The sequence below is a fragment of the Streptomyces sp. NPDC007264 genome, assembly GCF_042869095.1.
GTDB lineage: Bacteria > Actinomycetota > Actinomycetes > Streptomycetales > Streptomycetaceae > Streptomyces.
In genome coordinates, this window is record NZ_JBIAFD010000021.1 from 1 (window position 1) to 56,321 (window position 56,321).

Annotated in this window: 46 protein-coding genes, 1 tRNA gene and 1 rRNA gene (1 of these 48 running past the window's edge); 30 read left to right on the forward strand and 18 right to left on the reverse strand. The window is 72.1% G+C overall.

Features of this window, described 5'->3' with window-relative positions; translation table 11 throughout:
- The 3 genes from rrf to ACFYMU_RS28650 form a co-directional block, all read left to right on the forward strand.
- Positions 1-93, forward strand: a 5S ribosomal RNA gene (rrf, locus tag ACFYMU_RS28640); the annotation flags it as partial.
- Positions 94-205: 112 nt separating this feature from the next.
- Entirely contained in the window at positions 206-868 is a 663-nt protein-coding gene (locus ACFYMU_RS28645) for a DegT/DnrJ/EryC1/StrS family aminotransferase (protein WP_388379316.1), read from the forward strand.
- Between the two features lie 84 nt (positions 869-952).
- Positions 953-1,025 (forward strand) — tRNA-Thr (locus tag ACFYMU_RS28650).
- Positions 1,026-1,107: 82 nt separating this feature from the next.
- On the opposite strand, the gene ACFYMU_RS28655 is transcribed toward ACFYMU_RS28650, so the two are convergent.
- Entirely contained in the window at positions 1,108-3,855 is a 2,748-nt protein-coding gene (locus tag ACFYMU_RS28655; RefSeq protein ID WP_388379319.1) for a SpoIIE family protein phosphatase, read from the reverse strand.
- A gap of 379 nt (positions 3,856-4,234) precedes the next feature.
- Here ACFYMU_RS28655 and ACFYMU_RS28660 point away from each other — a divergent pair, with 379 nt between their 5' ends.
- The 9 genes from ACFYMU_RS28660 to ACFYMU_RS28700 all read left to right on the forward strand — a co-directional run bounded on the left by ACFYMU_RS28660 (position 4,235) and on the right by ACFYMU_RS28700 (position 18,859).
- The gene (locus tag ACFYMU_RS28660) at positions 4,235-9,727 is read left to right on the forward strand and encodes a HAMP domain-containing protein (RefSeq protein ID WP_388379061.1); all 5,493 of its coding nucleotides are present in this window, start codon (positions 4,235-4,237) and stop codon (positions 9,725-9,727) included.
- Between the two features lie 277 nt (positions 9,728-10,004).
- Positions 10,005-10,685 (forward strand): two-component system response regulator, encoded by a 681-nt coding sequence (locus tag ACFYMU_RS28665; RefSeq protein WP_388379063.1) that lies wholly within the window; start codon positions 10,005-10,007, stop codon positions 10,683-10,685.
- Between the two features lie 170 nt (positions 10,686-10,855).
- A complete protein-coding gene (locus ACFYMU_RS28670) occupies positions 10,856-13,558 on the forward strand; it encodes a DNA translocase FtsK (protein ID WP_388379065.1) in 2,703 nt (900 codons plus the stop codon).
- A gap of 300 nt (positions 13,559-13,858) precedes the next feature.
- Positions 13,859-14,731, forward strand: a complete 873-nt coding sequence (locus ACFYMU_RS28675) for a helix-turn-helix domain-containing protein (protein ID WP_388379068.1) — start codon at positions 13,859-13,861, stop codon at positions 14,729-14,731.
- A 123-nt stretch (positions 14,732-14,854) separates the two neighbouring features.
- Entirely contained in the window at positions 14,855-16,327 is a 1,473-nt protein-coding gene (gene rimO, locus ACFYMU_RS28680) for a 30S ribosomal protein S12 methylthiotransferase RimO (protein WP_388379072.1), read from the forward strand.
- On the forward strand, positions 16,324-17,094 hold the full coding sequence (gene pgsA / locus ACFYMU_RS28685; protein WP_388379075.1) for a CDP-diacylglycerol--glycerol-3-phosphate 3-phosphatidyltransferase: 771 nt from the start codon (positions 16,324-16,326) through the stop codon (positions 17,092-17,094). Before rimO ends, pgsA begins: the two co-directional genes overlap by 4 nt.
- A complete protein-coding gene (locus ACFYMU_RS28690; RefSeq protein WP_388379078.1) occupies positions 17,091-17,636 on the forward strand; it encodes a CinA family protein in 546 nt (181 codons plus the stop codon). Before pgsA ends, ACFYMU_RS28690 begins: the two co-directional genes overlap by 4 nt.
- A 109-nt stretch (positions 17,637-17,745) precedes the next feature.
- Positions 17,746-18,123, forward strand: coding sequence for a helix-turn-helix domain-containing protein (locus ACFYMU_RS28695; protein WP_388379081.1), 378 nt, complete (start codon positions 17,746-17,748; stop codon positions 18,121-18,123).
- A 265-nt stretch (positions 18,124-18,388) separates the two neighbouring features.
- Positions 18,389-18,859 (forward strand): Dps family protein, encoded by a 471-nt coding sequence (locus ACFYMU_RS28700; RefSeq protein ID WP_388379084.1) that lies wholly within the window; start codon positions 18,389-18,391, stop codon positions 18,857-18,859.
- Between the two features lie 652 nt (positions 18,860-19,511).
- On the opposite strand, the gene ACFYMU_RS28705 is transcribed toward ACFYMU_RS28700, so the two are convergent.
- The 3 genes from ACFYMU_RS28705 to ACFYMU_RS28715 are packed head-to-tail and all read right to left on the reverse strand — an operon-like array spanning position 19,512 to position 26,181.
- On the reverse strand, positions 19,512-20,273 hold the full coding sequence (locus ACFYMU_RS28705) for an SDR family NAD(P)-dependent oxidoreductase (protein ID WP_388379086.1): 762 nt from the start codon (positions 20,271-20,273) through the stop codon (positions 19,512-19,514).
- A 33-nt stretch (positions 20,274-20,306) separates the two neighbouring features.
- Positions 20,307-21,149: an Fpg/Nei family DNA glycosylase gene (locus tag ACFYMU_RS28710; RefSeq protein ID WP_388379089.1), complete on the reverse strand. Its 843-nt coding sequence runs from the start codon at positions 21,147-21,149 to the stop codon at positions 20,307-20,309.
- Between the two features lie 40 nt (positions 21,150-21,189).
- Positions 21,190-26,181, reverse strand: a complete 4,992-nt coding sequence (locus ACFYMU_RS28715) for an ATP-dependent helicase (RefSeq protein WP_388379092.1) — start codon at positions 26,179-26,181, stop codon at positions 21,190-21,192.
- 109 nt (positions 26,182-26,290) lie between these two features.
- Between ACFYMU_RS28715 and ACFYMU_RS28720 the strand changes: the two genes are divergently transcribed.
- Genes ACFYMU_RS28720 through ACFYMU_RS28730 form a run of 3 tightly spaced genes read left to right on the forward strand, consistent with a single transcriptional unit; the run spans position 26,291 to position 28,265 of the window.
- Positions 26,291-27,310, forward strand: a complete 1,020-nt coding sequence (locus ACFYMU_RS28720) for an AraC family transcriptional regulator (protein ID WP_388379095.1) — start codon at positions 26,291-26,293, stop codon at positions 27,308-27,310.
- On the forward strand, positions 27,211-27,939 hold the full coding sequence (locus ACFYMU_RS28725) for an AzlC family ABC transporter permease (RefSeq protein WP_388379322.1): 729 nt from the start codon (positions 27,211-27,213) through the stop codon (positions 27,937-27,939). The genes ACFYMU_RS28720 and ACFYMU_RS28725 overlap by 100 nt, the downstream gene beginning before the upstream one ends.
- Before the next feature lie 17 nt (positions 27,940-27,956).
- A complete protein-coding gene (locus ACFYMU_RS28730; RefSeq protein ID WP_388379098.1) occupies positions 27,957-28,265 on the forward strand; it encodes an AzlD domain-containing protein in 309 nt (102 codons plus the stop codon).
- An 84-nt stretch (positions 28,266-28,349) separates the two neighbouring features.
- Here ACFYMU_RS28730 and ACFYMU_RS28735 read toward each other — a convergent pair whose 3' ends face one another.
- Entirely contained in the window at positions 28,350-29,294 is a 945-nt protein-coding gene (locus ACFYMU_RS28735) for a hypothetical protein (RefSeq protein ID WP_388379101.1), read from the reverse strand.
- A gap of 80 nt (positions 29,295-29,374) precedes the next feature.
- On the opposite strand from ACFYMU_RS28735, the gene ACFYMU_RS28740 reads away from it, so the two are divergent.
- A complete protein-coding gene (locus ACFYMU_RS28740) occupies positions 29,375-29,569 on the forward strand; it encodes a DUF3046 domain-containing protein (protein WP_388379104.1) in 195 nt (64 codons plus the stop codon).
- 59 nt (positions 29,570-29,628) lie between these two features.
- A complete protein-coding gene (locus tag ACFYMU_RS28745; protein WP_388379106.1) occupies positions 29,629-30,843 on the forward strand; it encodes an AI-2E family transporter in 1,215 nt (404 codons plus the stop codon).
- Positions 30,844-30,864: 21 nt separating this feature from the next.
- On the opposite strand, the gene ACFYMU_RS28750 is transcribed toward ACFYMU_RS28745, so the two are convergent.
- Together ACFYMU_RS28750 and ACFYMU_RS28755 are read right to left on the reverse strand one after the other, a co-directional pair.
- Positions 30,865-31,668 (reverse strand): hypothetical protein, encoded by an 804-nt coding sequence (locus tag ACFYMU_RS28750; protein WP_388379109.1) that lies wholly within the window; start codon positions 31,666-31,668, stop codon positions 30,865-30,867.
- Positions 31,668-31,883, reverse strand: a complete 216-nt coding sequence (locus tag ACFYMU_RS28755; RefSeq protein ID WP_388379110.1) for a hypothetical protein — start codon at positions 31,881-31,883, stop codon at positions 31,668-31,670. The genes ACFYMU_RS28750 and ACFYMU_RS28755 overlap by 1 nt, the downstream gene beginning before the upstream one ends.
- 326 nt (positions 31,884-32,209) lie before the next feature.
- On the opposite strand from ACFYMU_RS28755, the gene recA reads away from it, so the two are divergent.
- The 3 genes from recA (at position 32,210) to ACFYMU_RS28770 (ending at position 35,047) form a co-directional block, all read left to right on the forward strand.
- Positions 32,210-33,337 (forward strand): recombinase RecA, encoded by a 1,128-nt coding sequence (gene recA / locus ACFYMU_RS28760; RefSeq protein WP_388379112.1) that lies wholly within the window; start codon positions 32,210-32,212, stop codon positions 33,335-33,337.
- A gap of 3 nt (positions 33,338-33,340) precedes the next feature.
- Entirely contained in the window at positions 33,341-34,090 is a 750-nt protein-coding gene (gene recX, locus ACFYMU_RS28765) for a recombination regulator RecX (RefSeq protein ID WP_388379114.1), read from the forward strand.
- 294 nt (positions 34,091-34,384) lie between these two features.
- Positions 34,385-35,047, forward strand: a complete 663-nt coding sequence (locus ACFYMU_RS28770; RefSeq protein WP_388379116.1) for a hypothetical protein — start codon at positions 34,385-34,387, stop codon at positions 35,045-35,047.
- Positions 35,048-35,056: 9 nt separating this feature from the next.
- On the opposite strand, the gene ACFYMU_RS28775 is transcribed toward ACFYMU_RS28770, so the two are convergent.
- The 6 genes from ACFYMU_RS28775 to ACFYMU_RS28800 form a co-directional block, all read right to left on the reverse strand.
- On the reverse strand, positions 35,057-35,482 hold the full coding sequence (locus ACFYMU_RS28775; protein ID WP_388379119.1) for a rhodanese-like domain-containing protein: 426 nt from the start codon (positions 35,480-35,482) through the stop codon (positions 35,057-35,059).
- Positions 35,483-35,487: 5 nt separating this feature from the next.
- Positions 35,488-37,215: an FAD-dependent monooxygenase gene (locus tag ACFYMU_RS28780; RefSeq protein WP_388379121.1), complete on the reverse strand. Its 1,728-nt coding sequence runs from the start codon at positions 37,213-37,215 to the stop codon at positions 35,488-35,490.
- 174 nt (positions 37,216-37,389) lie between these two features.
- Entirely contained in the window at positions 37,390-38,286 is an 897-nt protein-coding gene (locus ACFYMU_RS28785; RefSeq protein ID WP_388379124.1) for an amino acid ABC transporter permease, read from the reverse strand.
- Positions 38,283-38,948, reverse strand: coding sequence for an amino acid ABC transporter permease (locus ACFYMU_RS28790; RefSeq protein WP_388379127.1), 666 nt, complete (start codon positions 38,946-38,948; stop codon positions 38,283-38,285). The genes ACFYMU_RS28785 and ACFYMU_RS28790 overlap by 4 nt, the downstream gene beginning before the upstream one ends.
- 75 nt (positions 38,949-39,023) lie before the next feature.
- A complete protein-coding gene (locus ACFYMU_RS28795) occupies positions 39,024-39,869 on the reverse strand; it encodes a glutamate ABC transporter substrate-binding protein (RefSeq protein WP_388379130.1) in 846 nt (281 codons plus the stop codon).
- 211 nt (positions 39,870-40,080) lie between these two features.
- Entirely contained in the window at positions 40,081-40,857 is a 777-nt protein-coding gene (locus tag ACFYMU_RS28800; protein ID WP_388379133.1) for an amino acid ABC transporter ATP-binding protein, read from the reverse strand.
- Positions 40,858-41,125: 268 nt separating this feature from the next.
- Here ACFYMU_RS28800 and ACFYMU_RS28805 point away from each other — a divergent pair, with 268 nt between their 5' ends.
- Together ACFYMU_RS28805 and ACFYMU_RS28810 are read left to right on the forward strand one after the other, a co-directional pair.
- The gene (locus ACFYMU_RS28805) at positions 41,126-41,812 is read left to right on the forward strand and encodes a response regulator transcription factor (RefSeq protein ID WP_388379136.1); all 687 of its coding nucleotides are present in this window, start codon (positions 41,126-41,128) and stop codon (positions 41,810-41,812) included.
- Positions 41,813-41,822: 10 nt separating this feature from the next.
- The gene (locus ACFYMU_RS28810; protein WP_388379139.1) at positions 41,823-43,238 is read left to right on the forward strand and encodes an ATP-binding protein; all 1,416 of its coding nucleotides are present in this window, start codon (positions 41,823-41,825) and stop codon (positions 43,236-43,238) included.
- 5 nt (positions 43,239-43,243) lie between these two features.
- Here the strand turns inward: ACFYMU_RS28810 and ACFYMU_RS28815 are convergent, their stop codons facing one another.
- The gene (locus ACFYMU_RS28815) at positions 43,244-44,242 is read right to left on the reverse strand and encodes a TAXI family TRAP transporter solute-binding subunit (protein WP_388379142.1); all 999 of its coding nucleotides are present in this window, start codon (positions 44,240-44,242) and stop codon (positions 43,244-43,246) included.
- Between the two features lie 127 nt (positions 44,243-44,369).
- Here ACFYMU_RS28815 and ACFYMU_RS28820 point away from each other — a divergent pair, with 127 nt between their 5' ends.
- Positions 44,370-44,774 carry a MazG nucleotide pyrophosphohydrolase domain-containing protein gene (locus tag ACFYMU_RS28820; protein ID WP_388379325.1) on the forward strand — a complete coding sequence of 135 codons (405 nt, stop codon included), beginning with the start codon at positions 44,370-44,372 and terminating at the stop codon, positions 44,772-44,774.
- A 196-nt stretch (positions 44,775-44,970) separates the two neighbouring features.
- On the opposite strand, the gene ACFYMU_RS28825 is transcribed toward ACFYMU_RS28820, so the two are convergent.
- The gene (locus ACFYMU_RS28825; protein WP_388379145.1) at positions 44,971-45,201 is read right to left on the reverse strand and encodes a hypothetical protein; all 231 of its coding nucleotides are present in this window, start codon (positions 45,199-45,201) and stop codon (positions 44,971-44,973) included.
- Between the two features lie 288 nt (positions 45,202-45,489).
- Between ACFYMU_RS28825 and miaB the strand changes: the two genes are divergently transcribed.
- Positions 45,490-47,019: a tRNA (N6-isopentenyl adenosine(37)-C2)-methylthiotransferase MiaB gene (gene miaB / locus ACFYMU_RS28830; RefSeq protein ID WP_388379148.1), complete on the forward strand. Its 1,530-nt coding sequence runs from the start codon at positions 45,490-45,492 to the stop codon at positions 47,017-47,019.
- A 129-nt stretch (positions 47,020-47,148) separates the two neighbouring features.
- The gene (locus tag ACFYMU_RS28835; RefSeq protein WP_388379151.1) at positions 47,149-47,868 is read left to right on the forward strand and encodes a class III extradiol dioxygenase subunit B-like domain-containing protein; all 720 of its coding nucleotides are present in this window, start codon (positions 47,149-47,151) and stop codon (positions 47,866-47,868) included.
- 231 nt (positions 47,869-48,099) lie between these two features.
- Here ACFYMU_RS28835 and ACFYMU_RS28840 read toward each other — a convergent pair whose 3' ends face one another.
- On the reverse strand, positions 48,100-48,369 hold the full coding sequence (locus ACFYMU_RS28840) for an antitoxin (protein ID WP_388379153.1): 270 nt from the start codon (positions 48,367-48,369) through the stop codon (positions 48,100-48,102).
- A 26-nt stretch (positions 48,370-48,395) separates the two neighbouring features.
- Positions 48,396-48,671, reverse strand: a complete 276-nt coding sequence (locus ACFYMU_RS28845; RefSeq protein WP_388379155.1) for a hypothetical protein — start codon at positions 48,669-48,671, stop codon at positions 48,396-48,398.
- 181 nt (positions 48,672-48,852) lie between these two features.
- Here ACFYMU_RS28845 and miaA point away from each other — a divergent pair, with 181 nt between their 5' ends.
- The 4 genes from miaA (at position 48,853) to ACFYMU_RS28865 (ending at position 54,047) form a co-directional block, all read left to right on the forward strand.
- Entirely contained in the window at positions 48,853-49,791 is a 939-nt protein-coding gene (gene miaA / locus ACFYMU_RS28850; RefSeq protein WP_388379158.1) for a tRNA (adenosine(37)-N6)-dimethylallyltransferase MiaA, read from the forward strand.
- 108 nt (positions 49,792-49,899) lie between these two features.
- Positions 49,900-50,388: a hypothetical protein gene (locus ACFYMU_RS28855; protein WP_388379327.1), complete on the forward strand. Its 489-nt coding sequence runs from the start codon at positions 49,900-49,902 to the stop codon at positions 50,386-50,388.
- Positions 50,389-50,563: 175 nt separating this feature from the next.
- Positions 50,564-51,433, forward strand: a complete 870-nt coding sequence (gene dapF / locus ACFYMU_RS28860) for a diaminopimelate epimerase (RefSeq protein ID WP_388379160.1) — start codon at positions 50,564-50,566, stop codon at positions 51,431-51,433.
- A gap of 427 nt (positions 51,434-51,860) precedes the next feature.
- Positions 51,861-54,047: a RelA/SpoT family protein gene (locus ACFYMU_RS28865; RefSeq protein ID WP_388379163.1), complete on the forward strand. Its 2,187-nt coding sequence runs from the start codon at positions 51,861-51,863 to the stop codon at positions 54,045-54,047.
- Positions 54,048-54,306: 259 nt separating this feature from the next.
- Here ACFYMU_RS28865 and ACFYMU_RS28870 read toward each other — a convergent pair whose 3' ends face one another.
- A complete protein-coding gene (locus ACFYMU_RS28870) occupies positions 54,307-55,911 on the reverse strand; it encodes an FAD-binding oxidoreductase (protein WP_388379166.1) in 1,605 nt (534 codons plus the stop codon).
- A gap of 67 nt (positions 55,912-55,978) precedes the next feature.
- Here ACFYMU_RS28870 and ACFYMU_RS28875 point away from each other — a divergent pair, with 67 nt between their 5' ends.
- Positions 55,979-56,321, forward strand: partial view of a TetR/AcrR family transcriptional regulator gene (locus ACFYMU_RS28875; RefSeq protein ID WP_388379169.1) — the 5' portion only. Its footprint extends 296 nt past the window's final position; only the first 343 of its 639 coding nucleotides appear in the window; its start codon is at positions 55,979-55,981; the stop codon falls past the right edge of the window.

A 56,321-nucleotide genomic window follows, 5' to 3' on the forward strand; every position in this document is an offset into this window, starting at 1 on the left:
ACGCCCGGTTACATTCCGAACCCGGAAGCTAAGCCTTACAGCGCCGATGGTACTGCAGGGGGGACCCTGTGGGAGAGTAGGACACCGCCGAACAAATTGTGAGAGCTGGTCCCTGAACTTCGGTTCGGGGACCAGCTTTTTTGTGTTGCCCGTCACTTTGCGTTCACTTTGCCGGATCAACATCCGAGCCATGGGTACAGCTGGAATGCTCGCGGCTGCGGGCGTGGGCAACGGCGACGAGGTCATCGTGCCGGCCTTCGGGAACATCGAGGTGGCGGAGGCCGTGACCCTGGTCGGGGCCACCCCGGTCTTCGCCGACATCGACCCCGCGACGTACTGCCTCGATCCCGCCGCCGTCCAGGCCGTGGTGACCCCGCACACCGCGGCGGTCGTGGTCGTGCACCGCTTCGGGCGCCCGGCCGACGTCGCGGGACTTCACGAGGTGGGACAGCGGCACGGGCTCCTGGTGCTGGAGCAGGGGGAGTCCGAGGCGCCGTACACCGAGGTGGCGCAGCGCCGGGAGCGGGCCGCCTATCTCGACCGGCGACTGCGGGGCGTGCGGACGCCCGAGAGCGCCGGTGGTCACACCTACCAGCAGTACGTCGTGCGTGTGCCCGGCAACGGGCGACCCGATCGGGACGCCTTCGCCCGGGCCGTGAGAGCCAGGGGAGTCGCGTGCGGGGTGCCGGTGAAGACCCCCGTGCACCGCATGCCGGGTCTTCGTCGTGACATGTGCCTGCCCGAGACGGAACGGGCCGCCGGCGAGACGCTCTCGCTGCCGGTGGACGCGTCGCTGACAAAGCGTGAAATGCATCGGATCGTCTCGGTGTGCAACGCGCTGGGCGGACTGCTGCAGCCCGCCTTCTGAGGCGTCGCCCGCGGTTGGGAACATACGTCTGTTCGGGGTATGATCTCTCCCGTTGCCACCGGGGAAATCCCGAAAAGGCGACAGGCCCCTATAGCTCAGTCGGCAGAGCGTCTCCATGGTAAGGAGAAGGTCAACGGTTCGATTCCGTTTGGGGGCTCCGACAGAAATGGCCTCGTCCGACTGGGCGAGGCCATTGTGCGTGTGCAGGACCCGGGCCGGGGCCCGGGTCCTGGCTGTTCTCAGTCCTTCGGAAGGCCGGGAACGCGCATCGCGAGAATCGCCATGTCGTCCGACGGGGCGTCCGAGGCGAAGCGCTCCACCGCACGCATGATGCGGGCCGCCACCGCCCCCGCCGTGAGACCCGTACAGGTCGTCAGGACGTCCGCGAGTCCGTCGTCGCCCAGCATGCGCGTGCCCTCCCGGCGTTCGGTGACGCCGTCCGTGACACACAGCAGGACGTCCCCCGGATCCAGCGTCACCGTCTGCTCGTACAGCTCGAGGTCCTCCATGACACCGAGGAGCGGCTGCGGTTCGGCGGCCGGCTCCACCGTGCCGTCCTGCCGCAGCCGCAACGGCAGCGGATGGCCCGCGCAGACCACCTTCAGGAGTGCGCTGCCGTCCTCCTGCGGCCACAACTCGCCGTAGAGCAGCGTCAGGAAGCGGCTGCGGGCGCCCTCGTCGAGGATGGCGGAGTTGAGGCGCTCCAGGACCGCTGGGCCGCCGAACCCCTCTCGGGCCAGCAGACGCAGGGCGTGTCGGGCCAGGCCCGTGACGGCGGCCGCCTCCGGGCCCGTACCGCAGACGTCGCCGATGGCGAAGCCGTAGGCGCCGTCCCGGATCGGGAAGAGGTCGTAGAAGTCGCCGCCGACCTCGTTGCCCTCGCCGGCCGCGCGGTAGATGACCTCCACCTCGACCCCGTCGACGCGCGGCAGCTCGGGGGGCAGCAGGCTGCGCTGGAGGGACTGGCTGATGGCCGTGCGCTCCGAGTACAGCCGGGCGTTGTCCAGCGCCAGGGCGGCCCGGCGGCTCAAGTCCTCGGCGAGCTCCAGTATTTCCTGCCGGAAGTGCTCGTCGGTCGGCTTGCCCAGCGTCAGCATGCCGATGACGCGGTTGCGTGCGACGAGGGGCAGGACGACCGTTTCGCCGCCCACCGCCGAGGCCGTCGACAGCGTCGTGCCGATGCCGGAGCTGACCGTCGTGGGCTCGCCCAGGCCCAGGCTGCGCATGGAGGTGCGGAGGGCCGCCCGGTGCCCGGCCTCCGCGGGCGCGGTCCACACCCGGGCGCCCGGCGTGGGGATCGGCTCCGGCGGCGGAATCTTGGCCAGGAGGGCCTTGAGGCCGTCGATGCGCTCCTCGTCCTCGTGCAGGACGTACGAGAGGTAGGGCTCGGACGCCTGGTCGGCGATGGTGTAGACCGCGCACCAGGTGGCCAGGGTCGGGATCGTCATCTGGGCCATGAGCGCCAACGTCTGGTCGCGGTCCAGGGTGCCCGCGAGGAGGTCGGAGGCCTCGACGAGGAAGCTCAGGGACCCGCGGCGCAGCCGCTCCAGCTCGCCCAGCCGCGCCGATTCCACGGCGAGGGCGATGCGGTCGGCCGCGAACTGGAGGCGCAGGGCCTCCTCGTTGGAGTACCGGGTGGGCCCCTCGGCGGCCACGCCGAGGGAGCCGGTGAGACGCCCCTCCACCTTCAGCGGCACCGTCACCACCGAGCGCATGCCCGTGCCGGCCAGCAGGGGGACGGCACCCGGAACAGCCGTCAGGTCGTCGTGGACGGCCGGCATGCGGGCCGAACCGTAGCGGCCGGGGCCGGCCTCGACCGGGACGCGGGCGAAGCGCTGGCGGGCGGAGGGCAGGCCGGTGGAGGCGCGTACCTCCAGCTCCGTCTCGTCGTCGGTGGCCAGGAGGAGGAAGGCGGCATCGCCGTCGAGCATGTCGCGGGCGCGTTCCACCGTGCGCTGCAGCAGGCCGTCGAGGTCGTCCGGCGCGGGGGAGCCGATGAAGACCTCGAAGGGGTCCGTGGCCTGGCCGTCCGAGGCGGTCGCCGCGTCGGGAGCGGGTCCACGCAACGGGGTCTGCAGGACGGCGCGTTCGTGGTCGCGTACGAGCAGGCAGACCGTGGACGGTTCGCCGTCCGTGTCCCGTACGCGCAGATGCGACGCGTAGACGGGGATGACCCGGCCGTCGGCGCCGCGGATGCCGTAACTGCCCTCCCAGCGCGAGAGCTGGAGCGCCTCGGCGACGCCGGTGCCGGTGCCGGGGGTGTGCGGCCAGGCCGCGAGGTCGGTGAGCGGCTTGCCGGTGACCTGCTCGGCCGCGTACCCGAACAGGTCCTCCGCGTCCTCGTTCCAGGCGGTGAGGGAGCCGGCGCGGTCGATCTGGAGGACCGCGACGCGCACCCGGCCGTCGGCGAGCGGGAGCAGGTCGGCGGGGAGCGAGGGACCGGCCGCGCGCGTGCCCACCGGCCGTTCGGGGAGGTGGAGCTGGAACCAGACCTGCTTGTGCGTGGGTGTGTACTCGACACCCCAGCGGCCGGCCAGGGCGGCGCACAGCTGCAGCCCGCGGCCGCCCTCGCGGTCGGGACTGCCCATGTTGACGGCGGTCGCCTGCAGCGGGATCTCGCGTTCCGGGTACCGGTCGGCCACCTCGATGCGGACGCCGTCGTCACTGCGCAGGCACAGGACGTCCGCGGAGGTGCCCGCGTGGACGACGGCATTGGTGACCAACTCGCTGGTGAGCACCACCGCGTCGTCGACGATGTCGGCGAAGCCCCAGCCCTGGAGCGTGTCGCGGACGAACGAGCGGGCGGTCGCGACCGATCGTCCGACGGGCTCGAAGCTGGCGGCCGCGCGCGCGGTGATCACAGAACTCCTCGTCCGGTTCTCGACGTGCAGGGCTCCCGTGCCGGCCTGTTCCTGCCGAGGCAGCTGCTGGTCTCCTGTCTGCCGGGGATCCTGGGGTGGTCCCCCGGGACGCAGTCCGGTGGTCATGGTGCGGTGCCCCTCCGATGCCTGCCCGCTCGTGCTCGTGCCACCGCCCAGACCGGTCGGACCGGTGCGGCTGGACAGCCGCATGCAAGGTTACTTACCTTCGCGGTCCATGCGGATGCCAGTCGCCTGTGTTTACGTCCGTAGGGTGTGCGGAGCGTGTGCGAAGCTGCCGAACTGTTATGGCCTGGTTCGGGCATGGTGAAACACTGGGCAAGCTTGAGGTGTGGGTTCCGGGCGGGCCGAGTGTCTTCGGCCGGGCCGGGCAGGAGCACGTGCGTGGGGCCTGGTACATGTGGGCGGCGCTATGCGCCGGTAACCGGTGTGGCGAGCGGTAACCCTGAGCACAGCAGTGATGGTCGACCCCTGCGGGAGGGACACAGTGGAGTCTGGCGCAGCGACGCGGGCCGCGAAGACGCGCGCAAAAGGCGGACAGTCCCTGAGCAACCAGCGCAAACCACGCAATGGAACCACCGCGGTGGACACGGCGGCCCTCAACCGACTGCTGGCGGCCCTGGTCTCGATGCGGGACGGCAATTTCCGGAAGCGGCTGACGGTCTCCGGCGACGGAGTGATGGCCGAGATCGCCGCCGTCTTCAACGAGGTGGCCGACCGGAATCTGCACCTGACCGGCGAGCTGGCGCGGGTGCGGCGCATGGTGGGGCGCGAGGGCAAGCTCACCGAGCGGCTGGAGACGGGGGCCAGCGAGGGCTCCTGGGCGGCCGCCATCGACGCCTCCAACGCCCTCGTGGACGATCTCGTACGCCCCGTCTCCGAGGTCGGCCGGGTGCTGACCGCGGTGGCCGAGGGCGATCTCTCGCCGCGCATGGAGCTGCGGACGGCGGGGCCGGACGGGACCGGGCATCCGCTGCGCGGCGAGTTCCTGAAGGTCGCCCGCACCGTCAACAACCTTGTCGACCAGCTGTCGACCTTCACCGACGAGGTCACCCGGGTGGCCAGCGAGGTGGGCACCGAGGGCAAGCTGGGCGGGCAGGCGCGGGTGCGGGGGATGTCCGGTTCGTGGAAGGACCTCACGGACTCCGTCAACACGATGGCGTACCGGCTGACCGCGCAGGTGCGGGACATCGCCCTGGTGACGACGGCCGTCGCGAAGGGCGACCTGTCGCGGAAGGTCACGGTCCACGTGGCCGGCGAGATGCTGGAGCTGAAGAACACCGTCAACACGATGGTGGACCAGCTGTCCTCGTTCTCCTCCGAGGTGACGCGGGTCGCGCGCGAGGTGGGCACCGAGGGCGAGCTGGGCGGGCAGGCACAGGTGCCCGGCGTGGCCGGCGTGTGGAAGGACCTCACCGACTCGGTGAACCTGATGGCGGGCAATCTGACCGCCCAGGTGCGCGGGATCGCCCAGGTGACGACCGCGGTCGCCAACGGCGACCTGTCGCAGAAGGTGACCGTCTCCGCGCGTGGCGAGGTCGCCCAGCTCGCGGACACGATCAACCAGATGACCGAGACGCTGCGCACTTTCGCGGACGAGGTCACCCGCGTCGCCAACGAGGTCGGTGCCGAGGGCCGGCTCGGCGGCCAGGCCAATGTGCCGGGTGCGGCGGGGACGTGGAAGGACCTCACCGATTCGGTGAACACGGTCTTCCGGAATCTGACCACTCAGGTGCGGGACATCGCCGCCGTGACGACGGCCGTGGCCAGCGGCGATCTGTCGCAGAAGGTCACCGTCGACGTGGCCGGCGAGATGCTGGAGCTGAAGAACACCGTCAACGGGATGGTGGACCAGCTGTCCGCCTTCGGTTCCGAGGTCACCAGGGTCGCCCGGGAGATCGGCGTCGAGGGCGAGCTGGGCGGCCAGGCGCAGGTGCCGGGCGCCGCCGGCACGTGGAAGGACCTCACCGACTCGGTCAACACCGCCTTCCGCAACCTCACCGGGCAGGTGCGCAACATCGCCCAGGTGACGACGGCGGTGGCCAACGGCGATCTGTCGCAGAAGGTCACCGTGGACGTCTCCGGCGAGATGCTCCAGCTGAAGAACACCGTGAACACGATGGTGGACCAGCTCTCGGCGTTCGCCGACCAGGTCACACGCATGGCCCGGGACGTCGGCACGGAGGGCCGCCTGGGCGGCCAGGCCGTGGTGCCGGGCGTCAGCGGCACCTGGAAGGAGCTCACCGACTCCGTCAACTTCATGGCCGGCAACCTCACCTCCCAGGTGCGGCAGATCGCCCAGGTGACGACGGCGGTGGCCCGCGGCGACCTGTCGCAGAAGATCGACGTGGACGCGCGCGGCGAGATCCTGGAGCTGAAGAACACCGTCAACAACCTGGTGGACCAGCTCTCCGCGTTCGCCGAGCAGGTGACGCGGGTGGCCCGCGAGGTGGGCACGGAGGGCCGGCTCGGCGGTCAGGCGCAGGTGCCCGGCGTCGCCGGCGTGTGGCGCGATCTGACCGACTCCGTCAACGGCATGGCGGGCAACCTCACCACCCAGGTGCGCAACATCGCCCAGGTGGCGACCGCGGTGGCCCGCGGCGACCTGTCGCAGAAGATCGACGTGGACGCGCGCGGCGAGATCCTGGAGCTGAAGAACACCATCAACACGATGGTCGACCAGCTCTCGAACTTCGCCGAGCAGGTCACCCGGGTGGCCCGCGAGGTGGGCACCGAGGGCATCCTCGGCGGCCAGGCCGAGGTCCAGGGCGTCTCGGGCACCTGGAAGGACCTCACCCAGTCCGTGAACTTCATGGCGAACAACCTGACCATCCAGGTACGCAACATCGCCGAGGTCACGACCGCCGTCGCCAAGGGCGACCTCTCCAAGAAGATCACCGTCGACGCCAAGGGCGAGATCCTCGAACTCGTCACCACCGTCAACACGATGGTCGACCAGCTCTCCTCCTTCGCCGAGCAGGTGACGCGGGTGGCCCGCGAGGTGGGCACCGAGGGCATCCTCGGCGGTCAGGCGCACGTGCCGGGTGTCACGGGCATCTGGGAGGACCTCAGCGACAACGTCAACCTGATGGCGAACAACCTGACCATGCAGGTGCGCAACATCTCCCAGGTCGCGGCGGCCGTCGCCAACGGCGACCTGACGCGGACGGTGACGATCGAGGCGCGCGGCGAGGTCGCCCAGCTCGCCGACACCTTCAACACCATGGTGAAGACGCTGAGCTCGTTCGCCGACCAGGTCACCAAGGTGGCCCGCGAGGTGGGCACGGACGGCATCCTCGGCGGCCAGGCGCACGTACCGGGTGTGGCCGGCACCTGGAAGGACCTCACCGAGTCCGTGAACCAGATGGCGTCCAACCTCACCGGACAGGTGCGCAACATCGCCATGGTGACCACCGCCATCGCCAAGGGTGATCTGACCAAGAAGATCGACATCGACGCGCGCGGCGAGATCCTGGAGCTCAAGACCACCATCAACACGATGGTGGACCAGCTCTCCTCCTTCGCCGAGGAGGTCACCCGGGTGGCCCGCGAGGTGGGCACGGAGGGTCAGCTCGGCGGCCAGGCGCGGGTGCGGGACGTCGACGGCACCTGGCGCGACCTGACCGAGTCCGTGAACGAGATGGCCGGGAACCTGACCCGGCAGGTGCGCGCCATCGCGCGCGTGGCGACCGCGGTGACCCGCGGCGATCTCAACCTGAAGATCGACGTGGACGCCTCCGGCGAGATCCAGGAGCTCCAGGACTACATCAACAAGATGATCGCCAACCTGCGCGACACCACGATCGCCAACAAGGAGCAGGACTGGCTCAAGGGCAACCTGGCCCGCATCTCCGCGCTGATGCAGGGCCGCCGCGACCTGGCGGACGTGGCCTCGCTGATCATGAGCGAGCTGACGCCCGTGGTCTCCGCCCAGCACGGCGCCTTCTTCCTCGCCATGCCGCTCGTCGACGGCAAGGACATGGGCGCGGACACGGCAGACGCGTACGAGCTGCGCATGCTGGGGTCCTACGGCTACTCCATGGGCTCCATGCCGACGTCGTTCCGGCCGGGCGAGGCCCTGATCGGCACCGCCGCCCAGGAGAAGCGCACCATCCTGGTGGAGAACGCGCCGAGCGGCTACCTGAAGATCTCCTCCGGGCTCGGGGAGGCGCCGCCCGCCCAGGTGATCGTCCTTCCGGTGCTCTTCGAGGGGAAGGTGCTCGGCGTCATCGAGCTGGCGTCCTTCACCCCGTTCACGCAGATCCAGAAGGACTTCCTCAACCAGATCGCCGAGATGATCGCGACGAGCGTCAACACCATCTCCGTCAACACCAAGACGGAGGTGCTGCTGAAGCAGTCGCAGGAACTGACCGAGCAACTCAGGCTCAGGTCGGAGGAGCTGGAGCAGCGGCAGAAGGCCCTGCAGGCGTCCAACGCCGAACTGGAGGAGAAGGCCGAGCTGCTGGCCCAGCAGAACCGCGACATCGAGGTCAAGAACACCGAGATCGAGGAGGCCCGGCAGGTCCTGGAGGAGCGCGCCGAGCAGCTCGCGGTCTCCATGCGCTACAAGAGCGAGTTCCTGGCCAACATGTCGCACGAGCTGCGCACCCCGCTCAACTCGCTGCTGATCCTGGCCAAGCTGCTCGCCGACAACGCGGAGGGGAACCTCTCCCCGAAGCAGGTGGAGTTCGCCGAGACGATCCACGGCGCCGGCTCCGACCTGCTGCAGCTGATCAACGACATCCTCGACCTGTCGAAGGTCGAGGCGGGCAAGATGGACGTCTCCCCGACACGCATCGCACTCGTCCAGCTCGTCGACTACGTGGAAGCCACCTTCCGGCCGCTGACCGCGGAGAAGGGCCTGGACTTCTCCGTACGGGTCTCGCCGGAACTCCCCGCCACGCTGCACACCGACGAGCAGCGCCTCCTGCAGGTGCTGCGCAACCTGCTGTCCAACGCGGTGAAGTTCACCGACACCGGGGCCGTCGAGCTGGTCATCCGGCCCGCCGGCAGCGACGTCCCGGTGGCGATCAAGGAACAGCTGCTGGAGACCGGATCGCTGCGGGACCCGGACGCGGAGATGATCGCGTTCTCCGTGGCCGACACGGGCATCGGCATCGCGGCCAGCAAGATGCGGGTGATCTTCGAGGCGTTCAAGCAGGCCGACGGCACCACGAGCCGCAAGTACGGCGGCACGGGCCTCGGGCTGTCCATCTCGCGGGAGATCGCACGGCTGCTCGGCGGCGAGATCCACGCGCAGAGCGAGCCCGGACGTGGCTCGACGTTCACCCTGTACCTGCCGCTGCACCCGAGCGAGCTGCCGCCGCAGGGCTACGCGCAGCTCGCGCCCCCTCTGGAGGCCGACGAACTGCTCGCGTCCGAGGCGGAGCTGTCCGCGTCCGGCATCGAGACCCCGGCCGAGGTGAAGTCGTACCACGAGACCCAGAACGGGCCCGCGGCGCTCTTCAGGCGCCGTCGCAGGGCGGCCTCCTCGGGCGCCCCGCGGGGCGCCGGCACGGGCATCGGCACCGGCACCGGCGCGGGCCACGAGCAGTGGGTCGGCGAGCAGCAGCAGGCGGTCCAGTCGCGGCGGGGCGCCCGCTTCGACAGCGAGAAGGTGCTGATCGTCGACGACGACATCCGCAACGTCTTCGCGCTCACCAGCGTCCTGGAGCAGCACGGCCTGTCGGTGCTGTACGCGGAGAACGGGCGTGAGGGCATCGAGGTCCTGGAACAGCACGACGACGTCGCGGTCGTCCTGATGGACATCATGATGCCGGAGATGGACGGGTACGCCACGACCACGGCGATCCGGCGGATGCCGCAGTTCGCCGGGCTGCCGATCATCGCGCTCACGGCGAAGGCGATGAAGGGCGACCGGGAGAAGGCCATCGAGTCGGGCGCCTCCGACTACGTGACCAAGCCGGTCGACCCCGACCATCTGCTGTCCGTGATGGAAAAGTGGATGCGCGAGCAGTGACGAGGGTCCTCAATGTTCACATGGAGTGCCTGACGGAGCGTGGTGGGAGCGGTGTACAAGTGGGGTGTGCGGGGAACCTTCTGGTCTCCCGCCGCGTTTCTGCTATGTGCACAGTGACATCGCGGTGACAGGGTGTGGCGACGGGCGGGGTGCGGCTACGATGACCGGCACGAGGACGGGCGGCGCAAGGGAGTCGTCCCCTGGGGCGGTGCCGGGTGGCGCCATCCCGAGTCCTGTGGACAGGGGAGGCCCCAAGCCGGGGCGAGGAGGGCGGGCCATGGTGCAGAAGGCCAAGATCCTCCTGGTCGATGACCGGCCGGAGAATCTGCTGGCGCTGGAGGCCATCCTCTCCGCGCTCGATCAGACGCTGGTCAGGGCATCGTCCGGGGAGGAGGCGCTCAAAGCGCTGCTGACGGACGACTTCGCGGTGATTCTGCTGGACGTCCAGATGCCGGGCATGGACGGTTTCGAGACCGCCGCGCACATCAAGCGGCGCGAGCGGACCCGCGACATTCCGATCATCTTCCTGACCGCCATCAACCACGGCCCGCACCACACCTTCCGGGGATACGCGGCCGGCGCGGTGGACTACATCTCCAAGCCCTTCGACCCGTGGGTGCTGCGCGCCAAGGTCTCGGTGTTCGTCGAGCTCTACATGAAGAACTGCCAACTGCGCGAGCAGGCGGCGCTCCTTCGGCTGCAGTTGGAGGGCGGCAAGTCCGCGGGCGGCGAGAACAAGGAGGCGGCCGGGCTCCTGGCCGAGCTCTCCGCACGGCTCGCGGCGGTCGAGGAGCAGGCCGAGGCGCTGTCCAAGCAGCTCGACGACGACTCCGCGGACGCGGCGGCGGTGGCGACCGCGGCCCACCTCGAGCGCAAACTGACGGGCCTGCGCAGGGCGCTGGACGCTCTGGAGCCGGGCGCGGGAAGCGGGAGCCCGCCGGTGGCGTCGCAGAACTGACGGATCGCAGGGCCACGCGGGCGGTGGGTCCTGCCGCCCGTCGGCCCGTCGGGCGGGCGCGGCAGCTCCATTGAGGGCACGTCACTTTCGTGCCTCCTGTGGGGCGACACGAACGGGTGAAACAGTGGGCACGCGTGTCCACCGTCGTCTCCACCGGTAACCTCACACCCATGGCCCCACGTCCCGCAGCCAAGAAGTCGCCGGCGAAGAAGGCGGCCGCTCCGAAGAAGGCTCCGGCGAAGAAGGCCCCCGCGAAGAAAGCCGCCGCGAGGAAGGCGCCCGCCAAGAAGGCCGCGGCGAAGAAGCCCGTCCCCGCGCCGGCGCCCTCTCCGACCGCGGGCGTGTACCGACTCGTACGCGCCCTCTGGCTCGGCGTCGCGCACGCCGTCGGAGCCATGCTGCGCGGCATCGGGCGGGGCGCGAAGGGGCTCGACCCGGCGCATCGCAAGGACGGGCTCGCGCTCCTGCTGCTCGGTCTCTCGCTGGTCGTCGCCGCGGGGACCTGGGCCAATCTGCGCGGTCCCGTCGGCGACCTCGTCGAGATGCTGGTGACGGGAGCCTTCGGTCGCCTGGACCTGCTCGTGCCGATCCTGCTCGGCGCGATCGCCGTGCGCCTCATCCTGCATCCGGAGCGGCCCGACGCCAACGGACGCATCGTCATCGGGCTGTCCGCGCTCGTCATCGGCGTGCTCGGCCAGGTGCACATCGCCTGCGGCGGCCCGGCGCGCAGCGACGGCATGCAGGCGATAAGGGACGCCGGCGGGCTCATCGGCTGGGGTGCGGCGACCCCGCTGACGTACACCATGGGGGACGTCCTCGCCGTACCGCTGCTCGCGCTGCTCACGTTCTTCGGCCTGCTCGTGGTCACCGCCACGCCCGTCACCGCCATCCCGCAGCGGCTGCGGCTGCTCGGCGTGCGGCTCGGGATCCTGCACGACATCGAGGACGACGTCCGCGCCGACGACGACGAGCGGTACGAGGAGCAGTGGCGCGAGGCGCTGCCCCGCTCCCGGTGGCGCGGTCCCGCACCCGAGACGTACGACCCGGAGGGAGCCGAGCGGGAGGCCCTCTCCAGGCGGCGCAGCCGTCCGCGGCGCCCGGCCGCGCAGCAGCCCGCCATGGGGCGGCAGATGGACGCCGTGGATGTCGCGGCGGCCGCCGCTGCCGCCCTCGACGGCGCCGTCCTGCACGGCATGCCGCCGTCCCCGATCGTCGCCGACCTCACCCAGGGGGTCAGCGTGGGCGACCGCGTGGAGACGACGCCGACGCCCGTGCCGGCCGCGCGTCCCCAGCCGGAGAAGCTGCCGGCCGCGTCGGCGGTGCCCGACCTGACGAAGGACGCCCCGAAGGAGCCCCGCGCCCTTCCGCCGCGGGCCGAGCAGCTCCAGCTCTCCGGCGACATCACCTACGCGCTGCCCTCCCTGGACCTGCTGGAGCGCGGCGGGCCGGGCAAGGCGCGCAGCGCGGCCAACGACGCGGTCGTCGCCTCGCTCACGAACGTCTTCACCGAGTTCAAGGTGGACGCGGCCGTCACCGGCTTCACCCGGGGCCCGACGGTCACCCGCTACGAGGTCGAGCTGGGCCCCGCCGTCAAGGTGGAGCGGATCACCGCGCTCACCAAGAACATCGCCTACGCGGTCGCCAGCCCCGACGTCCGGATCATCAGTCCCATCCCCGGCAAGTCCGCGGTCGGCATCGAGATCCCGAACACGGACCGCGAGATGGTCAACCTCGGTGACGTGCTCCGCCTGGCGGCGGCCGCCGAGGACGACCACCCGATGCTGGTCGCACTCGGCAAGGACGTCGAGGGCGGCTATGTGATGGCGAACATGGCGAAGATGCCGCACGTGCTCGTGGCCGGCGCCACGGGCTCCGGCAAGTCGTCGTGCATCAACTGCCTGATCACCTCGGTCATGATGCGGGCGACACCCGAGGACGTGCGCATGGTCCTGGTCGACCCCAAGCGCGTCGAGCTGACCGCGTACGAGGGCATCCCGCACCTGATCACGCCCATCATCACCAACCCGAAACGGGCCGCCGAGGCGCTGCAGTGGGTCGTACGGGAGATGGACCTGCGCTACGACGACCTGGCGGCCTACGGCTTCCGGCACATCGACGACTTCAACGAGGCCATCAGGAAGGGCAAGGTCAAGCCGCCCGAGGGCGGCGAGCGCGAGCTGCAGCCGTACCCGTACCTGCTGGTGATCGTCGACGAGCTCGCCGACCTGATGATGGTCGCGCCGCGCGACGTCGAGGACGCGATCGTGCGCATCACCCAGCTCGCGCGGGCGGCCGGCATCCACCTGGTGCTCGCCACGCAACGGCCGTCCGTGGACGTCGTCACCGGCCTGATCAAGGCGAACGTCCCCTCCCGCCTCGCCTTCGCCACCTCGTCCCTGGCCGACTCGCGGGTCATCCTCGACCAGCCCGGTGCCGAGAAGCTGATCGGCAAGGGTGACGGGCTCTTCCTGCCGATGGGTGCGAACAAGCCGGTGCGCCTGCAGGGCGCGTTCGTCACCGAGGACGAGATCGCGGCCGTCGTCCGGCACTGCAAGGACCAGATGACGCCGGTCTTCCGGGACGACGTCACCGTCGGCTCCAAGCAGAAGAAGGAGATCGACGAGGACATCGGCGACGACCTCGACCTGTTGTGCCAGGCGGCCGAACTGGTCGTCTCCACGCAGTTCGGCTCCACCTCGATGCTCCAGCGGAAACTGCGCGTCGGGTTCGCCAAGGCGGGCCGGCTGATGGACCTCATGGAGTCACGGAACATCGTCGGCCCCAGTGAGGGCTCCAAGGCGCGTGACGTCCTGGTGAAGCCCGACGAACTGGACGGTGTGCTCGCCCTGATCCGGGGGGAGTCGGAACAGTAGAGGAATCCGGACGGCCGGGCACCGTCCGGGGAGTGGGCGGCTGGTCCGTTCGGACGCGTCCGTACGGGCCCCGCCGCACCCGGACGCCTGACCGTGACCCACTCGTAAGTGATCCGTGAGCAACCGTTTCCCTTTGTCGCACGTCAAGTTGGGGGAAGCATCAGATATATGTCCCAGCATCAGGATGACCGGCCATTCTGATGGCCTACAAAGTCCTACCGCCGGGTTGCCCCACCCTTTCGTACCACCCCTAGACTGAACGTCCAGCACAGGTGGCTACACGCTCGAAAGGCGCCCCCCGTGTCCATCGGCAACTCCCCTGACGGCAACTCCCCTGAGGACGCACGTCCGTTCGAAGAAAACCATGATGGCGCCGGTGCGTCGGATCGGCCCACCGTCGGCCGCGCCCTCCAGCAGGCGCGCATCGCGGCCGGGCTGACCGTCGACGACGTCAGCAACGCCACCCGGGTCCGTATCGCCATCGTGCACGCGATCGAACGCGACGACTTCGCCCCCTGCGGCGGCGACGTCTACGCCCGCGGTCACCTGCGCACGCTCGCGCGCGCGGTGCACCTCGATCCGGCCCCGCTGCTGGAGCAGTACGCCGCCGAGCACGGCGGAGGGCTCGCCCCCACCCCGGCGACCCCGATCTTCGAGGCGGAACGTATCCGCCCCGAGCGGCGCGGGCCGAACTGGACCGCGGCCATGGTCGCGGCGATCGTCGTGGTGATCGGGTTCGTCGGGTTCACCCTCGTCGACGGGGGGAGCGACGGCGGGGGCGGCACGAAGACCGAGGTCGCCAAGGGCTCCACGCCGACCGCCGGCGCCTCCGCCTCACCCAAGCCCAAGGGCAGCAAGCCCGCCGCCCCCAAGCCCGAACCGTCCGACAGCGCCATCGCGGCCGCGCCCCGGGACAAGGTCACCGTCCAGGTGAGCGCCACCGACGGCCGCAGCTGGATCTCCGCCAAGGACCACAACGGCCGCACCCTCTTCGACGGGCTGCTCGAGCAGGGCGACTCGCAGACCTTCCAGGACAAGGAGAAGATCGACCTCGTCCTCGGCGACGCGGGTGCCATCGAGCTGTACGTCAACGGCAAGAAGATCCAGGACGACTTCCAGCCCGGCCAGGTCGAGCGCCTGACCTACACGAAGGGCGACCCCGTCGCCGGCTGACGGACGCCCGCGGCACCCGGAGGTGCCCAAGCGGTACTCGAGGGGCAGGGACACACGGGGTTGGCCAAGATCGGCCAACCCCGTCGACGTGGGCCGTCAGCGGGACGAAGTAGTCTTGAGCCCATGCCTGAACGCCGTACCGTCGCACTCGTCACCCTTGGCTGCGCCCGTAACGAGGTGGACTCGGAGGAGCTCGCAGGCCGTTTGGAGGCGGACGGCTGGCAGCTCGTGGAGGACGCCGCGGAAGCGGACGTCGCCGTCGTGAACACGTGCGGCTTCGTCGAGGCCGCGAAGAAGGACTCGGTCGACGCCCTGCTCGAGGCCAACGATCTCAAGGATCACGGCAGAACCCAGGCCGTCGTGGCGGTGGGCTGCATGGCCGAGCGGTACGGCAAGGAACTCGCCGAGGCCCTCCCGGAGGCGGACGGCGTCCTCGGCTTCGACGACTACGCGGACATCTCCGACCGCCTCCGTACCATCCTGTCCGGCGGTGTCCACGCCTCCCACACCCCGCGCGACCGGCGCAAGCTGCTGCCGATCAGCCCGGTGGAGCGGCAGTCCGTCTCCGGCGTGGCCCTCCCGGGGCACGGCACGCCCTCCGACCTCCCGGAAGGCGTGGCTCCGCGGTCCGGCCCCCGTGCGCCCCTGCGCCGCCGGCTCGACGGCTCACCCGTCGCCTCGGTGAAGCTGGCCTCCGGCTGCGACCGGCGGTGCTCCTTCTGCGCCATCCCGTCTTTCCGCGGCTCCTTCGTCTCGCGCCGCCCGAGCGACGTGCTGAACGAGACACGGTGGCTGGCCGAGCAGGGCGTCAAGGAGATCATGCTGGTCTCCGAGAACAACACCTCGTACGGCAAGGACCTGGGCGACATCCGCCTCCTGGAGTCGCTGCTGCCCGACCTCTGCGAGGTGGACGGCATCGAGCGTGTCCGCGTCAGCTATCTGCAGCCCGCCGAGATGCGCCCCGGGCTCATCGACGTGCTGACCTCCACTCCGAAGGTCGCGCCCTACTTCGACCTGTCCTTCCAGCACTCCGCCCCCGGCGTGCTGCGTGCGATGCGGCGCTTCGGCGACACCGACCGCTTCCTGGAGCTGCTGGGCACCATCCGGGGCAGGGCCCCGCAGGCCGGCGTGCGCTCCAACTTCATCGTGGGCTTCCCGGGCGAGACCGAGGCCGACCTGGCCGAACTGGAGCGCTTCCTGAACAGTGCCCGGCTGGACGCGATCGGCGTCTTCGGCTACTCCGACGAGGAGGGCACGGAGGCGGCGACGTACGACGGCAAGCTCGACGAGGACATCGTCGCCGAGCGGCTGGCCCGCGTCTCACGGCTCGCCGAGCAGCTGGTGTCGCAGCGCGCCGAGGAGCGTGTCGGGGAGACCGTGCACGTGCTCGTGGAGTCCCTGGACGACGAGGAGGGCGCCTGCGGCCGCGCCGCCCACCAGGCGCCCGAGACGGACGGCCAGGTGCTGTTCACCCTGACGGAAGGGCTCGCCGTCGGCCGCGTGGTCGAAGCGAAGGTGGTCGGTACGGAGGGTGTCGACCTGGTCGCCGAACCCCTCACGGGTTCGCTCGGGTGCGCTGAGGAGGCGGGCAGATGACCGGAATCCCGGCATCCGCGGCGGGCGGCTCCTCCGGCGCTCGGGGAGCGGCGTCCGCGGCGGGCGCCGCCGCCCAGGGTTCGGCCGCCGAGGGTGGCTCCGGCGCCGCGGACACAGCGTGGGCCGACGAGGGCGCACGGGCGTCGCGGGGCGGCAAGCTGACGGCCGCCGCGGTCAACCAGGCCAGCGTCTGGAACGTGGCCAACCTCCTGACGATGCTGCGCCTGCTCCTGGTGCCGGGCTTCGTCGCGCTGATGCTGGCGGACGGCGGATACGACCCGGCGTGGCGCTCGCTCGCCTGGGCCGCCTTCGCCATCGCCATGATCACCGACCTGTTCGACGGCCATCTGGCGCGCACCTACGACCTCGTCACCGACTTCGGGAAGATCGCCGACCCCATCGCCGACAAGGCGATCATGGGCGCGGCGCTGATCTGCCTGTCCTCGCTCGGTGACCTGCCCTGGTGGGTGACGGTGGTGATCCTGGGCCGGGAGCTCGGCATCACCCTGCTGCGCTTCCTGGTGATCCGTTACGGCGTGATCCCGGCCAGCCGCGGCGGCAAGCTGAAGACGCTGACGCAGGGCGTGGCCGTCGGCATGTACGTCCTGGCGCTGACGGGGTGGCTTGCGACGCTGCGCTTCTGGGTGATGGGTGTGGCACTCGTCCTGACGGTTGTCAGCGGGCTCGACTATGTGAGACAGGCCATTGTGCTGCGCAGGCGTGGAATCATCGAGCGCCGAGCCGCTGCGGAGGAGGCGGAAGGGTGAATTCCGTGGCCGCCGACGTGCTGCGACTACTGACGGTGAGGGGGGAGACGCTCGCCGTCGCCGAGTCGCTGACCGGTGGCCTGGTGGCCGCGGAGATCACGGCGGTGCCCGGCGCCTCCAAGGTCTTCCGCGGCTCCGTCACCGCGTACGCCACCGAGCTGAAGCGGGACGTCCTCGGCGTCGACGGTGCCCTGCTGGCCGCACGCGGCGCGGTGGATCCGCAGGTCGCGGCCCAGATGGCGGCCGGCGTGCGCACGGCGCTCGGCGCGGACTGGGGGCTCGCGACGACCGGCGTCGCCGGGCCCGAGCCGCAGGACGGCCAGCCGGTCGGCACCGTCTTCGTGGCCGTCGACGGGCCGTTCGAAGAAGGTTCCGGCGAACACACTGGCGGAAAAGTGGCCTCCCTGCGGTTGAACGGCGACCGCGCGGAAATCCGTATGGAGAGTGTACGGAGCGTACTCGAACTGCTCCTGAGGGAGCTTACGGGCGAACAGACCGGGAATGAGCGGGCACAGGATACGGAACAGAACGGGGGGACTTGATGTTTGCAGCCCTTAGTGAACACGACAGCGCTCCCCGCACGGCCGCGGCGCAAGGCGGTACGGTGGGGCGTGAAGGATGCGGTTTCGCGGTCCGAGGAGGGAGCCACCGATGATTCTGCTCCGTCGCCTGCTGGGTGACGTGCTGCGTCGGCAGCGCCAGCGCCAGGGCCGTACTCTGCGCGAAGTCTCCTCGACCGCCCGGGTTTCGCTCGGCTATCTCTCCGAGGTGGAGCGGGGGCAGAAGGAGGCGTCCTCCGAGCTGCTCTCCGCGATCTGCGACGCGCTGGACGTACGGATGTCCGAGCTCATGCGGGAAGTGAGCGACGAGCTCGCGCTCGCCGAGCTGGCACGGTCTGCGGCAGCCACCGAGCCGGTGCCCGCACCGGTGCGTCGCCCCATGCTCAATTCCGTGTCCGTCACCGGTGTCCCACCGGAGCGGGTCACGATCAAGGCGCCCGCCGAGGCAGTGGACGTGGTAGCCGCCTGACGTGTGCGAGAGCCCCGGCCGGGGCCGCTCCTGGAATGCCGGAGCGGCGCGCGGCCGGGGCTCTCGTGCGTCCGGGGTCCGGGCGCACGCGGCCATGCGTGATCAGCGCGGTCGGCGGGACGCCCGCGCCTGCGTGCGTAGTGCGGGCGGCAGGGTGCCTGCGCGACTGCCTGAGGGGGCCGTCGCCCGTTTGCCGCGCCCATCCGGGGCCGTCATGGTGGTAGGGCGGGGGCTCGGGGTCGTACGAGCGATTGCGGAGGAGCCGATGTACGTCGTGAAGAGCCCCTTGGCCGACACGGACCTCAAGACGGTCTCCGAGGCGTTGCAGGGCGCCCTGCTGGACCTGGTGGACCTCGCGCTCGTGGCGAAGCAGGTGCACTGGAACGTCATCGGGCCCCGCTTCCGCTCCATCCACCTCCAGCTCGACGAGGTCGTCGAGACCGCGCGCGGGCACTCCGACACGGTGGCGGAACGGGCCTCGGCGCTGGGCGTCCCGCCGGACGCGCGCGCCGCGACGGTCGCCCAGGGCAGCGGCATAGGCTCCGTGCCCCAGGGATGGGTCAAGGACACGGACGCGGTGGGCACGCTGGTGTCGGCGCTGGGCTCGGTGATCGCACGCATGCGGGAGCGGGTGGCGGCGACCGCCGAGGCGGATCCGGTGAGCCAGGACATCCTCCTCGGCATCACCGCGGACCTGGAGAAGCACCACTGGATGTTCCAGGCGGAGAACGGCTGAGTGCAGGGCGCCATGAGGGGCCCCGGTGCGCCGGTGACCGGGCGCGGCCGGGGGCCCGAGAGGGTGTGCGCGGGGTGCGCCGTGTGCGGCGGATGCCGTGAGCATGCGCTGGTGCCGGTGCGCCTGTGTGCCGCTGGTGCGCCCTCCCCGCTGGTGACGGTGCGGTCTAGGGTCTGGTTCCTCGGGTTGGAGGTGACGGCCATGGCGGGGCGCGCGGCGCGCTGGGGGATGGCGCTGGCGCTGGGGGCGCTGTGGTGGTGGGGGGTGCTCCGGCTCGTGCTGGCACCCGATGCGGGGGTGCTGGAGGGTGCGGTCGCGACCGGGGGGTGGGGACTGAGCCTGTTGCCGGTGCACTGTGTGCCGAAGACCCGGGCCGTGGGGGCGGCCGGGTCGGACCGGTGGGGGCGGTCCTGGCATCGGTGGCGAGCCGCGAGGGGGCGCGAAAGGGGAGCGCACCCGGGGTGAGGGCGGGGCCGAAGGGGGAGAAGCGGGCGGGGCCGGCGTACACGGCGTCCAGGGGTGTTCAGGGGACCCCTGGGGGCGGGAGGCCGCCCCGGCCGCGAACGGCTCCGCGGGCGGCGCCGGGTGTCGGCGCCGCACCACCTCGTGGCCGGCCCCGGGACCTCGTCGTGACCGTGCTGCGCCGGGAAGGTCACCAGGGCATCGAAACGCCGCCGTTCGGGCGGAGGATCTGACCGGTGGTGAAGGACGCGGCGTCGGACGCCAGGTGCAGCACGGCATGGGCGACGTCCTCCGGTTCACCGACCCGGCCCAGCGGTGACAGCCGGGCCATGAACGCCTCCGTCTGCGCCTGCCGGGGACCGTGGTGGTCGGTCATCGGCGTCCGGGTCCAGCCGGGTGCCACCGCGTTGACCCGGATGCCGTGCGGCCCCATCTCGGTCGCCAGGGTCTTGGTCAGCTGCACCACGGCCGCCTTGGCCGCGCCGTAGCAGAGCAGGCCCGGGCCGCCGGTGTCGACGGCGCCGGACGCCATCGTCACGATGCTGCCGCGCGTTCCGTCCTCGATCATGCGGCGGGCCGCCTCCTGGCAGGCGTGGAGCACCCCCTTGAAGTTGACGGCCAGCACCCGGTCCAGGTCCTCGTCCCGGGTCTCCAGGACGGGGCTGCTGTGCATGATTCCGGCCACGGCCGCCATCACGTCGAGGCGCCCGCAGGTCTCGACCGCCTGCCCGACCTGCGCCCGATCGGTCACGTCGAGGTGGTGGGTGTGCGCCGTTCCGCCCCGGTCCTCGATCAGGGTCGCCGTCGCGTGCAGCCCCTGGGCGTCGATGTCCGCGCAGTGCACGATCGCGCCCGCCTCCGCGAACAGCACGGCCGAGGCGCGGCCTATGCCGCCGGCGGCGCCGGTGACGAATGCGGTGCGTCCGGTGAGGTCGTACGCCGTGACGGGCATGACAGCGACGGTACGAGTGTTTCTGACGGGTCGTCAATCAGTCGTGCGGCGGCGGACGCCCCGGAGGTCCGCCCTGCCCGGTGCCGGAGCCGGGCCCTGCTGGCAGAACGGACACCAGTAGGTGGGGCGCTCGCGGGCGCCGTCACCCTGGTCGGCGGCCCGGACCGGGGTGCCGCAGCGCAGACAGGGGCGCGGCGCGCGGCCGTACACGAAGAGGTTCTGCTCGCGCCGTCCCGTGGTGTTGCGGTCCGGGCGGTCGCGGTTCGCCTCCAGGAGCCGTTTGGCGAGAGCGGGGAGCCGGGCGGCGTGCCCGTCGGGCAGGGCGCCGACGGGCAGCCACGGGGTCACCCGCAGCAGGAAGCACAGCTCGCTCTTGTAGACATTGCCGATGCCCGCCAGGTTCCGCTGGTCGAGGAGGGCCTGGCCGAGGGGCCGGGCCGGGTCGCGCAAGAGGTTCTCCAGCGCGGTGCCCGGGTTCCAGTCGGGACCCAGCAGGTCGGGGCCGAGGTGGCCCACGGCGCGGTGCTCGTCGGCGGTGCGGAGCAGTTCCAGGACGGGCAGGCGGTAGCCGACGGCCGTGCGGTCGTCGGTGCCGAGGATCGCCCGGATCTGGTGGCCCGGACCACCGCTCCAGCGCTGACCCTGGGCGTAGATCTTCCACGCGCCGTCCATCTTGAGGTGCGAGTGCAGTGTGAGCCCGCCCTCGACACGGGTGAGGAGGTGCTTGCCGCGCGGCGTCACGTCCAGCACGGTGCGACCGGTGAGGTCGGCCGTGGCGTAGGCCGGCACCCGGAGATCGGAGCAAGTCAGCACCTCGCCCGCGAGCGCCCGGTGCAGACGCTTCGCGGCTTGGTGGACGGTGTCGCCTTCAGGCATGCGTCAAGGGTGACACGCCCGGGTGCCGGGGCGAGAGAGCTCAGGCGCGGATGCGCAGGCCCCGCGGGGTCGCGATGAAGCCCGCTCCCTCCAGGAGGATGCCGAACGGGGACGACAGGGCCGGGGCGCCGTTGACGCGCTCCACCGTGATCGTGCCGAGGGAACCCGCCCGGGCGGCCGCACCCAGGGCGTCGGCGGCCGCGCGCAGGCGGTCGTCCTCCACCGGTGCGGCCTGCGGGTCGGACGGCCAGGCCAGGAGTGTCTTGCCGCCGCGCTCCATGTAGAGCGTCAGCTCGCCGTCGACCAGGACCACCAGGGAGCCCGCCTTCCGCCCGGGCTTGTGCCCGGCGCCCGTGGGGGGCTCGGGCCACGGGAGCGCCGAGCCGTATGCGTTCGCCGGGTCGGCGGCCGCCAGGACCACGGCCCGTGAGGGGCCGCCGGAGCGGGTCCGATGCGGTGGCGGGCCCCCTCGGTGGGAGGGTCCCGGGCCGGGTCCCCGGACGGAGAGACCAGAACCGGACCGCGGGCCTCCGAAACCGGCGGCGGACAGCGCGTCCGGCAGGGCCCGGCCCGTGTCGAAGGCATCGGCCGCACCGGCGCCGAACGGGTCGTCCTCGTCTTCCGGGCCGTCGAACGCGTCGTACCCGGTGCCCGGGGTCCCGGTCGGCCCGAACGGGTGCCCCTGGTCGCCGGCGAAGGCGCTCGCAGCGGTGCTCCCGGCGCCGGGCCCCGCACCGGGCCCCGCACCGGGCCCCGCACCGGGCCCGGGCGGTGGCCCGCCCCGCTCCCGTGCGTTCGCCACGGCGCGCAACCGGTCCACCGCGCCGTCCATCGCGAACTGTGCCGCGCCCAGCCCCTCGACCACATAGCCGCGCCGGGCCTGACCGCTCTCCTCGAAGACGGAGAGGATGCGGTACGTGGCCGAGAAACCGCCCTCCACGCCCTCCGTGGCCACCGCGCCCCGGGTCACCACCCCGTGCCGGTCCAGCAGCGTCCGGGCCACGGCGTGGGCGCGCACCGTGGGATCGCTCTCGCGGACGGGCAGCAGCGACCAGCGGCCCGCCACTGTGGGCGGCCCCGTACGGGACTGGGGGCGGGCGGCGGCCGTCAGGGATCCGTACCGCCCGCGCGGGACGGCGCGCTTGGCGCGGTGTGCCGTCGAGCCCGCGGTACGGCCCGAGCCGAGCAGGGACCGCATCGGTGCGAGCGTGTCGTTCGTCAGCCGCCCCGACCAGGCGAGGTCCCAGACCGCGTCGGCCAGCTGGAGGTCGGTGACGTCCGGGTGAGTCGTGGCGCGGACCTGGTCGGCGATCTGGCGGAAGAACAGGCCGTACCCGCCCGAGAGGGCGTCCAGGACCGACTGGTGCAGTGCCGTGGGCTCCAGGGGGTGCGGCGCGGACAGGAGCAGGGGGGCCGCGTCCGCCAGGTAGAGGGAGACCCAGCCGTCCTTGCCGGGCAGCGCGCCCGCGCCCGCCCACACCACCTCGCCGGCGGCCGTGAGCTCGTCCAGCATCGCGGGCGTGTAGTTCGAGACGCGGGCGGGCAGGACGAGCTTCTCCAGCGCGGACGCGGGCACGGACGCGCCCTGCAGCTGTTCGACGGCGCGCACCAGGCCGTCGACGCCCCTGAGCCCGTGACCGTTGCCGACGTGCTGCCACTGGGGCAGGAACTGCGCCAGCGCGGCCGGCGGGACCGGCTCCAGCTCGTGCCGCAGCGCTGCCAGCGACCGGCGGCGCAGTCTGCGCAGCACCGCCGCGTCGCACCACTCCTGACCGATGCCCGCCGGATGGAACTCCCCCTGGACGATCCGGCCGGACGCCGCAAGCCGTTGCAGGGCGCCCTCGGTGACGGCCACGCCGAGCCCGAACCGCGCGGCCGCGGTCACCGACGTGAACGGGCCGTGCGTGCGTGCGTACCGCGCGAGGAGGTCGCCCAGCGGGTCCTTGACCGGCTCGGTGAAGGCCTCCGGGACGCCCACCGGCAGCGCCGTGCCGAGCGCGTCGCGCAGCCGGCCCGCATCCTCGACCGCGGCCCAGTGATCGGCACCGGCGACACGGACGGTGATCGCACGGCGCGCGGCGGCCAGCTCCCGCGCCCAGTGCGGCTCGGCCCCCCGCTCCGCCAGCTCGGCGTCGGTGAGCGGGCCCAGCAGGCGCAGCACGTCCGCGACCCCCTCCACGTCCTTGACGCGCCGGTCCTCGGCGAGCCACTGCAGCTCCCGCTCCAGCTCGGTCAGGACCTCGGCGTCGAGCAGCTCGCGCAGCTCGGCCTGGCCCAGCAGCTCGGCCAGCAGCCGGGAGTCCAGGGACAGCGCGGCGGCGCGCCGCTCGGCGAGCGGTGAGTCCCCCTCGTAGAGGAACTGCGCGACGTAACCGAACAGGAGCGAGCGGGCGAACGGGGAGGGCTCCGGGGTGGTGACCTCGACGAGCCGCACCTTCCGGGACTCGACGTCGCCCATCAGCTCGGCGAGCCCCGGGACGTCGAACACGTCCTGAAGGCATTCCCGGACGGCCTCCAGGACGATCGGGAACGAGCCGAACTCGCTCGCCACCTGCAGCAGCTGCGCCGCGCGCTGACGCTGCTGCCACAACGGGGTGCGCTTGCCGGGGTTGCGGCGCGGCAGCAGCAGCGCGCGCGCCGCGCACTCGCGGAACCGGGACGCGAACAGTGCCGAGCCGCCGACCTGGTCGGTGACGATCTGGTCGACCTCGCCCTTGTCGAAGACGACGTCCGCCGCGCCGACGGGCGCCTGCTCGGCGCCTGCCGCCGCGCCCGCGCAGGCGCCCGCCGCCGGCTCCTGGTCGAGCAGGTCCAGGCCCATCAGATCGGCGTCGGGCAGGCGCAGCACGATGCCGTCGTCGGCGTGCATGACCTGGGCGTCCATGCCGTACCGCTCCGCGAGCCGCGCGCCCAGCGCGAGCGCCCACGGGGCGTGCACCTGGGCACCGAACGGGGAGTGCACCACGACCCGCCAGTCGCCCAGCTCGTCGCGGAAGCGCTCGACCACGATGGTGCGGTCGTCCGGGACGTGGCCGCACGCCTCGCGCTGTTCGTCCAGGTACGACAGGACATTGTCCGCGGCCCAGGCGTCCAGCCCCGCCGCCAGCAGTCTCAGCCGCGCGTCCTGCCGCGCCAGCGATCCCATCTCGCGCAGGAACGCGCCCACCGCGCGCCCCAGCTCCAGCGGGCGGCCCAGCTGGTCCCCCTTCCAGAAGGGCAGCCGGCCGGGCACACCGGGCGCGGGGGAGACCAGGACGCGGTCCCGCGTGATGTCCTCGATCCGCCAGGAGCTCGTGCCGAGCGTGAACACGTCCCCCACCCGGGACTCGTAGACCATCTCCTCGTCCAGCTCGCCGACCCGACCGCCGCCCTTCTTGGGGTCGGCCCCGGCGAGGAAGACTCCGAAGAGCCCGCGGTCGGGGATCGTGCCCCCGGAGGTGACGGCGAGGCGCTGGGCGCCGGGGCGGCCGGTGATCGTGCCCGCGACCCGGTCCCACACCACGCGCGGGCGCAGCTCCGCGAAGGCGTCGGAGGGGTAGCGGCCGGCGAGCATGTCCAGCACCGCCGTGAACGCCGACTCCGGAAGCGAGGCGAAGGGCGCCGCCCGCCGGACCGTGGCGAGGAGGTCGTCGAACTGCCAGCTGTCGAGCGCCGTCATGGCGACGAGCTGCTGGGCCAGCACGTCCAGCGGATTGGCCGGGACCTTCAGCGACTCGATGGCGCCCGTGCGCATCCGCTCGGTGACCACGGCGGCCTGCACGAGGTCGCCCCGGTACTTGGGGAAGACGACGCCCGTGGAGACCGCGCCGACCTGGTGTCCCGCACGGCCCACGCGCTGCAGCCCGGAGGCCACGGACGGCGGCGACTCGACCTGGACGACGAGGTCCACCGCGCCCATGTCGATGCCCAGCTCGAGGCTGGAGGTGGCGACCACGGCGGGCAGCCGGCCCGCCTTGAGGTCCTCCTCCACCAGGGCGCGCTGCTCCTTGGACACCGAACCGTGGTGGGCCCGGGCGAGCACCTGGGGCGCCCCCCGGGCCGCGCCCGAGCCGCCCATCAGCTCCGCGGGAGCGTGGTGTTCCTCCAGCGTCTCGCCGGTCGCCCGCTCGTACGCGATCTCGTTGAGCCGATTGCACAGCCGCTCCGCGAGACGGCGCGAGTTGGCGAACACGATCGTGGAACGGTGGGCCTGCACCAGGTCGGCGATCCGCTCCTCGACGTGCGGCCAGATGGACGGGCGCTCCGTGCCCTCGGTGCCGTCGGCGACCGGGGAGCCGCCCAGTTCGCCGAGGTCCTCCACGGGGACGACGACGGAGAGGTCGAACTCCTTGCCGGACGCGGGCTGGACGATCTCCGCCTTGCGGCGCGGGGAGAGGAAGCGGGCGACCTCGTCCACCGGGCGCACGGTGGCGGACAGGCCGATACGGCGCGCGGGCTTCGGCAGCAGCTCGTCCAAGCGCTCCAGGGAGAGCGCCAGATGCGCGCCACGCTTGGTGCCCGCCACCGCGTGCACCTCGTCGAGGATCACCGTCTCCACGCCCGTCAGCGCGTCGCGTGTGGCCGACGTCAGCATCAGGAACAGCGATTCCGGGGTGGTGATGAGGATGTCCGGCGGGCGTGTCGCCAGGGCGCGGCGCTCGGCGGGCGGGGTGTCGCCGGAGCGGATGCCCACCTTCACCTCCGGCTCGGGCAGGCCGAGCCGGACCGACTCGTGGCGGATGCCGGTGAGCGGACTGCGCAGGTTCCGCTCCACGTCGACCGCGAGGGCCTTCAGCGGGGACACGTACAGCACCCGGCAGCGCTTCCTGGGGTCGGTCGGTGGCGGGGTGGACGCCAGCTGGTCGAGCGCGGCGAGGAACGCGGCCAGTGTCTTGCCCGAGCCGGTCGGGGCGACCACGAGCACGTCCGAGCCCTCGGCGATGGCGCGCCACGCCCCGGCCTGGGCCGCGGTGGGCGCGGAGAACGCCCCCGTGAACCAGCCGCGGGTCGCGGGCGAGAAGCCGTCGAGGGCCGGATGTGCGGAGCTGACCATGCGTCCATCCTGCACCCGTCCACTGACAATGCCCCCGACCAGGGCGGACGCCCGGCGCCGGTACGGCGGGCGCGCTCGGGCCGGCCCGGACGTCGGTCAGAATGGGGCCATGGTGGGTTCCGGGGAGCGGGCACGGCACTGGCGGTACGAGGAACTGCCCGGCGTCGATCTGCTGCGCGCCCGGTACATCCGCAAGACCTTCGTGCGGCACACCCACGAGAACTTCGTGATCGCGGCCATCGCCGACGGCGTCGAGGTCTTCCACCACGGCGGTGCCGACCGGTACGCGGGCCCCGGCGCCCTGGCGCTGGTCAACCCCGACACCCCGCACACGGGCCGGGCCGGCGGACCCGAGGGCTGGCGCTACGGAGCCGTCTACCCCTCCCCGGAGCTGGTGGCCGAGATCGCCGCCGAGACCACGGCCATCCGCGGCACCCCCGGCTTCGCCGCGCCCGTGTTCGAGGACCCGTACGCCGTGGGCCTGGTCCACGAGGTGCTCCGGGCCGCGGACGAGGGCAACGCGCTGGCCGCCGACACCGTGCTGCGGGTCGCCGTGACCCGGCTGCTGCGGCTCAACGGCGCGCCGATGCCGCAGCGGGCCGTGCGTACGGCCGGTGCCCGCACGGCCGCACGCGCGCGTGCCGTGCTCGAGGGGCGCATGGCCGACCCTCCGACACTGGAACGGCTCGCCGCGGAGCTCGGCACCAGCCCCTTCGCGCTGCTGCGTGCCTTCCGCGAGACCTACGGCATGCCCCCGCACACCTGGCTGACCGACGCCCGCGTCCGGCGCGCCCGGCGCCTCCTGGACGCCGGCACCGCACCCGCCGAGGCGGCCGTCGCGGTCGGTTTCACCGACCAGCCGCACCTCAACCGCCACTTCACCCGCATCGTGGGCGTGCCGCCCGGGGCGTACCGGCGCGAGCGCCTGGGCGACGGTCCCCGTGCTCTGCGGCGCAAGAACGTACAAGACCCGCAGGCGCGGCCGCCCGTACCGTCCGGGGCGTGGCAGAACAGACCGCACTCGCGGACATACGCAGGGACGACGGCGGAAGGCCGGACGCCGCCGTCGTCCGGGACGCCCTCGGAGTCGGGGTCGCCGTGGGGCTGTCCGGCGTCGCCTTCGGGGTGACCTCGGCCGGCAGCGGGCTCACCCTCCTGCAGACCTGCGCGCTCAGCCTCCTGGTGTTCACCGGGGCCTCACAGTTCGCCCTGGTGGGTGCCCTCGCGGCCGGAGGCAATCCGTTCACCGCGGCCGCGGGCGCCTTCTTCCTGGGCGTGCGGAACACGTTCTACGGACTGCGGCTGTCACAGATGCTGGCCCTCCCCCGCGCGGTGCGGCCCCTGGCCGCGCAGTGGGTCATCGACGAGACCGCCGCCGTCGCGCTCGCCCAGCCCACGCGGCGGAGCGTCCGCATCGGTTTCACCGTCACCGGGTTCTCGCTCTACGTGCTGTGGAACCTGACCACGCTCCTGGGGGCCGTCGGCGACACCGACGCCTGGGGTCTGGACGCCGCGGGCCCCGCGGTGTTCCTGGCGCTGCTCGCGCCGATGCTGAAGACCGCCACGGAGCGCGCCGCGGCGGGCGCCGCCGTGGCGCTGGGGCTCGGCCTGCTGCCGGTCCTGCCGGCCGGAGTGCCCGTCCTGGTGGCGGCGCTGGCGGCCCCGGCCGTGCTCTGGGCGGAGGGCCGGCGGAGGGGACCGGACGGCCGGGGCCACGGCACGGGCACGGCCGCGGGCGGCACCCAGGAGGAGCGTTGAACACCGGGGGAGGACAGGTGGACATCTGGATCGCGATCGGCGTCACCGCGGCCGGCTGCTACGCCGTGAAGCTCATCGGTCTGCTGGTGCCCGCCCGGGTCCTGGAGCGGCCGCGCGTCCAGCGGCTCGCGGCGCTGCTGCCGGTGGCGCTCCTGGCCGCCCTCACGGCCCAGCAGACCTTCGCCGACGGCCGCGCCCTGGTGCTGGACGCCCGGGCCGCGGGACTCGCTGCGGCCACCGTCGCGCTGCTCCTGCGCGCTCCCTTCCTGCTGGTCGTCGCCGCGGCCGTGGCGGTGACGGCCGGGGTGCGTGCGATGGCGGGCTGAGCGCCGGGCCGGCCGGTACCGGTGGTCCCGGGCCGGATGCCGACGGGGACCACCGGCGCGTGTGAGCCGCGCGGGGCCGTCGGGTCAGCCGATGGCCCTTCCGTACGCCCGGAGCGTGCGCAGCGCCTCGATGGTCACGACAGGGCGGCACTCCAGGGCCGTGCCCGGGGCCCACTGGCGCCAGTTGACGGGCCAGCCCCCGTCCTCGCGCTGTTCGGCCGTGAGGAAGTCCAGGGCCCGCGCCATCTCCTCCTCGGTGAACCACGCACGCGCGAGGGATTCGGGCGTGGGCGCGAAGTGGTACGGGAAGTGGTGCTCGCCCGGCGCGTACCCGGGCGCGACCGGAAACGCCTCGGGGCGGTCCGGATCCAGGACGGCGAGCCGCTGTTCGCGCACCAGGCGGCCGAGCCGGGCGGCGGCCGCCTCCGCACGGGGACGGTCGGGCACCGAGTCCAGGAACGCCACGGCCGCCTCGATCTCGTACGGGTGCGACGTCTCCAGGGACTCGACCGCCTGCCAGCAGAAGTCCGTGGCCCGGAACAGCCACGCGTGCCACACCTCGTTGCGGTGCAGCAGGCCCACCACGGGCCCGGTCGCGAGGAGGTCGCTCGGCGGATCGTCGACGATCGGCACGAAGGGGGCCGCCGGGTAGCCGCGCTGGCTGGGACGGATCGCCGGCAGGGCGCCGTCCGGCGTCGACACGGCGGTCAGGTAGCGGCACACGCGTTCCACCCGCTGTCCGCCGCAGCGCCCGATCGAGTCCAGCACGCGCAGTGCGTGCGCGGCGTGCAGGGGCTGGCTGACCGGGCCGCGCAGATCGGGTTCGAGGGCGTGACCGTACCCCTCGTCCGCGGTGCGGTAGGCGGCCAGCGCGGCCTCGACGGGGTCGGCGCCGCCGCCCAGGAAGTGGTAGGCGAAGCGGTGTTGTTCGAGCACACGTGCGGTGAGCCAGACGAACTGCTCGGCGCGGGAGAGCGGGGAGCGCGCGGGGGGCGCGGCGGGGAGTGGGGGTGCTCCGGATTCGGCCATGGATCAGACCGTAGGACGAAAAGGCTTCCCGGCAAGCGGTACCGCCTCGGGCCCACTCTCAGGGGCGGGATACTGGGGTCATGCGGTTGACGGTCTTCTGGCAGCGGATGGCGGATCACTTCGGTGAGGCGTACGCCGACACCTTCGCGCGCGATCACGTGATGGCGGAGCTCGGCGGGCGCACGGTGCGTGAGGCGCTGGCCGCCGGCTGGGAGGCCAAGGACGTGTGGCGCGCGGTGTGCACGGCCGTGGACGTTCCGCAGGAGAAGCGCTGAAGAGCCGAGAAGATCCCCAGGCGCTCCCGGATGCCGTCGACGTGGGTGAGACTTGCCCCGTGGCCCCGACAGACGAGACCTCGCAGGTCCCCCGGCAGGAATCGCCGCCCGGCACGACACCGCCCGCCCGCCCTCCGGCGGACGCGCGCGCCGCGGCGGGCGCCCGCATGCCGCGCTGGCTGCCGCGCGCCATGGTGCTGGCCCTCGCCCTCATCGCCGCGTTCCAGCTGGGCAGCTGGGCGTTCCACCAGCTCACGGGCCTGCTGATCAACGTCCTCATCGCGTTCTTCCTGGCCCTGGCCATCGAGCCCGCGGTGAGCTGGATGGCCGCCCGGGGCATGCGCCGCGGGCTGGCCACCTTCCTGGTCTTCCTCGGCCTGATGATCGTCGTCGCCGGGTTCGTCACGCTGCTCGGCTCGATGCTCGCGGGCCAGATCATCAAGATGGTCGAGGGCTTCCCGGACTATCTCGACTCCGTCATCAACGGGATCAACACGACGTTCCACACCGAACTCAGACGGGTGGACGTGCAGGACAGCCTGATCCACTCCGACTGGCTCAAGAAGTACGTCCAGAACAGCGCCACCGGTGTCCTGGACGTCTCCGCGCAGGTGCTGGGCGGCCTCTTCCGGCTGCTGACGGTCGCGCTGTTCTCGTTCTACTTCGCCGCCGACGGGCCGCGGCTGCGGCGGGCGCTGTGCTCCGTACTGCCGCCCGCCCGCCAGAGCGAGGTGCTGCGCGCCTGGGAGATCGCCGTGGACAAGACGGGCGGCTACCTCTACTCGCGCGGACTGATGGCGCTGATCTCCGGCGTGGCGCACTACGTCCTGCTGGCGTCGCTGGACATCCCGTACGCGCCCGTGCTCGCCGTCTGGGTCGGCCTGGTCTCGCAGTTCATCCCCACCATCGGGACCTACCTGGCGGGCGCGCTGCCCATGCTGATCGCCTTCACCGTGGCGCCCTGGTACGCGGTGTGGGTGCTCGTCTTCGTCGTGATCTACCAGCAGTTCGAGAACTACATGCTGCAGCCCAAGCTGACCGCGCGGTCCGTGGACATCCATCCCGCGGTCGCCTTCGGGTCGGTCATCGCGGGCACGGCCCTCCTCGGGGCGGTCGGCGCGCTGGTCGCGATCCCCGCGGTCGCCACCCTTCAGGCGTTCCTGGGGGCGTACGTGAAGCGGTACGACGTCACGGACGACCCCCGTGTCCACGGGCACCGGACGGGCACCCCCGGAAGGCTCACCGCGCGCCTGCGGCGGCTGTTTCCCGGCTGAGGCGGCGTCCGGGAGCCTCCCTCACCAGGTGAGGGCCGCCAGGATCGCGGCGCCGACCACGGCGGCCGCGTAGCCGCCGACCGCCCCGTACACGATCCGCTGCTTCGTGGCGTCGCTCCAGGAGGTGCGCGCCAGCAGCCAGGCCAGGGCGGGCAGCACGAGCACGGCGTGCAGACTCACCCCGTGCAGCGGCTTGAGCGGCGCCGTGGAGTGGTACGCCGCCTGCTGGTGCCCGGCGCGGGAGAGCAGGACCCCGCGTGCGATCATCGCGGCCCCCGACAGCAGCCCGACGAGCAGGATCGCGAATCCGGAGCGCACGGCGGGCGCCATGCCCGGGGGCCCGTCGGGCCGGTGCCGGAAGGCGGCGGCGGCGAACGCCGAGAGCACGACGACCAGGACACCGCCGCCCAGCGCCAGGGTCATCGCGACCGCGGTGTCGAAGGGCGTCCCCGTGTTGAGGTGCGAGGGCACATGGCGCCACGCCTGGAGGGTGATCCCGGCAACCTCCACGACGCAGTCGGCGGCGAACACGACGAGCAGGACGGTCCGTGCCCGCGCGCCGACGCGCAGGTACGACGTCACCCAGGCGACCGCGCTCAGCGTCAGCCCGAAGGAGAGCCCGAAGGTGACGGGCTTGCGCCAGGACACCGGGCCGTTCCAGGGGCCGCCGTCGACGACGAAGACGATCAGATGCAGCAGCCCGGACAGGACCAGGAGGGCGCCGGTCGCGTGGCAGAGCCGCTCGACGGCGCGCGCCCGGGGCCTCCTGCCCGTCGGGCTGAGCGGAGGCCGTTCCGAGGTGACGGAGGCGGGGGACCCGTCCATCAGGCCCTCGCCCTCTGCCGCAGCGGGGCAGCGCCCACGGCGGCGGCCGGCCCGGCCGGGCCGGCGCGTCCGGCGACGGGCGGGACGACGGGCGGCGGGAGCCGGCCGCCGGTGTCCGGCGTCACCGGCTCCGGTACGGGCGGGTGGTCGGCGTCGGTGTCGGTGTCGGCGGGGGCGGGCGCACGGCCGGTCCGGGTGGTCGTCTCGTGATCCATGGGGCCAAGCCTCGCGAGAGCGGCCCGTGCGGTCGTCCTCCGGCCGAAGACACCGCTCGTACACCGCGGGGAGTAGTCCCTCGCGCGAGCCGTCACGGATCGCGAACGCCGCGACCGCGCTCACGGCGCCGGCGCGCTTGACATAAAAATCGAACATCCATTCTTATGGAAGCTCCGGCGAGGCCAAGGGTGGGGATTTCGACACGTTTTCGCGGACAAGTGCCCAAGTTGTCCACAGGCCGGACGGGCGTCGGGGCGCATTGTCAGTGGCAGGCGTTAGCGTCTTTGACGTGAAGCGATCGACTCAAGCAAACCGGGTGGAACCCATGGCAGGAACCGACCGCGAGAAGGCCCTCGACGCCGCCCTCGCACAGATTGAACGGCAGTTCGGCAAGGGCGCGGTCATGCGCATGGGCGAGCGGTCGAGGGAGCCCATCGAGGTCATCCCGACCGGGTCGACCGCGCTCGACGTGGCTCTCGGCGTCGGCGGCCTGCCGCGCGGCCGTGTCGTGGAGATCTACGGCCCGGAGTCCTCCGGCAAGACGACCCTGACCCTGCACGCCGTGGCCAACGCGCAGAAGGCCGGCGGCCAGGTGGCCTTCGTGGACGCCGAGCACGCCCTCGACCCCGAGTACGCGCGCAAGCTGGGCGTCGACATCGACAACCTGATCCTCTCCCAGCCCGACAACGGCGAGCAGGCCCTGGAGATCGTGGACATGCTGGTCCGCTCCGGTGCCCTCGACCTCATCGTCATCGACTCCGTCGCCGCGCTCGTCCCGCGCGCGGAGATCGAGGGCGAGATGGGCGACAGCCACGTCGGTCTGCAGGCCCGCCTGATGAGCCAGGCCCTCCGGAAGATCACCAGCGCGCTCAACCAGTCGAAGACCACGGCGATCTTCATCAACCAGCTCCGCGAGAAGATCGGTGTGATGTTCGGCTCGCCGGAGACCACGACCGGTGGCCGGGCGCTGAAGTTCTACGCCTCGGTGCGCATCGACATCCGCCGCATCGAGACCCTGAAGGACGGCACGGAGGCGGTCGGCAACCGCACCCGCTGCAAGGTCGTCAAGAACAAGGTCGCGCCGCCCTTCAAGCAGGCCGAGTTCGACATCCTCTACGGGCAGGGCATCAGCCGTGAGGGCGGCCTGATCGACATGGGCGTCGAGCACGGCTTCGTCCGCAAGGCCGGCGCCTGGTACACGTACGAGGGCGACCAGCTCGGCCAGGGCAAGGAGAACGCGCGCAACTTCCTGAAGGACAACCCCGACCTGGCCAACGAGATCGAGAAGAAGATCAAGGAGAAGCTGGGCGTCGGCGTGCGTCCCGAGGAGCCCGCCGCCGAGCCGGGTGCGGACGCGGCGAGCGCGGCGCCCGCGGCCGGAGAGGCCGCAAAGACGGTGTCCGCCCCGGCGGCCAAGACGGCCAGGTCCAAGGCGCCGTCGGCCAAGAGCTAGCCCATGGCACGACGAACCGACTGGGCGGAGTACATCCACCCCGCGGTCCCGCAGGAGCAGGGCGGTGGGGAGGCCGGGGGGTCCGTCGGGGACGGCGACGGGGGCGCGTACGAGGAGGGCACGTCGCGGGGCGACGGCCGTGCACGCGGGGGACGCGGACGAGGGCGGCGGCGCGGGGTCGGGGGACCGGCCGGCGGCCCACAGGATGGAGGTTCCTCTTTCTCGTCGAGGGCCGAGAAGGGTGAACCCCCAGGGGACCCGGCTGAGCGGGCGCGGGCGATCTGTCTGCGCCTGCTCACCGGGACCCCGCGCACGCGGAGACAACTGGCGGACGCCCTGCGCAAGCATGAGGTCCCCGAGGACGTGGCGGACGAGGTGCTGTCGCGGTTCGAGGAGGTCGGCCTGATCGACGACGGCGCGTTCGCGGACGCCTGGGTGGAGTCCCGGCACCACGGCCGGGGCCTGGCCCGCCGCGCGCTCGCGCGGGAGCTGAGGACGAAAGGCGTGGATTCCGCGCTCATCGACGAGGCGGTGGGGCAGCTCGACGCGGAGCAGGAGGAGGCCACGGCGCGCGAACTCGTGGCCCGCAAGCTGCACGCCACGCGAGGTCTCGACCGCGACAGACGAGTGCGGCGCCTCGCGGGGATGCTCGCCCGCAAGGGCTACTCCGAGGGCTTGGCACTCAGGGTGGTCCGCCAGGCGCTGGAGGCCGAGGGCGAGGACACGGAAGGGCTGGACGAGGGGGGCTTCTGAAGCGGCGGGGTTGCCCCGGCGTGCTCCGGTTGAACGCGGGCCCTGGACACGGTGGACGCGCGGGGGCGCCGATCGCGTTCAGGGCTCGGCTGCTTCACGGGCGGCGGCATAAAGCCTTTGCATCTGGACGAGCGGTGGACAAGGGGTATTTCTTCCCACGCCGTCGGTTGTTTCTGCCTCTTGTCGGGCGGAATGGCAGGGGCCGACCCTTGAACGAGGAGGTGCCGGTGCTTTCTGTGCCGGTGCCCCCATCGGGAATGGTCCAGCCCACTCCGAGGCTTGAGGTGAGGAAACATGAGCAAGAGGCTCTTCCGGAGCGTAGGTGTCGCAGTGGCAGCCTCCTCCTTGGTCGCCGGGGCACTGGGAATATCCGCCACGTCCGCTTCAGCCTCACCGCAGAAGCCCGAACTGACACCGAGTCTGCTCCGCTGCTACCGGACCTATCACGATCCGCGGGTGATCATCTGTTACCGGATCCACCACAGGCGCCATTACATAGACGGTCGGTTCATTTATGTTCCGGTCGTCATTCGGGTGGTCACGCCCCGGTATTACCCCCGGCCTTTCTTCGTGAACAACCTGCCGGGCATCAATGTGATTCAGCGCCAGGAGCGGCTGCGGCTGCAGCAGCTGACCCCGCAGCAACAGCAGCAGCAACAGCAGCAGGAACAGCAACAGCAGATGCCCGAGCGGCAGCAACAGCAGCAGGAACAGCAACAGCAACAGCAACAGCAGATGCCCGAGCAACAGCAGCAGGAACAGCAACAGCAGATGCCCGAGCAGCAACAGCAGATGCCCGAGCAGCAGCAACAGCAGCTACAGCAGCAGCCCGAGCAGCAACAGCCCGAGCAACAGATGGAGCCCCAGCAGACCGAGCAGCAGCCGGAGCAGCAGATGCCCGAGCAGCAGATGGAGCCTCAGCAGACCTCGCCGGACGTCGGCGCCGGCATGGAGTAAGCAGGGGCCCTACAGCGTCACCGGCAGCCCCGCCGCTCTCCATGCCTGGAAGCCGCCCACCAGGTCCGTGGCCCGGCGCAGGCCCAGCGTCCGCAGGGAGGCGGCGGCCAGGCTGGAGGCATAGCCCTCGTTGCAGACGACGACCACCCGCAGGTCGTGGCTCGTGGCCTCGGGGACCCGGTGGCTGCCCCGGGGGTCGAGGCGCCACTCCAACTCGTTGCGCTCGATGACGAGGGCCCCCGGGATCAGTCCGTCACGGTCGCGCAGGGCCGCATACCGGATGTCCACGAGCAGGGCCTCGCCCGCCCGCGCGGCCTCGTAGGCCTCCGCGGCCCCCACCCGGTCGAGGCCCTCGCGGACTCGCTCCAGCAACTCGTCGATGCCCAGGGGGCCTTCGGGGGTGGACGCCACTGCCGGTCCGCCGGGTCCGGGCATGCTCCTCAGCCCGCGTTCGCGGCGGCCTGCGCCTTCGCCGGGCCGCCCAGCGCCGCCTCCGCCGCCTCGTACAGCTCGGCCGGGCGCACCCCGCTCAGCGCCGTGACCAGGTGACCGTCCGGGCGGATCAGCAGCACGGTGTGGGCGGCCGCGCCGGGGTAGCCCTCGGCGACCAGCAGTTCGGCGGTGTGCGGCAGGGCCGTCACCGCCGCCGCCAGCCTGGGCATGATTCCGGCCGACACCCAGTGCTTGCGCTCCCAGACGCCGGTGCCGGGCGCGATCAGCACCACCAGCAGCGCTCCACGCCCCAGCCGGTCCCGCAGCCGTACGAAGGAGCCGTCCTCCGCCGTCACCCGTACGTCCACGACCTGCGCTCCGGGCTCGGTGTCCACCGGCGTCGTGGACCCGCCGCCCGGGGGCATGAGCGGTGAGCCGGCGTACGACCCCGGTGTGCCCAGCGCGCCGCGCCCCAAGTGGCCGTCCGCGAGGAGCGCGTCATGGCCACGAGCGGATCCCGGCACGTACGCCCGCAGTCCCCCCGCGCCACGCAGCAGCGGCAGCGCCTGGTCGGCGGCGCGCAGCCGGGCCGCGACCACCGCGCGGCGCTCCGCCTGGTAGCTGTCGAGCAGTGCCTCGCGCGGCCCGTGGTGCCAGGCCAGCGCCAGTTTCCAGGCGAGGTTGTCGACGTCCCTGAGGCCCTCGTCCAGGCCCTGTGTGCCGAGTGCGCCGAGCAGATGCGCGGCGTCCCCGGCGAGGAAGACACGGTCGGCGCGCCAGCGGCGGGCGAGCCGGTGATGCACGATGTGGACGCCGGTGTCGAGCAGGTCGTAGGCGGGGGTGGTGCCTCCGTTCCAGCCCGTGAGGGTCTCCCGGACCAGGGTCACCAGCAGTTCCGGTGTGACCAGGTCCTTGCCGGGCGGCAGCAGCCAGTCCAGGCGCCACACACCGTCGGGCAGGGGACGGGCCGTCACCTCCCCGCCCGAGGGGCCCGAGGTCCGCCACGGCGGCATGCGATGCAGCAGCGCCTCGCCGGTCCACGGCAGTTCGGTGCGCAGGGCCGCCACGGCATGGCGTTCCACGGCCGTGCGGCCCGGGAAGCGGATGTCGACCAGCTTGCGCACGGTCGAGCGCGGGCCGTCGCAGCCGACCAGGAAACTGCCGCGCCACCACGTGCCCCGGGGGCCGCGTGTGTGCGCGGTGACGCCCGACGGATCCTGCTCGAGGGAGTCCAGCCGGCTCTCCGCGGCGAGCCTGACCAGCCGTTGGCCGGCGATGGCGTGGCGCAGGGCGCCGGTGAGCACGTGCTGGGCGATGTGCAGCGGGGCCGGCCCGCCGGAGGCGCCGGGCTCCGTGTCCGCCGCCCTCGGGCCCTCGGCACCCCGTGCCGGGGCACCGCCGTGTCCGCTTGCGAATCCGCCGCCGTAGCCACCCGTGTACCCGCCGCCGGGCTCGTCGCCGGCGCCGGCCGGCTCGAAGGCGACCTCCCGCATCACCTGCTTGCGCCGCATCGACCGCCATCCGCTCCAGCGCAGTCCGGCGGCGGCGAGCGGCATGCCGGTCAGCCGTTCCATCAGCGCGGTGGTCTCCTCGCGCAGCACGACGGTGCGCGCGGCGCGATGCTCGTCGTTGCCCGAACCCTCGTCGAGGACCACGGACGGGACCTCCTGGCGCGCGAGCGCGAGCGCGAGCGCGAGTCCGACCGGCCCCGCTCCGACGATGATCACCGGATCCACGGCGTGGCGCCCCCTGCCCTGAGCGGTGTGCTGGGAGACGTACGGAAACGGGCAGTCGGAGCGAGGTGCACGATCACAGAACGTATGCAACCCACTGCCGGTGCTTGCGTCAAGCGACGAGGGGCAGTGGCGATCATGCCACTGCCCCTCGTGGAGCAGGAGGAACGGGATCCCTCACACGGTCAGGGAGGCCGCGGTTCCGGTCGACTCCGTCCCGGCGACCGCCGCCGGGGGCAGCACCGCCCCCGACGACCTCTTGCCGCGCCGCAGCCGCTTCTCCAGCCAGCCGGCGAACGTCGTCAGGGAGAAGTTGATGACGATGTAGACGAGCGCCACGATCGTGAAGCTGGCGATGGTGTTGGCGCCGTAGTACGAGCTCATCGGCGAGACGGAGGCCAGCAACTCGGGGAAGGTGAGGACCGCGCCGCCCAGCGCCGTGTCCTTGACGATGACCACGAGCTGGCTGACGATCGCCGGCAGCATCGCGGTGACCGCCTGAGGCAGCAGGATGAACCGCATCACCTGGTTCTTGCGCAGACCTGTCGCCAGGGCGGCCTCGGACTGGCCCTTCGGCAGCGAGAGGATGCCCGCCCGCACGATCTCGGCGAGCACCGAGGCGTTGTACAGGACGAGTCCGGTGATCACGGCGTACAGCGGGCGGTCGTCCGAGCCGACGTTCGTGTACTGGGCGAACAGGGCGAGGCCGAAGATCATCAGGACCAGCACGGGGATGGCCCGGAAGAACTCCACCACGATCGTGACCGGTACGCGCACCCAGGCGTGGTCGGAGAGGCGGGCGATGCCCAGCACCGCACCGAGCGGAAGCGCGATGGCCATCGACAGGGCCGCCGCCTCCAGGGTGTTGCGCAGACCCGGCCAGATGTACGTCGACCACGCCTCCGTGCCGCCGAGGAACGGCTTCCACTTGTCCCAGGCGAGCTGCCCCTTGTCCTCGAGGCTGCTGAACACCCACCACAGGAGCGCGACCGTGCCGAGCAGGAACAGCACCGTGTAGAGGACGTTGCGCCGCCTGGCCCGGGGGCCCTGGGCGTCGTACAGGACGGAACTCATCGCTTCACCGCCACCTTCTTGCCCACCCAGCCGAGGATCAGGCCGGTCGGCAGGGTCAGACACACGAATCCGAAGGCGATCACCGCGGAGATCAGCAGCAGCTGGGCCTCGTTCTCGATCATTTCCTTCATCAGCAGGGCCGCTTCCGTGACGCCGATGGCGGCCGCGACCGTGGTGTTCTTCGTCAGCGCGATCAGTACGTTCGCGAGCGGGCCCACGACCGAGCGGAACGCCTGCGGCAGCACCACCAGCGTGAGCACCTGGGTGAAGCCGAGCCCGAGCGCGCGGGCCGCCTCCGCCTGCCCGACGGGCACCGTGTTGATGCCTGCCCGCAGCGCCTCGCACACGAACGCCGAGGTGTAGGCGACCAGCCCGAGCGCGGCGAGCTTGAAGTTGAGGGCCGCGAAGTCGGTCGAGCCGCTGCCGACGCCCAGGGTCTGGTTGAGCCCGAGCGAGGTGAACAGGATGATCACGGTCAGCGGGACGTTCCGCACGATGTTCACGTAGGCGGCCCCGAAACCGCGCATCAGCGGCACCGGACCGACCCGCATGGCGGCCAGGAGGGTGCCCCAGATCAGGGAGCCGATCGCGGAGAGGACGGTGAGCTGCACCGTCGTCCAGAACGCTCCCAGCAGGTCGTAGCGATCAAGAAAGTCGAACATGAGGTCCCGCGCTCCCGCGTGTCGGACAGGCCGGAGAGCGCCGCCTTCGAGGACGGCGCTCCCACCGGGCCCTGTTTACTGGACGATGTTGCCGATCTTCGGCGCGGGCTCGTTCTTGTAGTTCGCGGGACCGAAGTTCTTCTCCACGGCCTGCTTCCACGAACCGTCCGAGACCATCTTCTCCAGGGCGCTGTTGATCTTCGCCTTGAGGTCGCTGCCCTTCTTGACGCCGATGCCGTAGTTCTCGTTGGTCATCTTGAAGCCGCCGAGCTTGAACTTGCCCTTGAAGGCGGCCTGCGAGGCGTAACCGGCGAGGATCGAGTCGTCGGTCGTCAGGGCGTCGACGGCACCGCTCTGCAGGCCCGTCAGGCAAGCCGAGTACGTGGGGTACTGCAGGAGGTTGGCCTTCGGGGCGAGCTTGTCGTGGACGTTCTGCGCAGAGGTCGAGCCCGTCACCGAACACAGCTTCTTCGAGTTCAGGTCCGAGGGCGACTTGATGGCGGTGTCGGCGGCGCGCAGCAGCACGTCCTGGTGGGCGAGCAGGTACGGGCCGGCGAAGTCGACCTTCTGCTGGCGCTCCGAAGTGATCGAGTACGACGCGGCGATGAAGTCGACGTCGCCGCGCTGCAGCATGGTCTCGCGGTCGGCGCTCTTCGACTCCTTCCACTCGATCTGGTCCGCGTCGTAGCCGAGCTGCTTGGCGATGTACGTGGCGACGTCCACGTCGAAGCCGGCGTATCCCTGCGGCGTCTTCTGACCGATGCCGGGCTGGTCGAACTTGATGCCGACCTTGATCGTCTTGCCGCCGCCGTTCCCGGAGGACGAACCGCCGTCGCTCTTGTTGTCGGAGCCGCAGGCCGTGGCGGCGGTGGCGAGGGCGAGCACGGCGGCCGTGGCCGCGGTGATCTTGCGGAGCTTCATGGTGAACATCCTTTGCCTGGTGAGGAGCTACGGGCCGGGGAGCCGGAAGGCGGCCGGGGCCCGGAAGGAGGGGCGTTTGCGACTGTCCGTGGCGGGGTGCGGACCGTCGGTCACGAGCGACGGGTGGCGCGGCCCGGTGGGCGGTGCGCGGTGCGGTGCGGTGCGGGTGGCGCGAGCCGTGGGGCGCGCCAGGGTCGAGGAGCGGAAGGGCTCAGTGGTGCAGGATCTTCGACAGGAAGTCCTTGGCGCGGTCGCTGCGCGGGTTGCTGAAGAACTGCTCCGGAGCGGCCTCTTCGAGGATGCGGCCGTCGGCCATGAACACCACCCGGTTGGCGGCGGACCGGGCGAAGCCCATCTCATGGGTGACGACGACCATGGTCATGCCGTCCCGGGCGAGCTGCTGCATGACCTCGAGGACCTCGTTGATCATCTCGGGGTCCAGGGCCGAGGTCGGCTCGTCGAAGAGCATCACCTTGGGGTTCATCGCCAGCGCGCGGGCGATCGCGACGCGCTGCTGCTGGCCACCGGAGAGCTGGGCGGGGTACTTGTCCGCCTGGGTGCCGACGCCCACCCGGTCGAGCAGTCCGCGCGCCTTCTCCTCGGCCTCCCGCTTGTCCGTCCGGCGGACCTTGACCTGTCCCAGCATCACGTTCTCGAGCACCGTCTTGTGCGCGAAGAGGTTGAAGGACTGGAAGACCATGCCGACGTCGGCGCGCAGCCGGGCCAGCGCCTTGCCCTCCTCGGGCAGTGGCCTGCCGTCGATGAGGATCTCGCCCGAGTCGATGGTCTCCAGGCGGTTGATGGTGCGGCACAGCGTGGACTTCCCCGACCCCGAGGGGCCGATGACCACGACGACCTCACCGCGGGCGATGGTCAGATCGATGTCCTGGAGCACGTGCAACGCGCCGAAGTGCTTGTTGACGCTCTTCAGGACGACCAGTTCGTCGGTCGTGGCCACCGAGTCCTTGGCCACCGATACTTCGGTCATTGCTGACTGGCTCCGTCCTCACTCGGTTTCGGAGGACAGTAGTTTCGGCGTACGACCAGCGTCATTACATCTGAGGGAGATCTGAGCATCACAATCCGGTAGCAGCCGGGCACCGGTCGTAGCGGCCCCGGGCCGGGAGCGTACCGGCTGGGTAACGGAAGCCGTCCGCAACCCGAACCCTCTTGACGTCGTCCTTGTTCATCGGCGTGACTTCTACGGGCTGGAAGGCGCAGGAACGGGTAGGACCGAGGAACCGGAGGGGGCCGGCATGAGACTGCTTCTCGTCGAGGACGACAATCATGTCGCGGCCGCCCTGTCCGCCGTGCTGGCCCGGCACGGCTTCGACGTCACCCATGCCCGCAGCGGCGAGGAGGCCCTTCAGGCGCTCGTCCCCGAGGGCTCCGGCTTCGGTGTCGTCCTGCTCGACCTGGGCCTGCCCGACCAGGACGGCTACGAGGTCTGCGGCAAGATCCGCAAGCGCACCAGCACCCCCGTGATCATGGTCACCGCGCGTTCCGACGTGCGCTCCCGTATCCACGGCCTCAACCTCGGCGCCGACGACTACGTCGTCAAGCCGTACGACACCGGGGAACTGCTCGCCCGCATCCACGCCGTCAGCCGGCGCACCCCGCACCCGGACGACACCGGTGCCGCCGAGACCGTGCTGCGCCTCGGCTCCGTACACATCGAACTGCCCACCCGCAGGGTCAGCGTGGACGGCGCGGTGATCCAGCTGACCCGCAAGGAGTTCGATCTGCTGGCTCTGCTGGCCCAGCGCCCCGGCGTGGTGTTCCGCCGCGAGCAGATCATCAGCGAGGTGTGGCGCACCAGCTGGGAGGGGACCGGGCGCACCCTGGAGGTGCACGTCGCCTCCCTGCGCTCCAAGCTGCGCATGCCCGCGCTGATCGAGACCGTGCGAGGCGTCGGCTACCGGCTCGTCGCCCCTGCCGCCTAGCGGGTCACGGGTGCGCGCACGTCTGCTTCCGCTGCTCATCGTCCTGATGGCGGCCGTGCTGCTCGCCCTCGGACTGCCGCTGGCGGTGAGCCTCGCGGCCGCCGAGCAGCAGCGGGTCGTCGTCGACCGCATCGACGACACCGCGCGCTTCGCCGCCCTCGCGCAGTTCGTCACCGACCGGCCCAGCGGCTCCCGGACGGGTGAACGGGACGAGCGCGGCGAGACCCTCCGCAAGGAGCTCGCCATGTACTACGGCGTGTACGGCATCCGGGCCGGCGTCTTCTACCGCGACGACACGCCCATGGCCAACGCGCCCGAGAACTGGTACCTGCCCGAAGAGGGCGAGGGCCGCGACGCGTTCAACGAGGCGTTGCTGGGGCGCCGCAGCCACGACCCCGAACAGGTGTGGCCCTGGCAGCGCGACCGGCTCGTGGTCGCCTCCCCGGTCATCCGCGACGGCGACGTCGTCGCCGTCGTCGTGACCGACTCGCCCACCGGGCAGATGCGCTCGAAGACCCTGCGGGGCTGGCTGCTGATCGGAGCCGGCGAGATCGCCGCGATGCTGCTCGCCGTCGGTGCGGCGCTGCGCCTGACCGGCTGGGTGCTCAGGCCCGTACGCATCCTGGACGCGACGACCCACGACATCGCGACCGGGCGCCTCAAGTCCCGTGTCGCGGCCGCCGGCGGGCCACCGGAACTCAGGCGCCTGGCCCGCTCGTTCAACGAGATGGCGGACAACGTCGAGAGCGTTCTGGAGCAGCAGCGCGCCTTCGTCGCCGACGCCTCCCACCAGCTGCGCAATCCGCTCTCCGCGCTGCTGTTGCGCATCGAGCTGCTCGCCCTGGAACTGCCCGAGGGCAACGAGGAGATCGCCTCGGTCCGCACCGAGGGCAAGCGCCTGGCCCAGGTCCTCGACGACCTGCTCGACCTGGCGCTCGCCGAGCACGCCGACGCGGACCTCCGGATCACCGACATCGGTGCGCTGGCCGCCGAGCGGGTCGCGGCCTGGAGCCCGGCCGCGGAGGCCAAGGGCGTACGGCTCACGGGGAACTGCCCGGCCACCACCGCCTGGGCCGACCCCGTCACCCTGTCCAGCGCGCTGGACGCGGTCATCGACAACGCGGTGAAGTTCACGCCCACGGGCGAGAGCGTCGCAGTCGAGGTGGCGGCGGCAGGGGAGAGCGCCACGGTCGTGGTCACCGACGGCGGCCCGGGAGTGAGCGACGAGGAACTGGCGCGTGTCGGCGACCGCTTCTGGCGCAGTGCCGCACACCAGAACATCAAGGGCTCGGGGCTCGGGCTGTCCATCTCGCGCACCCTGCTGGAGGCGGGCGGCGGATCGATCGCGTACGGGCACCACGAGCCGCACGGGCTGAGGGTGACGGTCACGCTCCCGCGGACCGCGACGCACGGATCTACGGCTTGACCGATCTACGGCTTGACCGACCGGTAGTACCGCCGTGCGCCCTCGTGCAGTTCCAGCGGATCCGTGTAGAGCGCGGTGCGCAGGTCGACCAGTTGGGCCGCGTGCACCTGGGCCCCGATGCCGTCGCGGCTGTCGATCACCGTGCGGGTGAGTTTCTCGGTGAGGTCCGCGTTCATGTCCTCGCGGGTCATCAGCAGGTTGGCCACCGCCACGGTCTGCACGGAGGAGCCGTGCTCGGCCTGCGGGTAGGCGTCGGCCGGCATCACCGCGGCCCGGTAGTAGCGGGAGGCGCCCCCCTGCGCGTGCAGCTTCGCCACCAGGTCGCTGCCGATCGGCACCAGGCGGATCGGGAAGCGTTTCGACAGTTCGGTGACCGCGCCGGTGGGCAGCCCGCCCGACCAGAAGAACGCGTCGATCCGACGGCCCTCCATCAGTCCGGGCACGGCTCCGATGCCGTCGGACACCGGCGTGACGTCCTGGTGCGGGTCCAGCCCGGCCGCCATGAGCACGTGCTCCGCGATCAGCCGTACCCCCGAGCCGCCCGGCCCGATGGCGACCTTGCGGCCCCTGAGGTCCGCCACGGACTGCACGGGGGACGAGCGCGGCACCACCAGGTGCACATAGTCGTCGTACAGCCGTGCGCAGCCGCGCAGCCGGTCGGCGCCCGGCTTGTGCTCCAGCTTGTACGCCTCCACGGCGTCGGCCGCCGCGATCGTGAAGTCCGCCTTCCCCGTGGCCACCCGCCGCACGTTCTCCTGCGACCCGTCGCTGTTCAGCAGCCGTACGTCCAGCCTGGGCATGTCCTTGGCGATGGCGCCCTGCAGGAGGGTGCCGTACTTCTGGTAGACGCCGCTCGGGGAGCCGGTGCTGAAGGTGACCGTGCCGCGCGGGGACCCCTCGTCGAGCGGCAGCAGCCACCACAGCAGCAGCCCGACGACCGCGCACGCGGCCGCCGAGCCCAGCAGCGCGCGGCGCCGGCCGGTACGGAGGAGTGCCTGGACCATGCGTGCGATCCTGCCAGGCGGCGCGCGTCGCTGACCAGGGCGGGGGGCACAGGAGGACGACGAGAGGACGACGAGAGCACGACGGGGGGATGGGGGCGGGTGGCGGTAGGGTCACCGGATGCCCCTGATGCACCCCTCTCCTGCGTCGCTGGTCCGTGCATTCCACCTCGCCTTCGGACTCGACGTCCGGACCGTGCCGACGGAGGTCTCCCCGGAGCTGGCCGCGCACCGCGGCGAGTTGCTCGCCGAGGAGGCGGCGGAGGTCGCCGAGGTGTCGGTCACCGGCCCGCTCGACCGGCTGGCGCACGAGCTCGCGGACGTCGTGTACGTGGCGTACGGCACCGCCCTCGTGCACGGCATCGACCTGGACGCGGTGATCGCCGAGATCCACCGCGCCAACATGACCAAGATCGGCCCCGACGGCACGGTCGCCCGCCGGCCCGACGGCAAGATCCTCAAGGGCGACCACTACCGTGCCCCGGACGTCTCGGCGATCCTGCGCCGCCAGGGCTGGAGGCCGCCGGCCGCGTAGGGGACCGGACGGCTGGTGCTGTGGCCGGGAAGGTCTGCCGGAAGCTCGCGGCGTCCAGTGCGTGCAGTTGCAGGGCGGAGGAGGGCGCCGACGCGGGGCGTCGGCAACCGACGACAACCCCGCAGATGTGCGTGCCGGACCCCGTGACGCCGGGGTGATCCGAACGACAGGGCCTCGCCCCGCGGCGCCCCGCCGCTCAGGGGCTGGCGCTGTCGAAGCCGTACGTCAGGGGCTCGCTGTGGGCGCCGAGCTGGCGCCGGTAGACGTACAGGGCCTCGACCCGGACACCGTCCGCCGGGGCGTCCACCCGGCAGGGATAGGTGACCTGCAGCACCGCGGGCCGGCCCGCGACCTGCGTGCGCAGACCGTCGGCCGGTCCTCCGGCGAGCACCGCGGTCTCCCACTTCGTGGCGACATGAAGATCCATGTCGGTACTTTAGAGTTGCGCAATCCGCGAACCGTTGTGAGCTGCGCCACGTCGCCCCGGCGCACCGGGAGCCCGGCGCGGACTCGATCGTTCAGGGTCGACGGAGGGGGCGAACGTGAGCCGACGTGAGGTCCCGATCGATCCGACGGCCCGGCCGGTCGAACGCTTCGCCCGGGAGTCGCGGGCACCCGGCGGCCCCGTCGGTGCGCCGGGACACCGTCAACTGGCGGCACGGGTGGCGATCTTGCTGTGGGTCAGGGGGTTCCCGCGACCGCCTACCCTTGACCCATGACCAGCAGCAGCGACCGGAGCCCGGCAGTGGACGTCGAAGCACCCAAGAGCTACGAGATCCGCACCTACGGGTGTCAGATGAACGTCCACGACTCCGAGCGATTGGCGGGGCTGCTCGAAGGGGCCGGATACGTGCGGGCGCCCGAGGGGGCGGACGGTGACGCGGACGTCGTCGTCTTCAACACCTGCGCCGTCCGGGAGAACGCCGACAACCGGCTCTACGGCAACCTCGGCCGCCTCGCGCCGCAGAAGGCCCGGCGGCCGGGCATGCAGATCGCCGTCGGCGGCTGTCTGGCGCAGAAGGACCGGGAGACCATCGTGAAGAAGGCGCCCTGGGTGGACGTCGTCTTCGGTACCCACAACATCGGCAAGCTCCCCGTCCTGCTCGAACGCGCCCGCGTCCAGGAGGAGGCGCAGGTCGAGATCGCCGAATCGCTCGAGGCGTTCCCCTCGACCCTGCCGACGCGGCGCGAGAGCGCGTACGCGGCCTGGGTGTCGATCTCCGTCGGCTGCAACAACACCTGCACCTTCTGCATCGTCCCGGCCCTGCGCGGCAAGGAGAAGGACCGCCGCCCCGGGGACATCCTCGCCGAGGTCGAGGCCCTGGTCGCCGAGGGCGTCTCCGAGATCACCCTGCTCGGGCAGAACGTCAACGCGTACGGCTCCGACATCGGCGACCGCGAGGCGTTCAGCAAGCTGCTGCGTGCCTGCGGGGCGATCGAGGGCCTGGAGCGCGTGCGGTTCACCTCGCCGCACCCGCGCGACTTCACCGACGACGTCATCGCGGCCATGGCGGAGACGCCGAACGTGATGCCGCAGCTGCACATGCCGCTGCAGTCCGGCTCGGACACGGTCCTGAAGGCGATGCGCCGCTCCTACCGCCAGGAGCGCTACCTGGGGATCATCGAGAAGGTGCGGGCCGCCATCCCGCACGCCGCGATCACCACCGACATCATCGTCGGCTTCCCCGGGGAGACCGAGGAGGACTTCGAGCAGACGCTGCACGTGGTGCGCGAGGCGCGGTTCGCGCAGGCGTTCACCTTCCAGTACTCCAAGCGGCCGGGCACGCCGGCCGCCACCATGGACGGCCAGATCCCCAAGGAGGTCGTCCAGGCGCGCTACGAGCGGCTCGTCGCCCTCCAGGAGGAGATCTCCTGGGAGGAGAACAAGAAGCAGGTCGGCCGCACCCTGGAGCTGATGGTCGCCGAGGGCGAGGGCCGCAAGGACGGCGCCACCCACCGCCTGTCGGGCCGCGCCCCCGACAACCGCCTGGTGCACTTCACCAAGCCGGACGAGGAGGTCCGCCCGGGGGACGTGGTCACGGTCGAGGTCACGTATGCCGCCCCGCACCACCTGCTCGCCGAGGGCCCCGTCCTGGAGGTGCGCCGGACGCGTGCCGGCGACGCCTGGGCGAAGCGGAACGCCGAGGAGGCCGCGAAGCCGGCCGGTGTCATGCTCGGGCTGCCCGGGATCGGGGCCCCCGAACCGCTGCCGGCGGCCACCGCCGGGGCGTGCGGCTGCGACTGACACGCCACCTCACGCTCATCGACTCGCTCATCGACCTCACGGACGTGACGATCGAGGATCGAGGATCGAGGAGTGACGTGGGCGTCCTGGCGTACCCTGCCGCCGCCCGACGGGATTACGCTGCGGATCATGCTTGTCGCCGCCGCTGTCTGTCCCTGTCCGCCGCTGCTGGTTCCCGAGGTCGCCGCCGGCGCCGCGCCCGAGCTGGACGGCGCCCGCGCCGCCTGCGCCGACGCCCTGGGCGTGCTCGCCGCCGCACGGCCCGACCGGCTGGTCGTCGTCGGTCCCGTCGAGGGGAGCGCGCCGCGCCGGTACCCGGAGGGGACCGCGGGGTCGTTCCGCGGCTTCGGCGTGGACCGCGGCGTACGGCTGGGCGCGCGTCCGGGTGGCCCGGCGGCGGCGCGGGACGAGCTGCCGCCGTCGCTGGCCGTCGCCGCGTGGCTGCTGGAGCGGACGGGCTGGGCCGATGCGCCCGTCGAAGGGCTCGGGGTCCCGGAGTCCCTGCCTTCGGAGCGCTGCGCCGAGGCGGGAGCGGACCTTGCCGGGCGGGACGAACGGGTGGCGCTGCTGGTCATGGGGGACGCCAGCGCGTGCCGCACGCTGAAGGCGCCCGGTTACCTGGACGAGCGCGCGGCCGGGTTCGACGCCCAGGTCGCGCGGGCGCTGGGGGCGGCGGACGTGGCGGCCCTGAAGGCGCTGGACGCGTCCTTGGCCCACGAGCTGAAGGCCGGCGGCCGTGCGCCCTGGCAGGTCCTCGCCGGGGCGGCCGGCGGCGCGGGCCTGTCGGGTTCGCTCCTGTACGACGACGCGCCGTACGGGGTCGGCTACCTGGTGGCGGCCTGGTCGTAGCCGACCGGAGGCGGGGCTGCCCGACCCGCCACGCCCCCGTGGCGGACCCGGGCGCCGTCCGTCACCGCATCGTGGCGCACCCACCGCATGGCGGCGTGCGCCCCTGGACACCCCACTCCGCCTCACCGCCCACGGCGACGGCCGGGAGGCCCTGTGCCCCGCGGCCGTCCGCCGATGTGTCCTTCCGTCCGGAACGCGGTCAGGACTGAACGCGGTCAGGACGGAACGCGGTCAGGACGAGGGCGGCCGGGTGCCGCCCGGCGGCGTCTCCCCGCCGGCCGTCGTGCCGGTGTCCCGGTGCCCGAGGCGCTCCACCGCGTGCTTCGCCTTGTCGGCGCCCGTGTGGATCTTCTCGCTGTACTTGCCCTTGGTCTTCTCGTCGACCAGCTTCGCGGCCTTGTCCAGGCCCCGCTCCACCTTGCCCCCGTGCTGGTCCGCGAGGTGTGCGGCCTTCTCCCTGGCGGGGGAGAGCTTGGCTTTCATCCTGTCCATGAGGCCCATGGGTGCACCTTTCCTGGCGACTGCCGTCATGTGCGGGCGCTCTCGTCGGCCTCGCTGTCGGCGACATCCTTGGCGGACTGCTGCTTGGGGATCCCGATGCCCTCGTCGGCGGTGGGCCGTGCGGTCTCCTCGTCCGCGGGCCGCGACCCGGGCTCGGCCTGCGCCGTACCCGCGGCGGCCGCGTCCGTGGCCTCCGCCGTCGCGGTGGCCGTCGGCTGCGGCATCTCCGCCTCGGGGGACCGCGCCTCCTGCGCCTCCTCGGTTGTCTTCGACCGCCGGAAAAGCCGTGCAAAAACGCCCATATCAACTCCATACGTTACTCGTGCGGGCGAAATACCGCGTGGTTCGGAGTGTCCGTTTGCGTCGTCCGAGTCACCCGTTCTCGAACCGGCGGCCGGAACCTCGCATCTGGCAACGACCTCACGGGCGGGGCGTCACGTAACTCGTTCGAGGTCGGGCCGAGAGGTTTGCGAGACTGTTGCGGTGAGTAGTGCAGCCCCCGCGCCGCGGGTCATCGCCGTCGTCGGGCCGACCGCGGCCGGAAAGTCCGATCTGGGCGTGTTCCTGGCGCAGCGTCTAGGCGGTGAGGTCGTCAACGCCGATTCCATGCAGCTCTACCGGGGGATGGACATCGGCACCGCCAAGCTGACGCTCGAGGAGCGCGGCGGGATCCCGCACCACCTGCTCGACATCTGGGACGTGACGGTCACCGCGTCCGTCGCCGAGTATCAGCGGCTGGCCCGCGCCCGCATCGACGCGCTGCTCGCCGAGGGCCGCTGGCCCGTGCTCGTGGGCGGTTCGGGGCTGTACGTGCGCGGCGCGGTCGACAACCTGGAGTTCCCCGGCACCGACCCCGAGGTGCGCGCCCGGCTCGAGGAGGAACTCGCGGTGCGCGGCTCCGGAGCGCTGCACACCCGTCTGGCCGCCGCCGACCCGGAGGCCGCGCACGCCATCCTGCCCAGCAACGGCCGCCGCATCGTGCGCGCTCTGGAGGTCATCGAGATCACCGGGAAGCCCTTCACCGCCAACCTCCCGGGACACGACTCGGTCTACGACACCCTCCAGATCGGCGTCGACGTGGCGCGCCCCGAACTCGACGAGCGCATCGCCCGCCGGGTCGACCGGATGTGGGAGGCGGGGCTCGTCGACGAGGTGCGCGCGCTGGAGGCGCAGGGCCTGCGTCAGGGGCGTACGGCGTCGCGTGCGCTCGGGTACCAGCAGGTCCTCGGGGCGCTCGCGCGGCAGTGCACGATGGAGGAGGCGCGCGCCGAGACCGTACGCGCCACCAAGCGCTTCGCGCGCCGTCAGGATTCGTGGTTCCGGCGCGACCCGCGAGTGCACTGGCTCAGCGGTGCGGCGGCGGACCGCACGGAACTTCCGCGTCTCGCACTGGCGTTGGTCGAACGACCGGTTACAGCCTGATCACGTGATGGCATCGGGACGCCCCGCCCGCCGTCGGGGCATCCGGTGGCATGCCATCATCGTGCTTCGATCGACCAAGTGGAGTCCGAGTTGGGAGGGCGCGTGGCGATGGAGGCCGGCCCTCGCGACACCGCACACGGCGCGGTGCACGACACCGCGGAGGACGGGGACCACACGCTCAGTTCCGACGGTCCCGACGACGAGCCGCCCGGCGGTGTGACCGCGGACGGACCCGAGGCGGACGAGCTGTCCGGCGGGCCGGAGGTCGAGGTGGAGCTGCGCCCGCAGCGCCGGCTGCGCATCTGGCAGCTGGCCCCCATCGTGGCGCTGGCGGCGGGCGGCTCGCTGATGTTCGCCTTCCCGCTGGCCTTCGAGTTCGGCGACGGCGGTGCCGTGGTCGCCATGCTCGGCCTGCTGATCTGCTCCTGCGCGGCCGGCTGGGGCATGATGGCCGCCCGCCGCGTCGGCCACACCTGGCCGGGCCTGCCGCAGCGAGGCTCCGGGCGGCGCCCGGACTGGCGCGTCGTCGCCGGATACGCCGTGGTGGTCGCCGCGGTGGTCGTGCTGGCCGTGTGGCGCGTCGCCCGGCTGCGCTGAGAGCGGAGGGACCAGCCCCCTCGGGCCCGGGCGCGGGCTTTGTACATGTGCTCCGAGCCCGGAGCGCGCACTCCGTCGTGCGCCGGGCGGGTGCCGGACCGCGCGCCGTCCCGGCCCTGGTCCGCGGGACGGACCGTTCGGGCGGAGTGCCGCGCCGACCCCGTACGATCGAGGAATGAGCACGCGGATCGCCTTCCTCAAGGGTCACGGCACCGAGAACGACTTCGTGATCGTCCCGGACCCGGAGAACGCCGTCGACCTCCCCCCGGCCGCCGTCGCCGCCCTGTGCGACCGCCGCGCGGGCATCGGCGGCGACGGTCTGCTGCACGTCGTGCGCTCCGCCGCGCATCCCGAGGCCCGCGGGATGGCCGGCGAGGCCGAATGGTTCATGGACTACCGCAACGCGGACGGCTCGGTCGCGGAGATGTGCGGCAACGGCGTACGCGTGTTCGCGCGCTACCTCCAGCGTGCCGGGTACGCGGCCGAGGGGGACCTCGCGATCGCCACGCGCGGCGGCGTGAAGACAGCGCACATCGCGAAGAACGGCGACATCACCGTCGGCATGGGCAGGGCGCTCCTCCCCGAAGGGGACGTCACGGTCGGGGTCGGCGAGCGCAACTGGCCCGCGCGCAACGTCAACATGGGCAATCCGCACGCCGTCGCCTTCGTCGACGACCTGGCGCACGCGGGCGATCTGCTGGCTCCGCCCCCGTTCACCCCGGCCGCGGCCTACCCGGACGGGGTGAACGTCGAGTTCGTCGTCGACCGCGGCCCCCGGCACCTCGCGATGCGCGTCCACGAGCGCGGCGCCGGCGAGACCCGCTCGTGCGGCACGGGCGCGTGCGCGGTGGCCGTCGCCGCGGCCCGCCGTGACGGCGCCGACCCGGCCGTGACGGGCGCACCGGCGACGTACACCGTCGATGTCCCCGGCGGCACCCTGGTGATCACCGAGCTCCCGGACGGCCGGATCGAGATGACCGGCCCGGCGGTGATCGTCGCCGAGGGCGAGATCGACGCCCGGTGGCTGGAGTCGGCCGTCCGCTGACCCGCCGGGCTCGCGAACAGGGGCCTCGAAAAGGCCCCTTGGGGGCGAACGGGCGGCGCGCCGAGGCACGGTGTGGCATACGACATCCCCACTCCCCGGCGCCTGGTGGCCGGAAAACGCAGTCGGCCGAACCGCCGTCCGCTCTCATATCGGAGCCCAGTTCGCCATCGATGCTCCGATCCGCAGCCCAGGAAGCGTGAGAAGGCTTGAATCCACGGCCCTGACCCGTGCCCATGGCTGGAAACCGTAAACCTTCGGACCTTCGCTCGAATGGGTGATCCGTTTCACGCTCGGCGAGAGCCGGTCAGACGCGTGTGGTGGGCTCGGTAGCATCAAGCACCGGCCCGGACGGGGGATCGCTGCCTTCCCCTGCGCCGCGTATGCCATGGGGCACCCGTCCGCCGGTCCACGCAGCCGGAGGTGCCCAATGAGTGCGGAGGCCAGCAACCCTGCCACCCCCGCCCCCGCGACGCCCGGGGCGCCCCGCAGGAAGAGCCGTCCCCGGATCGACCTGCGCAGGCTGGGCCGTGCCGCGCTGCTCGGATCCGCCACCCGCGACCGGCTGCCCGACGCCATCGGCCACGTCGCCGAGGCCCACCGCGCCCACCACCCCGACGCCGACCTCGAACTCCTGCGACGTGCCTACCTGTTGGCCGAGTCCTCGCACCGCGGGCAGATGCGCAAGAGCGGTGAGCCGTACATCACCCACCCCCTCGCCGTGACTCTCATCCTCGCCGAACTCGGCGCGGAGACCACGACGTTGACCGCCAGCCTGCTGCACGACACGGTCGAGGACACCGAAGTGACGCTCGATCAGGTACGGGAGGAGTTCGGCGAGGAGGTGCGCTACCTCGTCGACGGCGTCACCAAACTGGAGAAGGTCGACTACGGCGCCGCCGCCGAACCCGAGACGTTCCGCAAGATGCTCGTCGCCACCGGCAACGACGTCCGGGTGATGTCGATCAAACTCGCCGACCGGCTGCACAACATGCGCACGCTGGGCGTGATGCGCCCCGAGAAGCAGGAACGCATCGCCAAGGTCACCAGGGACGTGCTCATCCCGCTCGCCGAACGGCTCGGCGTCCAGGCGCTGAAGACCGAACTCGAGGACCTCGTCTTCGCGATCCTGCACCCCGAGGAGTACGAGCACACCAGAGAGCTGATCGCCGAGAACGCGGCGCACGGCGACGACCCGCTCGCCGACATGGCCGACCAGGTGCGCACGGTCCTGCGCGGGTCCGGGATCCAGGCGGAAGTCCTCATCAGGCCACGGCACTTCGTCTCCGTCCACCGGATCTCCCGCAAACGGGGCCGGCTGCGCGGCGCCGACTTCGGACGCCTCCTGGTGCTCGTGAACGAGGACGCCGACTGCTACGGGGTGCTCGGTGAACTGCACACCTGCATGACGCCGGTGGTCTCGGAGTTCAAGGACTTCATCGCCGTCCCCAAGTTCAACCTGTACCAGTCGCTGCACACCGCGGTCGCGCGCAAGGACGGTGAGGTCGCCGAAGTCCTCATCCGCACCCACCAGATGCACAAGGTCGCCGAGGCCGGCGTGATCGCACTCGGCAACCCGTACGCTCCCGCGCCCGAGGACCCGGCCGACGGCGAGCGCGTCGACCCCACCCGCCCCGGCTGGCTCTCCCGGCTCCTGGAGTGGCAGGAGGCGGCCCCCGACACCGACATCTTCTGGTCGACGCTGCGCGAGGACCTCGCCCAGGACCGGGAGATCACCGTGTTCCGCCCCGACGGCGGTGCGCTGGGCCTCCCGGAGGGTGCGAGCTGCGTGGACGCCGCCTACGCGCAGTACGGAGAGGACGCCCACGCGTGCATCGGCGCCCGCGTGAACGGCCGGCTGGCGACGCTGAGCACGGTCCTGAGGGACGGCGACACCGTGGAGCTCCTCATGGGCCAGGATCCGGCCTCGGAACCCTCCAGGGAGTGGCTGGAGCACGCGCACACCCCCGCAGCGCGCATCGCCATCCAGCGCCGGCTGGCGGCGCATCCGGCGCACGGCGACCCGTCCGGCGGTGCGCCGGAGCCGGGCACCCGGCGTCCGGGCGCCGCGGCGCCCGCCGACGGCGCCGCCACGCCCGGGCCCGCCGCCCGCCCGCCGGCGCTGCCCGCTCGGCCCACCGGGGAGGCGCCCGGCGACCGGGCCGCCAACGCCGTCGTGGACCTGCCCGGCGCCTCCGTACGCCTCGCGGGCTGCTGCACGCCCGTGCCGCCCGACGAGGTCACCGGCTTTGCGGTGCGCGGGGGTGTGGTGACCGTCCACCGTGTCGAATGCGCCGGCGTGGCGCGTATGAAGAGCGCCGGGCGCGCCGAGGTCGGTGTGCGCTGGGGCGACACCACCGAGTGCCGGGTCACCCTCGTGGCCGAGTCCTTCGGGCGCCCCCACCTCCTCGCGGACCTCACCGAGGCCATCGCCCTGGAAGGCGTCGCGATCGTCTCCGCCACGGTGGAACCGCCCAGCCAGCAGCGCGTGCGGCACACCTACACGCTCCAACTCCCGGACGCCGCGCGCCTCCCGGCCCTGATGCGGGCGATGCGCAACGTGCCCGGCGTCTACGACGTGAGCCGGGCCCAGCACTCCGCGGCGGCCGCCCACTAGTGCCCCAACAGGCAACGTTCGCCCCGTCGCGACGCCCGGCACGCACTCTCGCCGCACCGGGCACAAGCCCACGTACATCCAGTTCGAGGGCTTGCACCCGGCACACCGAGAGCACGCACCGGACGCCGCTCCTTGACGGGCAAACGTTGCCTGCCGGGGCACTAGGCAGTCACATTCGCGTCGTCCGCGCGGAGGGCGGGCCGTGCGGCGTAGGTCGTTGCGGCAGTTCTCGCCGCCCCGCCCGGTCGCCGCTGTGCTGTCAGTCGAGCAGGACGCCGGGGTTGAGGACGTGGTGGGGGTCCAGGGCGTTCTTGGCGGCGCGCAGTGCCAGCGCGAAGGGTTCCGGGCGCTGGAGGTCGTAGCCGGGGCGGTGGTCGCGGCCGACGGCGTGGTGGTGGGTGATGGTGGCGCGGTGGCGGTGCAGGACGTCGGTCGCGGCGGCTTTGATGTCGTCCCAGACCTCGACCTCGTCGCCGGGCCGGCCGGCGAGGGCCACGGTGAAGTAGGGGGCGGCGCCGTCGGGGTAGACGTGGGTGAGGCGGCAGTTGATGGTGGCCGGGTGCCCGGTGGCCTTCGCGGCGGCGGCCCCGACCTCGGTGCGCACGGCGTCGATCAGGCCGGGAATCCTCTCCCAGGTGGCGGCGGTCTCGAAGGTTTCGACGACGGCGCCCATGCGGGCCAGGCCGTCGCGCTGGTAGGGCATGCGCAGGAACGCCGAGCGCCAGGCGCTCACGGCCGCGTCGGCCGGGGCGTCGCGGTCTGCCGCAGGTGTCTCGCCGCGGCCGCCGTGGGCGCGGGCCAGGTCCACGGCGGCCGTGAGGCGGTTGTCGACGGGGGTGGTGGCGGACTCGAAGCCGAGGACCAGGACGGTGGAGCCGTCGTGGGAGGCACCGGACAGCAGCGCCTCGCCGGGGTCGAGCAGGCGGCAGTTGGCCGGGGCGAGGTCGGACTGGGCGATGGCCCGTACGGCGTCCAGCGCGCGGTGGAAGTCGGCGAAGGTCACGGACGCGGAGGCTTTGTGGCGGGGGCGTTCCTGCACGCGCATCCACGCCTCGGTGATGACGCCGAGCGTGCCCTCGGAGCCGAGGAAGAGCCGGTCGGGTGACGGTCCGGCGCCGGACGCGGGCAGCCGCCAGGAGTCGTTGGCGCCGGCGGGCGTGATCACGCGCAGCGACTGGACGAAGTCGTCGATGTGGGTGTGGACGGTGGCGTAGTGGCCGCCGGCCCGGGTGGCGAGCCAGCCGCCGAGGGTGGAGAACTCGAAGCTCTGCGGGAAGTGCCGCAGGGTCAGGCCGTGGGGCCGCAACTGGTCTTCCAGCACGGGGCCGAGGGCTCCGGCCTGGATGCGGGCCGAGCGGCTGGTGGCGTCGATCTCCAGGACGCGGTCCATCGCGGTCAGGTCGAGCGAGAGTACTGCGGGGTGGGTGTCGCCGCGGTACTCCACGCCGCCGACCACCGAGGAACCGCCGCCGAAGGGGATGACGGCCACGCCGTGCTCGCCGGCCCAGTCCAGCAGGTCGGCCACGTCCTGGTCGCCGGTCGGGTGGGCGACGAGGTCGGGGATCCGGCCGGGCCGGCCACGCAGGGCCCGCATGACGTCGCGGTACGCCTTGCCCATGGCGTGGGCGGCGCGCGCCTGCGGGTCGGCGGTGACCAGGTGCGCCAGGGAGGACGGGGGCGTCGCGTCGGGGCGGCCGATGGGCAGGTCGGCGATGCGGGGTATCGGCAGCGGGCGGGCCAGGGTGCCCGGCAGCAGGGCGCCCAGCGCGGCGCATTCGGCGTCGTCGGGGTGGGCGTCGGCGTAGCCCCAGCCCCACCAGGAGCGGGTGCGGGAGGTACGGGGGTCGGTCGCGGCGGCAGGCATGGGTGCGCTCCAGCGGGGTCCAAGGAATTTACCCGACGGTAAATTACTCTAGGGTAATATCGAGTCCATGACAACGCCCCGTTCCAAGGCCGGCACCAAGGGCGTACCGAGGGCCGCACGCGAACAACAGGTCCTGGCCGCGGCCACCCGGGAGTTCGGCCGCCACGGCTACGAGGCCACCACCGTGGCCGCCATCGCCACCCGCGTCGGCGTCACCAAACCGCTCCTGCACCACTACTTCGGCAGCAAGCAGGAGCTCTACCTCGCCTGCCTCGAGCCCGTGGGCGACCGGCTGCTGGCCGCCATCCGCACCGCCATGGCCGACCACGCCACCGGCGCACCGCCCACACCCCTGCGCGTGCTGCACGCCCTGTTCACCGCCCTCGACGGCCGGCGCGAGGCATGGTTCG

Excerpts from the sequence above, each read along its gene's own strand:
- recX (WP_388379114.1), top strand. The coding sequence starts at position 33,341 with ATGGCACGACGAACCGACTGGGCGGAGTACATCCACCCCGCGGTCCCG.
- dapF (WP_388379160.1), top strand. The coding sequence starts at position 50,564 with ATGAGCACGCGGATCGCCTTCCTCAAGGGTCACGGCACCGAGAACGAC.
- ACFYMU_RS28645 (WP_388379316.1), top strand. The coding sequence starts at position 206 with ATGCTCGCGGCTGCGGGCGTGGGCAACGGCGACGAGGTCATCGTGCCG.
- ACFYMU_RS28705 (WP_388379086.1), bottom strand. The coding sequence starts at position 20,273 with ATGCCCGTCACGGCGTACGACCTCACCGGACGCACCGCATTCGTCACC.
- miaB (WP_388379148.1), top strand. The coding sequence starts at position 45,490 with ATGACCAGCAGCAGCGACCGGAGCCCGGCAGTGGACGTCGAAGCACCC.
- ACFYMU_RS28790 (WP_388379127.1), bottom strand. The coding sequence starts at position 38,948 with ATGTTCGACTTTCTTGATCGCTACGACCTGCTGGGAGCGTTCTGGACG.
- recA (WP_388379112.1), top strand. The coding sequence starts at position 32,210 with ATGGCAGGAACCGACCGCGAGAAGGCCCTCGACGCCGCCCTCGCACAG.
- ACFYMU_RS28755 (WP_388379110.1), bottom strand. The coding sequence starts at position 31,883 with ATGGATCACGAGACGACCACCCGGACCGGCCGTGCGCCCGCCCCCGCC.
- ACFYMU_RS28750 (WP_388379109.1), bottom strand. The coding sequence starts at position 31,668 with ATGGACGGGTCCCCCGCCTCCGTCACCTCGGAACGGCCTCCGCTCAGC.
- ACFYMU_RS28785 (WP_388379124.1), bottom strand. The coding sequence starts at position 38,286 with ATGAGTTCCGTCCTGTACGACGCCCAGGGCCCCCGGGCCAGGCGGCGC.
- ACFYMU_RS28720 (WP_388379095.1), top strand. The coding sequence starts at position 26,291 with ATGGTGGGTTCCGGGGAGCGGGCACGGCACTGGCGGTACGAGGAACTG.
- ACFYMU_RS28820 (WP_388379325.1), top strand. The coding sequence starts at position 44,370 with ATGCACCCCTCTCCTGCGTCGCTGGTCCGTGCATTCCACCTCGCCTTC.
- pgsA (WP_388379075.1), top strand. The coding sequence starts at position 16,324 with ATGACCGGAATCCCGGCATCCGCGGCGGGCGGCTCCTCCGGCGCTCGG.
- ACFYMU_RS28710 (WP_388379089.1), bottom strand. The coding sequence starts at position 21,149 with ATGCCTGAAGGCGACACCGTCCACCAAGCCGCGAAGCGTCTGCACCGG.
- ACFYMU_RS28775 (WP_388379119.1), bottom strand. The coding sequence starts at position 35,482 with ATGCCCGGACCCGGCGGACCGGCAGTGGCGTCCACCCCCGAAGGCCCC.
- ACFYMU_RS28740 (WP_388379104.1), top strand. The coding sequence starts at position 29,375 with ATGCGGTTGACGGTCTTCTGGCAGCGGATGGCGGATCACTTCGGTGAG.
- ACFYMU_RS28815 (WP_388379142.1), bottom strand. The coding sequence starts at position 44,242 with ATGGTCCAGGCACTCCTCCGTACCGGCCGGCGCCGCGCGCTGCTGGGC.
- ACFYMU_RS28735 (WP_388379101.1), bottom strand. The coding sequence starts at position 29,294 with ATGGCCGAATCCGGAGCACCCCCACTCCCCGCCGCGCCCCCCGCGCGC.
- ACFYMU_RS28870 (WP_388379166.1), bottom strand. The coding sequence starts at position 55,911 with ATGCCTGCCGCCGCGACCGACCCCCGTACCTCCCGCACCCGCTCCTGG.
- ACFYMU_RS28770 (WP_388379116.1), top strand. The coding sequence starts at position 34,385 with ATGAGCAAGAGGCTCTTCCGGAGCGTAGGTGTCGCAGTGGCAGCCTCC.
- ACFYMU_RS28845 (WP_388379155.1), bottom strand. The coding sequence starts at position 48,671 with ATGGGCGTTTTTGCACGGCTTTTCCGGCGGTCGAAGACAACCGAGGAG.
- ACFYMU_RS28825 (WP_388379145.1), bottom strand. The coding sequence starts at position 45,201 with ATGGATCTTCATGTCGCCACGAAGTGGGAGACCGCGGTGCTCGCCGGA.
- ACFYMU_RS28665 (WP_388379063.1), top strand. The coding sequence starts at position 10,005 with ATGGTGCAGAAGGCCAAGATCCTCCTGGTCGATGACCGGCCGGAGAAT.
- ACFYMU_RS28800 (WP_388379133.1), bottom strand. The coding sequence starts at position 40,857 with ATGACCGAAGTATCGGTGGCCAAGGACTCGGTGGCCACGACCGACGAA.
- ACFYMU_RS28855 (WP_388379327.1), top strand. The coding sequence starts at position 49,900 with ATGGAGGCCGGCCCTCGCGACACCGCACACGGCGCGGTGCACGACACC.
- ACFYMU_RS28655 (WP_388379319.1), bottom strand. The coding sequence starts at position 3,855 with ATGACCACCGGACTGCGTCCCGGGGGACCACCCCAGGATCCCCGGCAG.
- ACFYMU_RS28840 (WP_388379153.1), bottom strand. The coding sequence starts at position 48,369 with ATGGGCCTCATGGACAGGATGAAAGCCAAGCTCTCCCCCGCCAGGGAG.
- ACFYMU_RS28670 (WP_388379065.1), top strand. The coding sequence starts at position 10,856 with ATGGCCCCACGTCCCGCAGCCAAGAAGTCGCCGGCGAAGAAGGCGGCC.
- ACFYMU_RS28715 (WP_388379092.1), bottom strand. The coding sequence starts at position 26,181 with ATGGTCAGCTCCGCACATCCGGCCCTCGACGGCTTCTCGCCCGCGACC.
- rimO (WP_388379072.1), top strand. The coding sequence starts at position 14,855 with ATGCCTGAACGCCGTACCGTCGCACTCGTCACCCTTGGCTGCGCCCGT.
- ACFYMU_RS28700 (WP_388379084.1), top strand. The coding sequence starts at position 18,389 with ATGTACGTCGTGAAGAGCCCCTTGGCCGACACGGACCTCAAGACGGTC.
- ACFYMU_RS28795 (WP_388379130.1), bottom strand. The coding sequence starts at position 39,869 with ATGAAGCTCCGCAAGATCACCGCGGCCACGGCCGCCGTGCTCGCCCTC.
- ACFYMU_RS28695 (WP_388379081.1), top strand. The coding sequence starts at position 17,746 with ATGATTCTGCTCCGTCGCCTGCTGGGTGACGTGCTGCGTCGGCAGCGC.
- ACFYMU_RS28865 (WP_388379163.1), top strand. The coding sequence starts at position 51,861 with ATGAGTGCGGAGGCCAGCAACCCTGCCACCCCCGCCCCCGCGACGCCC.
- ACFYMU_RS28805 (WP_388379136.1), top strand. The coding sequence starts at position 41,126 with ATGAGACTGCTTCTCGTCGAGGACGACAATCATGTCGCGGCCGCCCTG.
- ACFYMU_RS28835 (WP_388379151.1), top strand. The coding sequence starts at position 47,149 with ATGCTTGTCGCCGCCGCTGTCTGTCCCTGTCCGCCGCTGCTGGTTCCC.